The sequence below is a fragment of the Salmonella sp. SAL4457 genome (genome assembly GCF_046548235.1).
Taxonomy (GTDB): domain Bacteria; phylum Pseudomonadota; class Gammaproteobacteria; order Enterobacterales; family Enterobacteriaceae; genus Salmonella; species Salmonella enterica.
The window spans coordinates 1,260,148-1,317,818 of sequence record NZ_JBGDZO010000001.1 but is presented as its reverse complement, the minus strand read 5'-3'; the positions used below and the strand labels follow the sequence as shown (position 1 = coordinate 1,317,818).

Sequence of the window (57,671 nt, the reverse complement as noted above, 5' to 3'; positions counted from 1 at the left end):
TAATGGCCTACACCATCCCTGTCATTATTGTCGGCGGGTGTTGGTTTGCGTGGCGTCATCAGTCTACGGATGATTACATCGACTATTTTGCTGTGTCGCTACGCCTTATCGGCGTGCTGGCGCTGATTCTCACTTCCTGCGGTCTGGCGGCCATTAATGCCGACGATATCTGGTATTTCGCCTCCGGCGGCGTAATTGGCAGCCTGTTAAGCACCACGCTGCAGCCGTTGTTGCATAGTAGCGGCGGAACGATAATGCTTCTCTGTATTTGGGCTGCCGGGCTGACGCTCTTTACCGGCTGGTCCTGGGTCAGTATCGCCGAAAAATTAGGCGGCTGGCTGCTTAATATACTGACCTTCGCCAGCAACCGTACCCGGCGTGATGATACGTGGGTTGACGACGAAGAGTATGATGACGAATACGATGAAGAAACCGACGGCGTGCAGCGTGAATCTCGCCGGGCGCGTATTTTGCGCGGCGCGTTGGCGCGTCGTAAGCGACTGGCTGAAAAATTCAGCAATCCACGGGGCCGTCAGACCGATGCCGCGCTCTTTTCCGGCAAACGGATGGATGATGACGAGGACATTCAGTATAGCGCGCGCGGCGTCGCTGCCGATCCGGACGACGTTCTGTTTTCGGGCAACCGTGCGACGCAGCCGGAATATGATGAATATGATCCGCTGTTAAACGGCCATTCTGTCACCGAACCGGTCGCCGCCGCTGCGGCTGCAACCGCCGTCACCCAGACGTGGGCAGCGTCCGCCGATCCCATAATGCAAACGCCGCCCATGCCGGGGGCTGAGCCGGTTGTCGCGCAACCGACCGTGGAGTGGCAGCCCGTACCGGGGCCGCAAACCGGCGAACCGGTTATCGCGCCTGCGCCGGAGGGGTATCAGCCGCATCCGCAATATGCTCAACCGCAAGAGGCGCAAAGTGCGCCGTGGCAGCAACCTGTGCCTGTCGCTTCCGCGCCGCAATACGCCGCGACGCCAGCGACCGCAGCAGAATATGACTCTCTTGCGCCGCAGGAAACACAGCCGCAATGGCAGGCGCCGGATGCCGAACAACACTGGCAGCCGGAGCCGACCCATCAGCCGGAGCCGGTTTATCAGCCGGAGCCGATAGCGGCTGAACCTTCCCACATGCCGCCGCCGGTTATCGAACAGCCGGTTGCCACCGAGCCTGAACCTGACACAGAAGAGACCAGACCCGCCCGTCCTCCGCTTTACTATTTTGAAGAGGTGGAAGAGAAACGCGCCCGTGAGCGCGAACAACTGGCGGCATGGTATCAACCGATTCCGGAGCCGGTAAAAGAGAACGTGCCGGTCAAACCTACGGTATCTGTCGCGCCGTCCATACCGCCAGTGGAAGCGGTAGCCGCCGCCGCGTCGCTTGACGCAGGTATTAAGAGTGGCGCCCTGGCAGCAGGCGCCGCGGCCGCTGCGCCTGCATTTAGTCTGGCTACCGGCGGCGCGCCGCGTCCGCAGGTGAAAGAGGGGATTGGTCCGCAACTGCCGCGTCCGAACCGCGTTCGCGTGCCGACCCGACGGGAACTGGCATCGTACGGTATTAAGCTGCCGTCACAGAGGATTGCAGAAGAAAAAGCCCGCGAGGCGGAGCGCAATCAGTACGAGACGGGCGTGCAGCTAACCGATGAAGAAATAGATGCAATGCATCAGGACGAGTTAGCCCGTCAGTTTGCGCAGTCGCAGCAGCATCGTTATGGTGAGACGTATCAGCACGATACTCAACAGGCAGAAGATGACGATACCGCTGCGGAAGCTGAATTAGCCCGCCAGTTTGCCGCTTCGCAACAGCAGCGCTATTCCGGCGAGCAACCCGCTGGCGCGCAGCCGTTCTCACTGGACGATCTGGATTTCTCGCCAATGAAAGTATTGGTTGATGAAGGTCCGCACGAACCGCTGTTCACGCCGGGTGTCATGCCCGAGTCAACGCCTGTTCAGCAACCGGTAGCGCCGCAGCCTCAGCCACAGTACCAGCAGCCGCAGCAGCCGGTAGCGCCGCAGCCGCAGTATCAGCAGCCGCAACAGCCGGTAGCGCCTCAGCCGCAGTATCAGCAGCCGCAACAGCCGGTAGCGCCGCAGCCGCAGTATCAGCAGCCGCAACAGCCGGTAGCGCCGCAGCCACAGTATCAGCAGCCGCAGCAGCCGGTAGCGCCGCAGCCACAGTATCAGCAGCCGCAACAGCCGACAGCGCCGCAAGACAGCCTGATCCACCCGCTGTTGATGCGTAACGGCGACAGTCGTCCATTACAGCGTCCGACGACGCCGCTGCCTTCGTTAGATCTTCTGACGCCGCCGCCGAGCGAAGTTGAACCGGTAGATACCTTTGCGCTGGAACAAATGGCGCGTCTGGTTGAAGCGCGTCTGGCGGATTTCCGCATTAAAGCTGATGTGGTGAACTATTCGCCAGGCCCGGTCATTACTCGCTTTGAACTGAATCTGGCCCCGGGCGTTAAAGCGGCGCGTATCTCCAACCTTTCCCGGGATCTGGCGCGCTCCTTGTCAACGGTAGCCGTACGTGTTGTGGAAGTCATTCCAGGCAAACCTTACGTAGGGTTGGAATTGCCGAACAAGAAACGGCAAACCGTTTATCTGCGCGAAGTGTTGGATAACGCCAAATTCCGCGAGAATCCGTCGCCGCTTACCGTGGTGTTAGGTAAGGATATCGCGGGCGATCCGGTAGTGGCGGATCTGGCGAAAATGCCTCACCTGCTGGTGGCCGGTACGACCGGTTCCGGTAAGTCGGTCGGGGTTAACGCCATGATCCTCAGTATGCTGTATAAAGCGCAGCCGGAAGACGTTCGCTTTATCATGATCGACCCGAAAATGTTAGAACTCTCGGTCTATGAAGGTATACCGCATCTGCTGACGGAAGTTGTTACCGACATGAAAGACGCGGCTAACGCGTTACGCTGGAGCGTCAATGAGATGGAGCGTCGCTATAAGCTGATGTCCGCGCTCGGCGTGCGTAATCTGGCTGGGTATAACGAGAAAATCGCCGAAGCGGCCCGCATGGGACGCCCGATTCCGGACCCGTACTGGAAGCCGGGCGACAGTATGGATGTTCAGCATCCGGTTCTGGAAAAACTGCCGTATATCGTGGTACTGGTTGATGAATTTGCCGACCTGATGATGACCGTCGGTAAAAAAGTTGAAGAGCTGATCGCGCGTCTGGCGCAGAAAGCGCGCGCTGCGGGGATTCACCTGGTACTGGCGACGCAGCGTCCGTCGGTCGATGTGATTACTGGTTTAATTAAAGCCAACATTCCAACCCGTATCGCTTTTACCGTATCCAGCAAGATCGACTCCCGCACCATTCTTGATCAGGGTGGCGCTGAGTCGTTATTGGGAATGGGGGACATGCTCTATTCCGGACCAAACTCCACCATGCCGGTACGTGTCCATGGGGCGTTTGTGCGTGACCAGGAAGTCCATGCGGTGGTGCAGGACTGGAAAGCGCGCGGTCGTCCGCAATATGTGGATGGCATTACCTCCGACAGCGAAAGCGAAGGTGGCGGTGGCGGTTTTGACGGCGGCGAAGAATTAGATGCGCTATTCGATCAGGCCGTTAATTTCGTCACCCAGAAGCGTAAAGCGTCCATTTCCGGCGTTCAGCGTCAGTTCCGCATCGGCTATAACCGTGCGGCGCGTATTATCGAACAGATGGAAGCGCAGGGTATTGTCAGCGCTCAGGGGCATAACGGTAATCGTGAAGTGCTGGCTCCGCCGCCTTTTGAGTAAACCTGTAAGCCGGATGGCGCTGTGCAGGCTGCCATCCGGCAACAAAATTCAGTATTTTCTTCTTTCCTCATGCTGATTTTTGGCCTGGAATAGAAAGCAAAAGGAGCTCCTGGTCGGGAGTGTCGAAACCTGAGGAATAATGATGAAAAAAATGGCAATCGCCTGTGCATTACTTTCAAGCGTTGTAGCTAGCAGCGTATGGGCTGACGCCGCCAACTCTCTGAAAAGCCGTCTGGATAAAGTGAGCAGCTTTCACGCCACCTTTACTCAAAAAGTCACCGATGGCAGCGGTGCCGCGGTGCAGGAGGGACAGGGTGATTTATGGGTTAAGCGGCCAAATCTATTCAACTGGCATATGACGCAACCTGACGAGAGTATTCTGGTTTCTGACGGCAAAACGTTATGGTTCTATAACCCGTTTGTAGAACAGGCTACCGCCACGTGGTTGAAAGATGCCACCGGAAATACACCGTTTATGCTGATTGCCCGCAACCAGGCCAGCGACTGGCAGCAATATAATATTAAGCAGGATGGCGATAATTTTGTGCTGACGCCGAAAGCCAGCAACGGCAATCTGAAACAGTTCACCATCAATGTGGGACGCGACGGGACTATCCACCAGTTTAGCGCCGTAGAACAAGACGATCAGCGTAGCGCCTATCAGCTAAAATCCCAGCAAAAAGGCGCTGTTGATCCGTCAAAATTTACGTTTACTCCGCCGCAAGGGGTAACGATAGACGACCAACGTAAGTAGAGGCGATGAGTGAGCAATCTGTCGCTCGATTTTTCTGATAATACGTTTCAACCGCTGGCCGCTCGAATGCGGCCGGAAAATTTAGCGCAGTATATCGGCCAGCAGCATTTGCTGGCCGCAGGTAAACCGTTGCCTCGCGCTATTGAGGCCGGGCATCTGCACTCCATGATTTTATGGGGGCCGCCAGGGACGGGGAAAACCACGCTCGCTGAAGTGATCGCCCGCTACGCCAGCGCCGATGTCGAGCGTATTTCCGCCGTCACTTCTGGGGTAAAAGAGATTCGCGAAGCTATTGAGCGCGCCCGCCAGAATCGTAATGCCGGACGCCGTACCATCCTGTTTGTCGATGAAGTGCATCGCTTTAACAAAAGCCAACAGGACGCCTTTTTACCGCATATCGAAGATGGCACTATCACCTTTATCGGCGCGACCACGGAAAATCCCTCTTTTGAGCTGAACTCGGCGCTATTGTCGCGAGCGCGGGTCTATCTGCTGAAATCGTTGACCACTGACGATATTGAGCAAGTACTGGACCAGGCGATGCAGGACAAAACGCGTGGTTACGGCGATCAGGATATCGTGTTACCAGATGAGACACGGCGAGCGATTGCTGAGTTGGTCAATGGCGACGCGCGGCGCGCCTTAAATACGCTGGAAATGATGGCTGATATGGCGGAGGCGGATGACAGCGGCAAACGCGTTTTATTGCCCGCCTTGTTGACCGAGATCGCCGGCGAGCGCAGCGCGCGTTTTGATAACAAAGGCGATCGCTTCTACGATCTTATTTCCGCCTTACATAAATCAGTGCGCGGCAGCGCGCCGGATGCCGCCCTCTATTGGTATGCCCGTATCATTACCGCGGGAGGCGATCCGCTGTACGTGGCGCGTCGCTGCCTGGCGATTGCCTCGGAAGATGTGGGTAATGCCGATCCGCGCGCGATGCAGGTCGCCATTGCCGCATGGGATTGTTTCACCCGCGTCGGCCCGGCTGAAGGCGAAAGGGCGATCGCGCAGGCTATCGTTTATCTCGCCTGCGCGCCGAAGAGCAACGCCGTCTATACCGCCTTTAAGGCTGCGCTGGCCGACGCGCGCGAACGTCCTGATTATGATGTTCCTGTCCATCTGCGTAATGCGCCAACCAAACTGATGAAAGAGATGGGCTATGGCCAGGAATACCGCTATGCCCACGATGAGCCCAATGCCTATGCTGCGGGTGAAGTGTACTTCCCGCCGGAAATCGCGCAAACGCGCTATTATCATCCGACAAATCGTGGTCTGGAAGGCAAGATTGGCGAAAAGCTCGCCTGGCTGGCTGAACAGGATCAAAATAGCCCCACAAAACGCTACCGCTAGTGTAAACGTTGCGGTAAGGTTATCTCTAAATATGATGCTCCAGGTATCATGGCGTTGATGATGAATCTCGTTATGCCTGATAGCACGTTGCTTATGAGGTCCGCGGGTATAGCGCAATGGATGCGTTGTTGCTGTCGTCGGTCAGGTAAGGCGAAAACGTCGCTATTACGTAAACGCGGTTTACGTTCATCAATACAATCAGAGGCGATCATCAATTGATCGCGTTTCCTTTTATTATTCGATAAGCACAGGATAAGCATGCTCGATCCCAATCTGCTGCGTAATGAGCCAGACGCAGTCGCTGAAAAACTGGCACGCCGGGGCTTTAAGCTGGATGTAGATAAGCTGCGCGCTCTTGAAGAGCGTCGTAAAGTTTTGCAGGTCAACACGGAAAACCTGCAGGCGGAGCGTAATTCTCGATCGAAATCCATCGGCCAGGCGAAAGCGCGCGGGGAAGATATTGAGCCTTTACGCCTGGAAGTGAATAAACTGGGCGAAGAGCTGGATGCGGCGAAAGCCGAGCTGGATACCTTGCTGGCGGAGATCCGTGATATCGCGCTGACCATCCCAAACCTGCCTGCGGATGAAGTGCCGGTAGGTAAAGATGAAAACGACAACGTTGAAGTCAGCCGCTGGGGTACCCCGCGTGAGTTTGATTTTGAAATCCGCGATCACGTCACCTTAGGGGAAATGCACTCCGGCCTCGACTTTGCCGCCGCGGTTAAGCTGACCGGCTCCCGTTTTGTGGTGATGAAAGGACAGATTGCGCGTATGCATCGCGCATTGTCGCAGTTCATGTTGGATCTGCATACGGAACAGCACGGCTATAGCGAAAACTACGTGCCGTATCTGGTTAACCACGACACGCTGTATGGCACCGGTCAACTGCCGAAATTCGCAGGCGACTTGTTCCATACCCGTCCGCTGGAAGAAGAAGCAGACAGCAGCAATTATGCTTTGATCCCGACGGCGGAGGTTCCGCTGACCAATCTGGTACGCGATGAAATCATCGACGAAGATCAGCTGCCGATTAAAATGACGGCGCATACGCCTTGTTTCCGTTCTGAAGCAGGTTCTTATGGTCGTGATACCCGTGGCCTGATTCGTATGCATCAGTTTGACAAAGTTGAGATGGTGCAGATCGTTCGCCCGGAAGATTCTATGGCTGCGTTGGAAGAGATGACCGGCCACGCGGAAAAAGTGCTCCAGCTACTGGGACTGCCGTACCGTAAAATCATTCTGTGCACTGGCGATATGGGCTTCGGCGCCTGCAAAACCTATGACCTCGAAGTCTGGGTTCCGGCGCAGAATACCTACCGCGAGATCTCTTCCTGCTCTAACGTCTGGGACTTCCAGGCGCGTCGTATGCAGGCACGCTGTCGCAGCAAGTCCGACAAAAAGACCCGTCTGGTCCATACCCTTAATGGTTCTGGTCTGGCGGTAGGTCGTACCCTGGTGGCCGTGATGGAAAACTATCAGCAGGCTGATGGCCGCATTGAAGTGCCGGAAGTATTACGTCCGTACATGAACGGACTGGAATATATCGGCTAATCCTCGCTTTCTCCTCTTCTAAAAAGCGCCTTCGGGCGCTTTTTTTATGCCAGTTTGATACCGGACAATAATCCCTACCCTATTAGGGGTAATACTGATTTCGAATGAAGGTCAGTTTTTAACACTATTTTTCTACTTTTTCGATATATATCAGACTTTATAGCGATGCTATCGCTATATAAAATTCTATACATCGTTTTATTGTTTTTTTTATTGTGAGCAGCAGAGTGAGCCCTTATGAAAACTAAGATCCCTGATGCCGTGCTGGCAGCCGAGGTGAGCCGTCGTGGTTTAGTCAAAACCACCGCGATAGGCGGCCTGGCGATGGCCAGTAGCGCATTTACCCTGCCATTTACCCGCATCGCTAACGCCGCAGAGGCGATAAGCCCGACGAAAACCGACGAGAAAGTCGTCTGGAGCGCCTGTACGGTAAACTGTGGCAGCCGTTGTCCGCTACGTATGCATGTTGTGGATGGCGAAATCAAATATGTAGAAACGGATAATACCGGAAACGATGATTACGATGGCCTGCATCAGGTTCGCGCCTGCCTGCGCGGTCGTTCTATGCGTCGTCGCGTCTATAACCCGGATCGGCTCAAGTATCCGATGAAGCGCGTCGGCGCGCGCGGCGAAGGTAAATTTGAGCGTATTAGCTGGGACGAAGCCTACGATATCATTGCCACCAATATGCAGCGTCTTATCAAAGAGTATGGCAACGAGTCCATTTATCTGAACTATGGCACGGGAACGCTGGGCGGCACTTTGACACGTTCATGGCCGCCGGGAAAAACGCTGGTCGCTCGTCTGATGAACTGCTGCGGTGGTTATCTTAACCACTACGGTGATTACTCTTCCGCGCAAATCGCAGCGGGTCTGAACTACACCTATGGCGGCTGGGCGGATGGCAATAGTCCATCCGACATTGAAAACAGTAAGCTGGTGGTGTTGTTTGGTAATAACCCTGGCGAAACCCGCATGAGCGGGGGCGGCGTAACGTATTATCTTGAACAGGCGCGGCAGAAATCAAACGCGCGGATGATCATTATCGATCCTCGTTACACCGACACCGGCGCCGGTCGCGAAGATGAGTGGATTCCGATTCGTCCAGGTACCGATGCGGCGCTGGTCAATGGTCTGGCATATGTCTTAATCACCGAGAACATGGTCGATCAGCCGTTCCTGGATAAATATTGCGTTGGTTATGACGAAAAAACCTTGCCTGCCAGCGCGCCGAAAAACGGTCACTACAAAGCTTATATTCTGGGCCAGGGTAAAGACGGTATCGCAAAGACGCCGGAGTGGGCGGCGCAAATTACCGGTATTCCGGCAGATCGCATTATTAAACTGGCGCGAGAAATCGGCAGCGCTAAACCCGCCTATATTTGCCAGGGGTGGGGACCACAACGTCATGCTAATGGAGAAATCGCCACGCGCGCCATCTCAATGCTGGCGATCCTGACGGGTAATGTTGGGATTAACGGCGGTAACAGCGGCGCGCGCGAAGGGTCTTATGCCCTGCCATTTGAACGTATGCCCACGTTGGAAAATCCGGTTGAAACCAGCATCTCCATGTTTATGTGGACCGATGCCATTGAACGCGGCCCGGAAATGACAGCGCTGCGTGATGGCGTGCGGGGGAAAGATAAGCTGGACGTGCCGATCAAAATGATCTGGAACTATGCTGGCAACTGTTTGATTAACCAGCACTCTGAGATTAACCGCACCCACGAAATCCTGCAGGATGACAAGAAATGCGAAATGATCGTCGTTATCGACTGTCATATGACCTCGTCGGCAAAATACGCCGATATTCTGTTGCCGGATTGCACTGCTTCTGAGCAGATGGACTTTGCGCTGGATGCCTCCTGCGGGAACATGTCTTACGTTATCTTCACTGACCAGGCGATTAAACCGCGCTTCGAGTGTAAGACGATTTATGAGATGACCAGCGAACTGGCGAAACGTCTTGGCGTGGAACAACAGTTTACCGAAGGCCGGACGCAAGAAGAGTGGATGCGTCATCTGTACGAACAGTCGCGTAAATCCATTCCGAATCTGCCCACCTTTGAGGAGTTCCGTAAGCAAGGCATCTTCAAACAGCGTGACCCCGAAGGCCACCATGTCGCCTATAAAGACTTCCGCGAAGATCCGCAAGCGAATCCACTTACAACGCCATCGGGCAAGATTGAAATCTATTCACAGGCGTTGGCGGATATCGCCGCCACCTGGGAGCTGCCGGAAGGCGACGTGATCGATCCATTACCGATCTACACGCCAGGTTTTGAAAACTATAACGATCCGCTAACGGATAAATTCCCGCTGCAGTTGACGGGTTTCCACTATAAAGCGCGTGTGCATTCCACTTATGGCAACGTAGACGTACTGAAAGCCGCCTGTCGCCAGGAAATGTGGATTAACCCAATGGATGCGCAGAAACGCGGTATCAACAATGGCGACAAAGTCCGCATCTTCAACGATCGCGGCGAAGTACATATCGAGGCTAAAGTGACGCCGCGCATGATGCCGGGTGTGGTCGCCCTGGGAGAAGGCGCATGGTATGACCCGGATGCAAAACGCGTGGATCAGGGCGGATGTATTAACGTACTGACGACCCAACGTCCTTCTCCGCTGGCGAAGGGGAACCCGTCACATACGAACCTCGTTCAGGTTGAAAAGGCGTAAGGAGTAACCGATGACAACCCAGTATGGATTTTTTATTGATTCCAGCCGTTGCACCGGTTGCAAAACCTGCGAACTGGCCTGCAAGGACTACAAAGATTTGACCCCGGATGTCAGCTTCCGCCGCATTTATGAGTATGCGGGTGGCGACTGGCAGGAAGATAACGGCGTCTGGCACCAGAACGTCTTTGCCTACTATCTCTCCATTTCATGCAACCACTGCGAAGACCCGGCCTGTACCAAAGTCTGCCCGAGCGGCGCGATGCACAAGCGCGATGACGGTTTTGTGGTGGTGAATGAAGAGGTCTGTATCGGCTGCCGCTACTGCCACATGGCCTGCCCTTACGGCGCGCCGCAGTACAACGCGGCCAAAGGTCATATGACCAAGTGCGACGGCTGTTATGACCGGGTGGCGGAAGGCAAGAAACCGATTTGCGTCGAATCCTGCCCGCTGCGGGCGCTGGACTTTGGTCCTATCGACGAACTGCGCAAAAAACACGGTGAGCTGGCTGCCGTCGCGCCGTTGCCGCGCGCGCATTTCACGAAGCCGAATATTGTGATTAAACCCAACGCCAACAGCCGCCCGACCGGGGACACTACCGGTTATCTGGCCAATCCGAAGGAGGTATAAGATGGGAAGTGGATGGCATGAATGGCCGTTGATGATCTTCACGGTCTTTGGTCAGTGCGTGGCCGGTGGTTTTATTGTTCTGGCTTTGGCGCTGATGAAGGGCGACCTGCGCGCGGAAACGCAGCAGCGGGTGATCGCCTGTATGTTTGGTCTGTGGGTGCTGATGGGGATTGGCTTTATCGCCTCGATGCTGCATCTGGGCTCGCCGATGCGCGCGTTTAACTCGCTTAACCGCGTGGGTGCTTCCGCACTGAGCAATGAAATTGCCAGCGGCTCGGTGTTTTTTGCGGTGGGCGGGATTGGCTGGCTGCTGGCGGTACTGAAAAAGCTGCCGCCGGCACTGCGCACACTCTGGCTGATTATCACGATGGTACTGGGCGTCGTCTTCGTCTGGATGATGGTACGCGTCTATAACAGCATCGATACAGTACCGACCTGGTATAGCGTCTGGACGCCGCTGGGCTTCTTCCTGACGCTCTTTATGGGTGGCCCGCTACTGGGTTATCTGCTGCTGCGCATCGCGGGCGTGAACGGTTGGGCGATGCGTTTGTTGCCTGCGGTTTCGGTGCTGGCGCTGGTGGTTATTGCCATTATGGTGGCCATGCAGGGCGCGGAACTGGCGACGATTCATAGTTCCATTCAGCAGGCGTCTGCTCTGGTGCCGGATTATGGTTCGCTGATGGCCTGGCGTATGGTGCTGCTTGCGGCGGCGTTGTGCTGCTGGATTGTGCCACAGTTAAAAGGGTATCAACCTGCGGTACCGTTGCTCTCTGTCGCCTTCATTCTGATGCTGGCGGGGGAATTGATTGGCCGCGGCGTATTCTATGGGCTGCATATGACCGTGGGCATGGCGGTAGCCAGCTAACGCGTTGACGCGAATTCGGCCTGCAGAACGTGCAGGCCGAATTCGCCTTTAGCCGCCATCAATCTAAGGAATATAACCGGGGCGGAGAAGGCGCATATAAATCCATAGAGAAGAAAACGAAGCTAAAGGAACCATGAAATTTTTCGACTGAACAAAACGCCGATTTTGCAGGTCAGATCAATAAAAACAAGGGGATGAATTTTTAGCCTTTCAATATATTCACGTGCAGAATAAGTAAATCAAATCGATAGTCTCAAAACTTGCGGATCGCCCATGCGGAGCCGATTGACAATGTTTTTGGCGATGGCATGATGCGCATGAAATTTGAACTTCCTCACGGTTTTTATTCATGTCCACCTATACCCGTCCCGTCATGCTTTTGCTGTGCGGGCTACTTTTGTTGACGCTGGCCATTGCGGTACTGAATACGCTTGTGCCGCTGTGGCTTGCTCAGGCAAACCTTCCGACCTGGCAGGTGGGGATGGTCAGCTCGTCTTATTTTACCGGCAATCTGGTCGGGACGTTATTTACCGGGTATTTAATTAAACGCATTGGGTTTAACCGTAGCTATTATCTTGCCTCGCTGATCTTCGCCGCGGGTTGTGTCGGATTGGGGGTGATGGTGGGGTTCTGGAGCTGGATGAGCTGGCGTTTTATTGCCGGTATCGGCTGCGCCATGATTTGGGTGGTTGTCGAAAGCGCGTTGATGTGCAGCGGAACCTCGCATAATCGCGGGCGCCTGCTGGCTGCCTATATGATGGTCTATTACATGGGGACCTTCCTTGGACAATTATTGGTCAGTAAAGTATCTGGTGAATTGCTGCACGTCCTTCCCTGGGTGACCGGAATGATTCTGGCGGGAATTCTGCCGCTACTCTTTACCCGAATTGTAAATCAGCAAACGCAGACACGTCATTCCTCTTCTATTAGCGCCATGCTGAAGCTACGCCAGGCGCGTCTTGGCGTGAATGGTTGTATTATTTCCGGCATTGTTCTTGGTTCATTATATGGCCTGATGCCGTTATATCTGAAGCATCAGGGGATGGCTAACGCCAGCATCGGTTTCTGGATGGCGGTGCTGGTGAGCGCCGGCATTTTGGGGCAATGGCCAATGGGACGTCTGGCGGACAAATTTGGTCGCTTGCTGGTGTTACGCGTACAGGTATTCGTTGTCATACTCGGTAGTATTGCCATGTTAACCCAGGCGGCGATGGCGCCAGCTCTGTTTATTCTGGGGGCGGCGGGTTTTACGCTTTATCCCGTTGCAATGGCCTGGGCCTGTGAAAAAGTCGAACACCACCAGCTTGTGGCAATGAACCAGGCGCTGTTGTTAAGTTATACGGTAGGGAGCCTGTTGGGGCCGTCTTTTGCTGCGATGTTAATGCAGAATTATTCAGATAATCTGCTGTTTATTATGATCGCCAGCGTATCGTTTATTTATCTGCTGATGCTGTTACGTAACGCCGGCCAGACGCCTAATCCTGTCGCCCACATCTAACTGTTCTCTGAATCGTATGCAGGACGTGAGTCTTGCATACTCTTTGTTTATGTTTTACGTAAAATAATTGACCTGCATAATTTTCTTGCTTTACTGAAAAATAAAATGTGCCGAAGGTTATAATTTTGCGCTCCTCTATTTTCTCTCTTCGTCTTTACCGCGCATAATCCCCCGCTTCATTTATAGTAATAGCATTGTGTTCACGAAGGATCGCGTTATGCCGAATGTGCAGGAAAAACAGTTGCGATGGTACAACATCGCCTTGATGTCGTTTATTACCGTTTGGGGATTCGGCAATGTTGTCAATAACTATGCTAACCAGGGGTTAGTGGTTGTCTTCTCCTGGGTGTTTATTTTTGCGCTCTATTTTATTCCTTATGCCTTAATCGTGGGGCAACTGGGCTCAACCTTCAAAGAGGGAAAAGGGGGCGTCAGTACCTGGATTAAGCATACGATGGGGCCGGGGTTGGCTTACCTTGCGGCATGGACTTATTGGGTCGTGCATATTCCCTACCTGGCGCAAAAGCCGCAGGCGATACTCATTGCATTGGGATGGGCTTTAAAAGGCGACGGCTCGTTGATAAAAGAATATACCGTCGTTGCCTTGCAGGGGCTGACGCTGGCATTGTTTGTTTTCTTTATGTGGGTTGCTTCCCGGGGGATGAAATCGCTAAAGGTTGTTGGGTCTGTGGCCGGAATTGCCATGTTTATCATGTCAATTTTATATGTTGTGATGGCAGTGACCGCGCCAGCAATTACAAACGTTGAAATTGCGACCACTAACATCACCTGGCAGTCATTTATTCCTCATATCGATTTTACCTATATCACCACCATCTCTATGTTGGTCTTTGCGGTTGGTGGGGCAGAGAAGATCTCGCCTTATGTCAACCAGACGCGGAATCCAGGAAAAGAATTTCCGAAGGGGATGCTCTTTTTAGCCGTCATGGTTGCGGTCTGCGCTATCCTCGGTTCGTTGGCGATGGGAATGATGTTTGATTCCCGGCATATACCTGACGATTTAATGACCAATGGGCAATATTATGCATTCCAGAAATTGGGTGAGTATTACCATATGGGTAATTCATTAATGGTGATTTATGCCATTGCCAATACTCTGGGGCAAATCGCCGCGCTGGTGTTTTCTATTGATGCGCCACTGAAAGTTTTACTGGGTGATGCAGACACTAAATATATCCCGCAGCGCTTATGTCGTACTAACGCTTCAGGTACGCCTGTTAACGGTTATTTGCTGACATTAGTGTTGGTCGCTATCTTGATTATGTTGCCAACGCTTGGCATCGGCGATATGAACAACCTGTACAAATGGCTGCTTAATCTCAATTCAGTCGTTATGCCGCTGCGCTATCTGTGGGTATTTGTCGCCTTTATTGCCGTCATTCGACTGGCGCAAAAGTACAAACCCGAATATGTGTTTATTCGCAACCGGGCGTTGGCGTTAACTGTGGGAATATGGTGTTTTGCCTTCACCGCGTTTGCCTGCCTTACCGGTATTTTCCCCAAAATGGAGGCGTTCACGCCGGAGTGGACATTCCAGCTGACGTTGAACATCGTGACGCCTTTTGTCCTGGTTGGGTTGGGATTAATTTTCCCACTGCTGGCGCGTAGAAACACATAACGACGCTCTTTTCCACGGCGCTCCTGCCAGGCGAGCGCCTTTTAAGGTTACAGGTGCCTGGGTTCCAGGCGGAGACCACGGTATTAACAGGCGCCGGGGGCAGCAATAGTTGTCAGACCTTCAACCCAGCAGCAGATAAGCGACTCTGTATTTAATACCTGGTAAGCGCAATATTGTTAACCATGCCTGTCTGATGGCGGGGTCGGGTATTTTAGCGGTAAGAGCGTTATCCAGACAGCAAAACGGCTACCGTCATGGGTAGCCGTTTAAAAGCGGGTAAGATAGCAGGCGATTAATACATCACTTTATGACCATACTGCTCAAGAATACCCTTTACACGCTCCATGGTCTCTTTTTTAGGCGGCTTCACGCCATCCAGTTTATATTCTTCGCCCATTGCCACCCATTTATGTTTGCCCAGCTCATGATAGGGCAACAGTTCGATTTTTTCGACATTACCCATATCGCGGGTAAACTCGCCCAGGCGATGCGCGGAATCATCGTCGTCAGACCAGCCGGGAACGACAACGTAACGGATCCAGACCTTCACATTTTTCTTTGATAAATACTGCGCGAATTCCAGCGTCCGGTGATTAGAGACACCGACCAGATTCTGGTGGATCTCATCATTCATCTGCTTGAGATCGAGCATCACCAGATCGGTAACGTCCAGCAGTTCATCAATCACCGGGTCATAACGGCGCACAAAGCCGTTGGTGTCGAGACAGGTGTGGATACCTTCTTTTTTACAGGCGCGAAACCAGTCGCGTACAAATTCTGCCTGCAAAATGGCCTCGCCGCCGGATGCCGTCACGCCGCCGCCAGAAGCATTCATAAAATGCCGATAGGTCACCACCTCTTTCATTAAGTCTTCAACGGTGATTTCTTTACCGCCATGCGTATCCCATGTGTCGCGGTTATGGCAATACAGGCAGCGCATCAGGCAGCCCTGAAAAAAGGTAATAAAGCGGATGCCTGGGCCATCAACGGTGCCACAGGACTCAAAGGAGTGAATGCGACCAATAACCGGCTTTTTATCAGCAGTTACTGCAACACTTTCATTTGTAATACAATCGGTTAAGTTACTCATATCGCTTCGGCTAGCTCTAAATAACATGGGGTTTATGGACACATTCCGGGCATGTTGAGCACCCTGGTAAGGGGGTTGCATCCTGTAAAAAAGCGGTACTGCGAGCGTAAATTTTGGACTACAGAATGTGTGGCTGTTCCAGAATGTGCTGCAATGGAGCTATTTTACCTCTATTCAGTATAAAATATACGGCAAATCTATGCTGCATAACTCGCACCGCCAGAAATTCTGGCTCATTCATCAGCTCGTAACGCCTCAACCGCAATACATACTGCAAGTGTATCATCCATAGCGCCCTGGTTTTACTGTTTATGATCCGCCTCTTTTTTCGAATGGTTGGCGCCGTTTTGTTGTGGTCAGAACGAAAATAATTCTCAACATAATTCAGATGTGTCCAAAGAACGTTATGCGCTGTCCAGCGCCTGGCGTCGCATTCAACGCGCAATCAGGTGTAAATCTGATGTCATTTCTAAACCCAGGCTGATTCAATCTCTTAAATAGAGTGTGGTTTTAATCAAAAAATGAGAGCAACGGATTGGATCTTGCTTTCGCGGTAAATAATCAAGGGAGTTATTATGCCAGTTACGTTAAGTTTTGGTAATCGTCATAACTATGAAATTAATCATTCACGGCTAGCCCGTTTGATGAGTCCTGATAAAGAAGAAGCGCTATACATGGGGGTATGGGATAGATTTAAGGACTGCTTCAGAACACACAAAAAACAAGAGGTGCTGGAGGTATTATATACACTCATCCATGGATGTGAACGTGAAAATCAAGCTGAACTTAATGTTGATATAACCGGCATGGAGAAGATACATGCCTTTACACAATTAAAACAATATGCTAATCCATCTCAACAAGACCGCTTTGTTATGCGTTTTGATATGAATCAGACACAAGTTTTATTTGAGATTGATGGCAAGGTTATTGATAAATGTAATTTGCATCGTCTCCTCAATGTTTCAGAAAACTGTATTTTTAAAGTGATGGAAGAAGATGAAGAAGAGTTGTTTCTTAAAATATGTATTAAGTATGGAGAAAAAATTGCTCGCTATCCAGAATTATTAGAAGGATTTGCTAATAAACTTAAAGATGCAGTTAATGAGGATGATGACGTTAAGGATGAAGTTTATAAGCTTATGCGATCTGGAGAAGATCGAAAAATGGAATGTGTTGAATGGAATGGTACTCTTACTGAAGAGGAGAAGAATAAACTACGCTGTCTTCAAATGGGGTCTTTTAATATTACTACCCAATTTTTTAAAATAGGCTACTGGGAATTAGAGGGGGAAGTCCTGTTTGATATGGTTCATCCAACACTTAGCTATCTGCTACAAGCATATAAACCGTCATTGTCATCTGATTTAATAGAAACTAACACCATGCTGTTTTCTGATGTATTAAATAAGGATTATGATGATTATCAAAATAATAAAAGAGAAATTGATGCTATTCTAAGAAGAATATATAGATCACATAATAACACTTTATTTATAAGTGAAAAGTCGAGTTGTCGCAATATGCTTATATAAAAAGTCATTAAAAAGTCATTAAAAAGGCCCCACTGATATGGAGCCTTTTTTGTACGCTTTTTATGGCGTAATTTCAGTCAAACCCATTACATGGTCTGCGTGAAGGTACGAGTAATAACGTCCTGCTGCTGTTCTTTCGTCAGGGAGTTAAAACGTACTGCGTAACCAGATACACGGATGGTCAGCTGCGGATATTTTTCCGGATGTTCCATCGCGTCCAGCAGCATTTCACGGTTCATGACGTTGACGTTCAGGTGCTGACCGCCTTCGATGGACGCTTCGTGGTGGAAGTAACCATCCATCAGACCTGCCAGGTTAGTCTTACGAACTTCGTCGTCTTTACCCAGTGCGTTCGGAACGATAGAGAAGGTATAAGAAATACCATCTTTCGCGTAAGCAAACGGCAGTTTAGCAACGGAGGTCAGAGAAGCGACAGCGCCTTTCTGGTCACGACCGTGCATCGGGTTAGCACCTGGTCCGAACGGCGCGCCAGCGCGACGACCATCCGGGGTGTTACCGGTTTTCTTACCATACACAACGTTAGAAGTAATGGTCAGAACAGACTGTGTCGGGATAGCGCCACGGTAGGTGGTCAGTTTCTGAATTTTCTTCATGAAACGTTCTACCAGGTCAACCGCCATGTCATCTACACGAGCGTCGTTGTTACCAAACTGCGGGTATTCGCCTTCGATTTCGAAGTCGATAGCCAGACCATCTTCGTCACGAATCGGTTTAACTTTCGCATATTTGATGGCAGACAGGGAGTCAGCAGCAACGGACAGACCTGCGATACCACACGCCATGGTGCGGATAACGTCACGGTCGTGCAGCGCCATCAGAGAGGCTTCGTAGCTGTACTTGTCGTGCATGTAGTGGATAACGTTCAGCGCGGTGACATACTGTTTAGCCAGCCAGTCCATGAAGTGATCCATGCGGTCCATCACTTCGTCGAAGTTCAGAACATCGCCTTTGATCGGTTCGGATTTCGGACCAACCTGCATTTTCAGTTTTTCATCAACGCCGCCGTTGATAGCGTACAGCATGGTTTTCGCCAGGTTTGCACGCGCGCCGAAGAACTGCATTTGTTTACCAACGATCATCGGGCTTACGCAGCATGCGATAGCGTAGTCATCGTTGTTGAAGTCCGGACGCATCAGGTCATCGTTCTCGTACTGCAGAGAAGAAGTGTCGATGGAGACTTTAGCGGCGAATTTCTTGAAGTTCAGCGGCAGTTTTTCAGACCACAGAACGGTGATGTTCGGCTCCGGAGACGGCCCCATGGTGTACAGGGTGTTCAGGAAACGGAAGCTGTTTTTGGTGACCAGAGTACGGCCATCAACGCCCATACCGCCGATAGATTCGGTTGCCCAAATCGGGTCGCCGGAGAACAGTTCATCATATTCAGGAGTACGCAGGAAGCGAACCATACGCAGTTTCATGACCAGGTGGTCAATCATTTCCTGTGCGTCTTGCTCGGTGATTTTGCCTGCTTTCAGGTCACGTTCGATGTACGCATCCAGGAAGGTGGATACACGACCGAAGGACATTGCTGCGCCGTTCTGAGATTTAACCGCAGCCAGGTAACCGAAGTAAGTCCACTGGATTGCTTCCTGAGCGTTAGTCGCCGGACCAGAGATATCGCAGCCGTATTTAGCTGCCATTTCTTTGATCTGACCCAGAGCGCGGTGCTGTTCAGCGATTTCTTCACGCAGACGGATAGTCGCTTCCAGATTTACGCCGTTTTCCAGATCGGATTGCAGAGACGTAAACTGTGCGAATTTGTCTTTCATCAGGTAGTCGATACCGTACAGCGCTACGCGACGGTAGTCACCGATGATACGGCCACGGCCATACGCATCCGGCAGACCGGTCAGAACGCCGGATTTACGGCAACGCAGGATGTCCGGAGTATAAACGTCGAACACGCCCTGGTTGTGAGTCTTACGGTATTCGGTGAAGATTTTTTTGATCATTGGGTCCAGCTCGCGATTGTACGCTTTGCAGGAACCTTCAACCATTTTGATGCCGCCGAACGGGATAATCGCACGCTTCAGCGGAGCTTCAGTCTGCAGACCAACAATTTTCTCAAGCGCTTTGTTGATGTAGCCAGCGTCGTGAGAAGTGATGGTGGAAGCAACGGAGGTGTCAAAGTCAACAGGCGCGTGAGTGCGGTTTTCCTGTTTAACGCCTTCCATTACGCTGTCCCACAGCTTGGTGGTCGCGTCAGTAGCGCCAGCCAGGAAGGACTCGTCACCCTCATACGGAGTGTAGTTTTTCTGAATGAAGTCACGGACGTTTACTTCATTCTGCCAGTCACCTTTGGTAAAACCTTCCCAGGCTGTGGCTAACTTTTCATTAAGCTCGGACATGTAACACCTACCTTCTTAAGTGGATTTTTTATTTACTGCGTGTAATGGGCATCAACAGATTAATGATGCTCGTTACCACGCAGGTAAATGACCCAGTATGTCAACCCGACCAACAAACCGCCGCCGATAATATTACCGATCGTGACCGGAATCAGGTTATCAGTGATGAAGCTCATCACGGTCAGGTGAGAAAAACTTTCCGGAGACGAACCAACCGCGGTCCAAAACTCCGGTGTAGCAAAATCGCGTATTACAATACCCATAGGAATCATAAACATGTTTGCGATACTGTGCTCAAAACCGCTGGCGACAAACATGGCGACGGGCAGTACCATGATGAACGCTTTGTCCATCAGGCTACGACCTGAGTAGCTCATCCACACGGCCAGACAAACCATCAGGTTCGCCAGAATACCGAGGCAGACAGCTTCAATAAAAGTGTGGTGCATTTTGTGGTCGGCGGTTTGCAGGACGTTAAGTCCCCATTGACCGTTGGCAGTCATATACTCGCCGGAAAGCCACATCAGTAACACGAAAAGCAGAGCGCCAATCAGGTTACCAAAATAGACGTTTAACCAGTTTTTAGCCAGTTGCCCCCAGGTGATGCGACCACTAGCTTTAGCTACAACGATCAGAACAGTAGAGGTGAAGAGATCAGCGCCGCAAATAACACAGAGAATCAGTCCCAAAGAGAAACAGATACCCCCGATAAGTTTCGCCATGCCATAAGGCATCGCGCCAGTACCGGTTGTCGCAGTAATATAAAAAACAAAGGCAATTGAAATGAATACGCCGGCGGTAATCGCCAGATAGAAAGTCTTAAGCGGATGTTTCGTTGCTTTATAGACGCCTGCTTCTTCAGCCACTTTGGCCATTGCTGCAGGGAGTAAAAGGTCAAAAGGGTTGTCAGCTTTCACACTAACTCTCTCTTTATTAAGTCGGCGACGAGATACTAACAAAGCATTATAGATGAGAATTTGATATAGATCATATCTCGCCTGGCTTATAGGCCCGTAAGTCGCATGGCTTTTATGCAATTACGGTGTAACTTTTTGATTATCCTAATAAAAATAAATTTTAAAAATTATAAATAGAGTTGAATTTTTTCCTGACTCCTCCTGCTGCACGGTTAATTAATATGGAGTAATCAACAAATAAAGTAACATCACTATGTCAATTAATTTAATATCAACAACCAATATTTAACCTTGTTATTACATTTTTCGCCGTTTAGTGAAAATAAATAAAACGGGGCCGCAAAGGCGCCCCGTAATATAACGCAGCCGAGAGGGTAAACCTACCCTAAGTCACTCATATGGACTTATTTTGACCAGTATGCCGCTTTCGCGCGCTGTAATTTATCATACGCTTTTAACAAGGACTGATGCGCCGGGAACGCTTGTAGATCGTGGTCGACAGCCGGTAGTCCATAAAAAGCCGCTTCACCGCTAAGCGCGGCGCTGGCGGCTTCTACAGCCTCTGCGCCATACATTTTTATAAAAGCATTGAGATATTGCAGTGGCTGACGCGTATCTTCTTGCGACAGGAGCAGCAGCGTTTGCAGGCAACGGTAATAGTTTGCGCGTGCCGGACTAAAGACCGACGAATTGAACTCCATCGTCCATTCTGTCCAGATTAGCGCCTGTTCCAAATCGCCGCCCGCTAACGCTAGCATTGCTTTTAATTCACCAACGCGCAGTGTATACCAACCATTGTCCGCTCCGGTCGCCAGACCCAGCAGTTCACGCACGCGGGTGAAATCGTCAAAACCTTCTTCATCCAATTGTTCAATCAGATTGAGATAATCTTCTTTATTCCAGGCGCTACCGGGCAGCGAAAGCAGAGTCTCACGAAGATGGCTACCCATATTGTTGTTGGCCAGCCACAGATCTTCGGCAGGATAAATATCAGACATTCCCGGTACGATAATACGACAGGCGTATACGCCGAGATGCTCGTAATCGGCAATGTAAACTTCTTTATCTTCAGCAGCAAAGATGGCCATCAGCGTGGCGAACTCTTCTTCGGTAGTGCCGGAAAAAGTCCAGTCCGTGAACGGATAATCGGCGTCCTGTTTGAACAGATCCCAGGAAATCAGGCCGCTGGAGTCGATGAAGTGGGTCTCCAGATTAGTGTGCTCCGCGACTTCTTCATCATCGAACGTTGGTGGCGTGAAGACATCAAGATCTTTCAGACCGCGTCCCTGGAGTAGCTCGGTCACTGTACGCTCCAGCGCAACGCCAAAGTCAGGATGGGCGCCAAAAGAAGCAAAGCAGGTACCGTTAGCCGGGTTGAACAGCACGACGCAGATAACCGGATACTTACCGCCCAGCGAGCCGTCATAGGCGAAAATCGGGAAACCCTCGGCTTCCAGCGTGGCGATTGACTCCATTACCGCCGGATAACGCGCCATCACCTCTGCGGGAATCTCCGGCAGACTGATACTTTCCGCAATGATGCGATTTTTCACATAACGCTCGAAGACTTCCGACAGTCCCTGAACGCGGGCTTCATTACGCGTATTGCCGGCGGACATTCCGTTAGAGACGTACAGGTTGCCGATGATATTCATCGGAATATACACGGTCTGGTTATCGGACTGACGGGTAAATGGCAGGCCGCAGACGCCGCGAGCTTCATTGCCGGACTGAAGATCAATTAACTGGCTTCCGGTGAGTTCATTTTCCGGATCGTAAAACGCGCGCAGACGGGCATCAAGCAAGCCTTCCGGTACGTCGTCATTTTCAGTCAGCGGGAACCACTTTTCGTTCGGGTAATGCACGAATGGCCCATTGGCGACCGTTTCGCCAAGCCAGAAATCAGCAAAGAAGTAGTTGGTTGACAGACGCTCGAAGTATTCGCCCAGCGCCGAGGCCAGCGCCGCTTTTTTGGTCGCGCCTTTTCCGTTGGTAAAGCATAACGCGCACTCTTTATCGCGAATATGCACTGACCAGACGTTTGGCACCGGGTTCAGCCAGGAGGCCTCTTCGATGTGAAAGCCGAGGTCGAGTAACTTTTGCTGGAAGCGGGCGATGGAGTCTTCCAGCGCGGCGTCTTTGCCGGGAATAAATGTTTGCGTCATGAAAATCACTTTTGTCGTACGGAAAGCGCGCAATGATACGGGTTTTATGTGACGGGCGCTATCTCGCCGGGACATCGGCGGAAATAAAAGTATTGGCTATGCTTTTACACTGGCATTCACAGGAAGAGCATAAAAAATGAAAGCATTTGATTTGCAACGAATGGCGCTGGATAACGTGCCGGTAGCGTTTTTGGGGGAAGTGGCGCTGCGTAGCTTTTACACCTTTGTTCTGGTGTTTCTTTTCTTAAAGGTGACAGGACGACGCGGCGTACGGCAAATGTCGCTTTTTGAAGTGCTGATCATTTTGACATTGGGATCGGCGGCAGGCGACGTCGCGTTTTATGATGACGTTCCGATGCTCCCTGTTCTGGTGGTATTCATCACCCTGGCGCTGCTCTATCGCCTGGTCATGTGGCTGATGGCGCATAGTGAAAAGTTGGAAGATCTGCTGGAAGGCAAGTCGGTGGTCATTGTTGAAGACGGCGAACTGGCGTGGGAAAAACTGCAGCGCTCGAACATGACGGAGTTTGAATTTTTTATGGAGCTTCGCTTGAATGGCGTTGAGCAACTGGGGCAGGTCAGACTGGCCATCCTGGAGACAAACGGACAAATCAGCGTCTATTTCTTTGAAAATAAAGACGTTAAGCCGGGGTTAAGCATTCTTCCTGAGCACTGTACGCCACGCTTTATCGTGGCGCCGGAGGCTGGCGACTATGCCTGCGTACGTTGCAGTGAAGTGATACGCATGAACGCCGGGGAAAAGCAATTATGTCCGCGCTGCGCAAATCCAGAATGGACGAAGGCAAGCCGGGCTAAACGCGTTGTTTAACAGCGAAAATATCGGATTTATACGGTTAATCCGGAAGATTCTGTTGTGTGACGAATGCCGCATTTTCTCCTCGCATTGTTTTACCCATTGCGGCGCGTGTCACTGAATGATAAAACCGATATTCACATGAATAACGTTTGCCTGATGTCTGTCAGGCAGGAAACAATGCAGCGTGGTGAGGGGAAATGGCTCAGGTCTTTAATTTTAGTTCAGGTCCGGCGATGCTACCGGCGGAAGTACTTAAACTGGCGCAACAGGAACTGCGTGACTGGCACGGTCTTGGTACGTCGGTAATGGAAATTAGCCATCGAGGCAAAGAGTTTATCCAGGTCGCTGAAGAGGCGGAGCAGGATTTTCGCGATCTCCTTAATATCCCCTCCAACTATAAAGTTTTATTTTGTCACGGCGGCGGTCGCGGGCAGTTTGCTGGCGTGCCGCTCAATCTGCTGGGCGATAAAACCACGGCGGATTATGTCGATGCTGGTTACTGGGCGGCGAGCGCCATCAAAGAAGCCAAAAAATACTGTGCGCCGCAGATTATCGACGCCAAAATCACCGTGGACGGCAAACGTGCCGTAAAACCGATGCGCGAGTGGCAGCTTTCCGATAATGCCGCTTATTTGCACTATTGCCCGAATGAGACCATTGACGGCATCGCCATCGATGAAACGCCGGATTTTGGCCCGGAGGTGGTCGTCACGGCGGACTTTTCTTCTACCATCCTGTCTGCGCCGCTGGACGTCTCTCGCTATGGCGTAATTTATGCTGGCGCGCAGAAGAATATCGGTCCGGCAGGACTGACGCTGGTTATCGTCCGGGAGGATCTGTTAGGCAAGGCGCATGAGAGCTGCCCGTCCATCCTCGACTACACCGTCCTGAATGATAACGACTCGATGTTTAATACGCCGCCGACTTTCGCCTGGTATCTTTCCGGTCTGGTGTTCAAATGGTTGAAAGCGCAGGGCGGCGTGGCGGCGATGCACAAAATCAATCAGCAAAAAGCGGAGTTGCTGTACGGTGTGATTGATAACAGCGATTTCTACCGTAACGATGTCGCACAGGCCAACCGTTCGCGGATGAATGTTCCGTTCCAGTTAGCGGACAATACGCTGGACAAGGTCTTTCTGGAAGAGTCTTTCGCCGCCGGTCTGCACGCCTTAAAAGGGCACCGTGTTGTTGGCGGTATGCGCGCCTCTATCTATAACGCCATGCCGATTGAAGGGGTAAAAGCGCTGACCGATTTCATGATCGATTTTGAGCGTCGCCACGGCTAATACGTTTCTTTTTTCATCCCCACGGCCAGTCTGTGGGGTTTTTATTTCTGTTTTTTGAGAGTTGAGTTTCATGGAATCCCTGACGTTACAACCCATCGCGCGGGTCGATGGCGCCATTAATTTACCTGGCTCCAAAAGTGTTTCAAACCGTGCTTTGCTCCTGGCGGCTTTAGCTTGTGGTAAAACCGTTCTGACGAATCTGCTGGATAGCGATGACGTCCGCCATATGCTCAATGCCCTGAGCGCGTTGGGGATCAATTACACCCTTTCTGCCGATCGCACCCGCTGTGACATTACGGGTAATGGCGGCCCATTACGCGCGTCAGGCGCTCTGGAACTGTTTCTCGGTAATGCCGGAACCGCGATGCGTCCGTTAGCGGCAGCGCTATGTCTGGGGCAAAATGAGATAGTGTTAACCGGCGAACCGCGTATGAAAGAGCGTCCGATAGGCCATCTGGTCGATTCGCTGCGTCAGGGTGGGGCGAATATTGATTACCTGGAGCAGGAAAACTATCCGCCCCTGCGTCTGCGCGGCGGTTTTATCGGCGGCGACATTGAGGTTGATGGTAGCGTTTCCAGCCAGTTCCTGACCGCTCTGCTGATGACGGCGCCGCTGGCGCCTGAAGACACAATTATTCGCGTTAAAGGCGAACTGGTATCAAAACCTTACATCGATATCACGCTAAATTTAATGAAAACCTTTGGCGTGGAGATAGCGAACCACCACTACCAACAATTTGTCGTGAAGGGCGGTCAACAGTATCACTCTCCGGGTCGCTATCTGGTCGAGGGCGATGCCTCGTCAGCGTCCTATTTTCTCGCCGCCGGGGCGATAAAAGGCGGCACGGTAAAAGTGACCGGAATTGGCCGCAAAAGTATGCAGGGCGATATTCGTTTTGCCGATGTGCTGGAGAAAATGGGCGCGACCATTACCTGGGGCGATGATTTTATTGCCTGCACGCGCGGTGAATTGCACGCCATAGATATGGATATGAACCATATTCCGGATGCGGCGATGACGATTGCCACCACGGCGCTGTTTGCGAAAGGAACCACGACGTTGCGCAATATTTATAACTGGCGAGTGAAAGAAACCGATCGCCTGTTCGCGATGGCGACCGAGCTACGTAAAGTGGGCGCTGAAGTCGAAGAAGGGCACGACTATATTCGTATCACGCCGCCGGCGAAGCTCCAACACGCGGATATTGGCACGTACAACGACCACCGTATGGCGATGTGCTTCTCACTGGTCGCACTGTCCGATACGCCAGTTACGATCCTGGACCCTAAATGTACCGCAAAAACGTTCCCTGATTATTTCGAACAACTGGCGCGAATGAGTACGCCTGCCTAAGTCTTCTGTTGCGCCAGTCGACGGGCTGGCGCGCCGAGTCCGTATTCGCACTATTTTTATAATTATGACTAATGCTAATTTGTTGATGATTTAACACATTGATTTATGTGTTTTTTATAATAGTTATCAACGGAAGATTAGTATGAAAAATAAATCATTACTACTGGCGGTGGCGATTTCCGCCACGCTACTGGCAGGATGTAAAAATGGCGTGAATGGCAATTTAATCGCCAGTTCAGGCATGTCAGCCTACAAAGCCGCCACACTGTCCGATGCGGATGTTAAGGCATTATCTAATAATGCCTGTAAACAAATGGACAGCGAGAATCAACTGGCAGGTTCGAAAAGCAAATACACCAAACGTCTGAGCAAAATCGCCAAAGCGCTGGGTAACAACATTGACGGTACGCCGGTTAGCTATAAAGTCTATATGACCAGCGATATCAACGCATGGGCGATGGCGAACGGTTGCGTTCGCGTGTACTCCGGCCTGATGGATCTGATGACCGATAATGAAATTGAAGGCGTACTGGGCCATGAACTGGGCCATGTCTCTTTAGGGCACTCTCGCAAGGCAATGCAGACCGCTTATGCCACGCTGGCGGCTCGCGATGCGATTTCCGCCACCAGCGGCGTCGCAGCGCAGCTTTCCCAGTCTCAATTGGGCGATCTGGCGGAAGGCGTCATCAATTCGGCGTTTTCTCGCAGTCAGGAGTCGGATGCGGATGACTTCTCTTACGATCTGCTGAAAAAACGCGGGATTAACACCCAGGGCTTAGTCACGGCATTCGATAAATTCGCCACAATGGACGCAGGTCATGCAAAATCATTGATGGACTCCCACCCGGCTTCAGCCGATCGCGCGCAGCATATGCGCGACAGAATTGCCGAAGATAAAAAGTAAATCATTGTCATCTTTCGGGCTGGTTTCTCGCCGGCCCGCTATAATTGCGCAATTATTCCGCATCTGATTACAGACAAAACTGGTTTTTGCACGCAACGTTAACGGTCGCGAGCGTTGGCGCGTATAATGCGCGGCGTTTACGTTAACGGTACGCCTGTTTAAGGAGATAAAGATGACGGCAATTGCCCCGGTAATAACCATTGATGGCCCAAGCGGTGCAGGTAAAGGCACCTTGTGCAAAGCAATGGCGGAAGCATTGCAATGGCATCTGCTGGATTCCGGCGCGATATACCGCGTACTGGCGCTGGCGGCATTGCATCACCATGTCGATCTCGCCTCTGAAGATGCGCTGGTGCCGCTGGCGTCCCATCTGGACGTGCGTTTCGTCTCAACGGACGGCAACCTGGAAGTTATCCTGGAAGGCGAGGACGTTAGCGGCGAAATCCGTACGCAGGAAGTCGCGAACGCGGCATCCCAGGTGGCGGCATTCCCACGCGTGCGTGAAGCGCTTCTTCGCCGCCAACGCGCATTCCGCGAAGCGCCTGGTTTAATCGCCGATGGACGCGATATGGGGACCGTGGTCTTCCCGGATGCGCCGGTAAAAATTTTCCTTGACGCCTCCTCGGAGGAACGTGCGCATCGACGTATGCTACAGTTGCAGGAGAATGGCTTTAGTGTTAACTTTGAACGCCTTTTGGCCGAGATCAAGGAACGCGACGATCGCGATCGTAATCGCGCTGTAGCGCCGTTAGTTCCTGCTGCTGATGCATTAGTTTTGGATTCTACCCGATTAAGCATTGAGCAAGTGATTGAAAAAGCGTTACAATATGCGCGCCAAAAATTGGCTCTCGCTTAAATGCGACCGAATTTGTAGTACCCCCGTTGCAAAGGATTGACAGCGGGTATGTTAAACAACCCCATCCGGCACGGAGCCAGGTGGACGTTAAATATGAAACCTGAAGATTAAACATGACTGAATCTTTTGCTCAACTCTTTGAAGAATCCTTAAAAGAAATCGAAACCCGCCCGGGTTCCATCGTTCGTGGTGTTGTTGTTGCTATCGACAAAGACGTAGTACTGGTTGACGCCGGTCTGAAATCTGAGTCTGCCATTCCGGCTGAGCAGTTCAAAAACGCCCAGGGCGAACTGGAAATCCAGGTTGGTGACGAAGTTGACGTTGCTCTGGATGCAGTAGAAGACGGCTTCGGTGAAACTCTGCTCTCTCGTGAGAAAGCTAAACGTCACGAAGCATGGATCACGCTGGAAAAAGCTTACGAAGATGCTGAAACTGTTACCGGTGTTATCAACGGCAAAGTTAAGGGTGGCTTCACTGTTGAGCTGAACGGTATTCGCGCGTTCCTGCCAGGTTCTCTGGTAGACGTTCGTCCGGTGCGTGACACTCTGCACTTGGAAGGCAAAGAGCTTGAATTCAAAGTAATCAAGCTGGACCAGAAACGTAACAATGTTGTGGTTTCTCGTCGTGCCGTTATCGAATCCGAAAACAGCGCAGAACGCGATCAGCTGCTGGAAAACCTGCAGGAAGGCATGGAAGTTAAAGGTATCGTTAAGAACCTCACTGACTACGGTGCATTCGTTGATCTGGGCGGCGTTGACGGCCTGCTGCACATCACTGATATGGCATGGAAACGCGTTAAGCATCCGAGCGAAATCGTGAACGTTGGCGACGAAATCAACGTGAAAGTGCTGAAATTCGACCGCGAGCGTACCCGTGTATCCCTGGGCCTGAAACAGCTGGGCGAAGATCCGTGGGTTGCTATCGCTAAACGTTATCCGGAAGGTACCAAACTGACCGGTCGCGTGACCAACCTGACCGACTACGGCTGCTTCGTTGAAATCGAAGAAGGCGTTGAAGGCCTGGTTCACGTTTCCGAAATGGACTGGACCAACAAAAACATCCACCCGTCCAAAGTGGTTAACGTTGGCGACGTAGTGGAAGTGATGGTTCTGGATATCGACGAAGAACGTCGTCGTATCTCCTTAGGGTTGAAGCAGTGCAAATCTAACCCGTGGCAGCAGTTCGCAGAAACCCACAACAAGGGCGACCGCGTTGAAGGTAAAATCAAGTCTATCACTGACTTCGGTATCTTCATCGGCCTGGACGGCGGCATCGACGGCCTGGTTCACCTGTCTGACATCTCCTGGAACGTTGCAGGCGAAGAAGCAGTTCGTGAATACAAAAAAGGCGACGAAATCGCTGCAGTTGTTCTGCAGGTTGACGCAGAACGTGAACGTATCTCCCTGGGCGTTAAACAGCTCGCAGAAGATCCGTTCAACAACTGGGTTGCTCTGAACAAGAAAGGCGCTATCGTAACCGGTAAAGTCACTGCAGTTGACGCGAAAGGCGCAACCGTAGAACTGGCTGACGGCGTTGAAGGTTACCTGCGTGCTTCTGAAGCATCCCGTGACCGCGTTGAAGATGCGACTCTGGTTCTGAGCGTTGGCGACGACGTTGAAGCTAAATTCACCGGCGTTGATCGTAAAAACCGCGCAATCAGCCTGTCTGTTCGTGCGAAAGACGAAGCTGACGAGAAAGATGCCATCGCAACTGTTAACAAACAGGAAGATGCAAACTTCTCTAACAACGCAATGGCTGAAGCATTCAAAGCAGCTAAAGGCGAGTAATCCTCTGAAACTTCGGGTCTTTTAGTCCGAAGTATAACGAGATTACTTGACAGATTGCAGGTTTCGGCCTGTAATCAAGCACTAAGGGCGGCTACGGCCGCCCTTAATCAATCTCACGGCTGCAGCCAATTTGCCTTTAAGGAACCGGAGGAATTATGACCAAGTCAGAATTGATTGAAAGACTTGCAACCCAGCAATCTCACATTCCCGCTAAGGCGGTTGAAGACGCGGTAAAAGAGATGCTGGAGCATATGGCCTCGACTCTTGCGCAGGGCGAGCGTATTGAAATCCGCGGTTTCGGCAGTTTTTCTTTGCATTACCGCGCGCCTCGTACCGGACGTAACCCCAAGACCGGCGATAAAGTGGAACTGGAAGGAAAATACGTTCCTCACTTTAAACCGGGTAAAGAACTGCGCGATCGCGCCAATATTTACGGTTAAGTTTTAACGCAAAACTTGAACCCGAAAAAAGCACCGTCAGGGTGCTTTTTTCATTTATACGCCGTCAGGCGCAAACGCTATTCGACCGAAAACTGGAAAACGTTTCGCATTTTTTGCTGCGTCTTACATTTATCAGGTAAAAAACCTGGAATCCGCGCCGTATAGCACAAAATCCCCTCCAGACAATGGCGTCCTGAACCTGCACACTTTCCCGCACAGGGAGGTGTCTATGAAGATAACGACGGTCAGCGTATGCGTAGTATGCGGCATACTTCCGCTCATGATATTGCCAGTATTACCTGACACGTGGATTCTCGCGGTGCTGCTTTGTCTGGCATGTTTGCTTTGCCTCATACCCCATCACTATGCGCGCTACGCGGCATTAACTTTGCTCTTTTTCATGTGGGGGATATTTGCCGCCAGGCAGGCCATCTGGGCGGGAAACGTCCTGCCCGCCGCGACGCAGGAGGCGACAGTCGTCATTACTGCCACCGATCATATGACCACTCATTATGGGCGAATCACCCATTTGCGCGGAAAGCCGCTCTTTCCTGCTGTAGGGATTGTCCTGCATGGCCAGTACTTACCCACGGAAGTGTGTGCCGGGCAACAGTGGGCGATGACGCTGAAGGTCAGAGCGGTACACGGACAGCTTAACGAAGGCGGTTTTGATAGCCAGCGTTACGCGCTAGCGCAGCACCAACCGTTGACCGGGCGTTTTCTACAGGCTAAAGCGATTAACCCTGAGTGTAGCTTGCGTGGGCGCTATCTTGCTTCGCTTCGCGCTACGCTTGCGCCTTATCCGTGGCAGCAGGTTATTCTGGCGTTGGGAATGGGGGAGCGGGGAGCGGTGTCGCAGGAGGTGAAGGCCGTTATGCGCGATACGGGGACTGCCCATTTGATGGCGATTTCCGGCCTGCATATCGCTTTTGCCGCGTTATTGGCTGCCGGATTAATCCGTGGCGGACAATTCTTTTTGCCGGTCAGATGGATTCGTTGGCAGACGCCATTGCTGGGCGGCATTCTTTGCGCGATATGTTATGCCTGGCTTACCGGCTTACAACCGCCTGCGCTGCGCACGGTGGCGGCACTGAGCGTCTGGGGAGGATTAAAATTAAGCGGACGACAGTGGAGCGGCTGGCAAGTCTGGTGCTGCTGTCTGGCCGCGATTATTTTCGCCGATCCTGTGGCGGTTATATCACAAAGTCTTTGGCTGTCAGCATTTGCGGTTGCCGGCCTGTTATTCTGGTATCAGTGGTTTCCTGCGCCAAACGGAAATTTTCCACGAGGCTTACGCTGGTTGCTTAACCTGCTTCACCTACAGGCAGGCATTACACTTCTGCTTTTGCCTCTCCAGGTGGCGCTTTTTCATGGCATAAGCGTTACCGCAATGCTGGCGAATCTTTTTGCCGTACCCTGGGTCACATTTGTGACGGTTCCGCTCATCCTGGCGGGAATGATTCTGCATTTAACCGGGCCGTTTTTTCTTGAAGAGTGGGTATGGTACCTGACCGATCGCGCGTTAGCCGCGCTATTTTACCTGTTGAATGCTTTACCGCAGGGCTGGGTGAATATTGATAACCGTTGGCAGTGGCTGACGTTTTTGCCCTGGCTAATGCTTATCGCGTGGCGATTAAACGTCTGGCGTACCTGGCCGGCGGCCTGTTTATGCGGGTTATTGTTGATGAGCTGGCCACTCTGGCGGCCGATAAACGCCAGTGGATGGCAGGTGCATATGCTGGATGTTGGTCAGGGGCTGGCGATAGCGATCGTCAGGGGCGATAAAGTAATACTCTACGATACCGGTCGGGCATGGCCGGAGGGCGACAGCGGGCAACAGGTTATTATTCCCTGGTTGCGCTGGCATAATCTGACGCCGGAGGGCGTTATTTTGAGTCATGAGCATCTGGATCATCGGGGCGGGCTGCGTTCGCTACAGCAGGTCTGGCCGTCAATGTGGATTCGCAGCCCGTTAGGCTGGCAGGGACATTTGCCCTGTTTTCGCGGTGAGCAGTGGCAATGGCAGGGGCTAACGTTTCAGGCGCACTGGCCGTTACGCGAAAGTGCCGATCGAGGAAATAACCGCTCCTGTGTGGTCAAAGTGGATGACGGCGTACATAGCATCCTGCTCACGGGCGATATTGAAGCGGGCGCTGAACAAAAAATGCTAAGTCGTTACTGGCGACATCTTGCGGCGACGTTTATCCAGGTGCCGCATCATGGTAGTAATACGTCGTCGTCGCTACCATTTATTCAGCGCGTACATGGTGAAGCGGCGCTGGCGTCCGCATCGCGCTATAACGCATGGCGGCTGCCGTCCCGCAAGGTAAAACAGCGCTACCGACAGCAGGCGTATCAGTGGTTTGATACACCCCACCAGGGGCAAATTTCGCTGCGGTTTTCTCCGCAGGGCTGGCGCATACAAGGCTTACGGGATCAAATTTTACCTCGCTGGTATCATCAGTGGTTTGGCGTGTCCGAGGATAACGGGTAGAATATGCGGCTATTTCAACAAATGCTGGTTTTTTGAATGCATAACGATAAAGATCTCTCTACGTGGCAGACCTTCCGCCGACTGTGGCCAACCATAGCGCCTTTTAAAGCAGGTCTGATCGTGGCGGGCATAGCGTTAATTCTCAACGCAGCCAGCGATACCTTCATGCTATCGCTCCTCAAGCCATTACTGGATGATGGTTTCGGTAAAACGGATCGCTCAGTGTTGCTGTGGATGCCGCTGGTGGTTATTGGGCTGATGATATTACGAGGCATCACTAGCTATATCTCCAGCTACTGTATTTCATGGGTGTCAGGCAAGGTGGTAATGACCATGCGCCGTCGCCTGTTTGGCCATATGATGGGAATGCCCGTCGCCTTCTTTGATAAACAGTCTACCGGTACGCTGCTGTCGCGTATTACATACGATTCAGAACAGGTTGCCTCTTCTTCATCTGGCGCGCTGATTACCGTGGTGCGTGAAGGGGCATCGATCATCGGATTGTTTATCATGATGTTCTATTACAGCTGGCAGCTGTCGATCATCCTGGTTGTTTTAGCGCCGATTGTGTCGATTGCGATTCGCGTTGTCTCAAAGCGGTTCCGCAGCATCAGTAAAAATATGCAGAACACGATGGGACAAGTGACTACCAGCGCTGAACAAATGCTGAAAGGACACAAAGAGGTACTGATTTTCGGCGGTCAGGAAGTCGAAACTAAACGCTTTGATAAAGTCAGCAATAAGATGCGACTGCAAGGCATGAAAATGGTCTCTGCCTCGTCAATTTCCGATCCTATCATTCAGCTCATTGCCTCGCTGGCGCTGGCGTTTGTCCTCTATGCTGCGAGCTTCCCAAGCGTAATGGATAGCCTGACGGCAGGGACCATCACCGTGGTATTCTCCTCCATGATCGCGCTGATGCGTCCATTAAAATCGCTGACAAACGTTAACGCGCAGTTCCAGCGTGGGATGGCGGCTTGTCAGACGTTGTTTGCGATTCTGGACAGCGAACAGGAGAAAGATGAAGGTAAACGTGTCATTGACCGCGCGACCGGCGATCTCGAATTCCGCAATGTGACGTTTACTTACCCGGGCCGTGAAGTGCCGGCATTGCGTAACATCAATTTGAAAATTCCTGCCGGGAAAACCGTGGCGCTGGTGGGGCGTTCCGGATCGGGTAAATCAACTATCGCCAGTCTGATCACCCGTTTCTACGATATTGATGAAGGACACATCCTGATGGATGGTCACGATCTACGCGAATACACTCTGGCCTCTCTACGTAATCAGGTGGCGCTGGTTTCGCAAAACGTGCATCTGTTTAACGACACGGTCGCTAATAACATTGCTTATGCCCGGACGGAAGAATACAGCCGCGAGCAGATTGAAGAGGCGGCGCGCATGGCCTATGCCATGGACTTTATCAACAAGATGGATAATGGCCTGGATACCATTATCGGCGAAAACGGCGTACTGCTTTCCGGCGGTCAACGCCAGCGTATCGCGATTGCCCGCGCCTTACTGCGCGACAGCCCGATTCTGATCCTTGATGAAGCTACGTCCGCGCTGGATACCGAGTCCGAACGTGCGATTCAGGCCGCGTTGGATGAGCTGCAAAAAAACCGTACCTCTCTGGTGATTGCGCACCGTCTCTCCACCATCGAACAGGCGGATGAGATCGTTGTAGTCGAAGACGGTATTATCGTTGAGCGCGGCACTCATAGCGAGTTGCTGGCGCAACACGGCGTTTACGCCCAGCTACATAAGATGCAATTTGGCCAATGATTGCGCGTATCTGGTCGGGTGAATCCCCGCTATGGCGGTTACTGTTGCCGCTCTCCTGGCTGTATGGCCTGGTGAGCGGGGCGATTCGTCTGAGCTATAAGCTTGGTTTTAAACGCGCCTGGCGAGCGCCGGTACCGGTGGTTGTGGTAGGGAATCTTACGGCTGGCGGTAACGGTAAAACCCCCGTAGTTATTTGGCTGGTGGAAAAGCTGCAACAGCGTGGCGTGCGCGTGGGGGTCGTTTCCCGCGGCTACGGCGGGAAAGCTGCCGCTTATCCGCTGCTCCTGACGCCGGAGACGACAACCGCAGAAGCGGGAGATGAACCGGTATTGATTTATCAACGGACCGGCGCGCCTGTCGCGGTAGCGCCTGAACGCGCCGCGGCGGTGAAAGCGATTCTGGCGGCGCATAATGTGCAGATTATTATCACTGACGATGGGTTGCAGCATTACCGACTCGCGCGAGATATTGAAATTGTGGTGATTGACGGGGTGCGTCGTTTTGGCAACGGCTGGTGGCTTCCTGCCGGTCCTATGCGCGAACGCGCCAGTCGCCTGAAAACCGTAGACGCCGCTATCGTCAATGGCGGCGTCGCCCGGGCGGGCGAAATCCCCATGCAGCTAGTGCCTGGACTGGCGGTGAACTTACGTACGGGAGCGCGTTGCGATGTGGCGCAACTGAGCAATATTGTGGCGATGGCGGGCATCGGTCATCCGCCGCGCTTTTTCGCCACGCTGGAAGCCTGTGGCGCGCATCCGCAAAAGTGCGTCCCGCTGGCCGATCATCAAACGCTCGCCCCTGCTGACGTTCAGGCGTTGGTCGGTGAAGGGCAGACCCTGGTAATGACGGAAAAAGACGCGGTGAAATGCCGTGCTTTTGCCGAAGATAACTGGTGGTTCTTACCGGTTGATGCGCGTTTGTCCGGTGAGCAGCCAGATAAGTTGCTTGAACATATCACCTCGCTGGTTCGCTAGCGTCCCCCAATGCAGCGGCAGTGATGAATTTATGAAGTCATGAATGTCATTGCCGTACCTTTCTCTTTCCCAGGCCCGGTGTCTTCACCTTGCTGCGCAGGGGCTATTGAAAAAGCCGCGCCGTAGCGCGATGCCTGGCGATGTTCTTGCCGCCATCTCACGCATGGCGTTGCTGCAAATTGATACCATCAATGTTGTCGCACGTAGCCCCTATCTGGTGCTGTTTAGCCGTCTCGGTTCGTACCCGCAGGCCTGGCTGGATGAGGCGCTGCGACGCGGCGAGTTAATGGAATACTGGGCGCATGAGGCCTGTTTCTTACCACGCCGCGACTTTAAACTTATCCGCCATCGTATGCTGTCGCCGGAAAAGATGGGCTGGAAATATCGCGCGGCATGGATGCATGAGCACGCGGAGGAAATAGAACAGCTAGTGCGGCATATTCAGGAGCACGGTCCGGTGCGATCTGCCGATTTTGAACATGCGCAGAAAGGCGTCAGCGGCTGGTGGGAATGGAAACCACATAAACGCCACCTTGAGGGTTTATTTACCGCCGGAAAAGTCATGGTTGTTGAGCGGCGTAATTTTCAACGTGTATATGATTTAACGCCCCGTGTGATGCCGCACTGGGATGATGAACGCGATGGACTGTCACAGCCGCAGGCGGAAAGCCTGATGCTGGATAATAGCGCGCGCAGTCTGGGGATTTTCCGTGAACAGTGGCTGGCGGATTACTACCGCCTGAAACGTCCTGACCTGAAGGGATGGCGGGAGAGCCGGGCGGAACAGCAGCAGATTATTCCGGTCGAGGTGGAAACGTTGGGGCGGATGTGGCTTCATGCCGATCTTCTTTCGCAGCTTGAACCGGCGCTAAATAACGCCTTAAAGGCGACCCATAGCGCAGTGCTGTCGCCTTTCGATCCTGTGGTATGGGATCGCAAGCGGGCAGCGCAGCTTTTCGGATTTAACTATCGGCTGGAATGTTATACGCCTGCGGCGAAGCGCCAGTACGGTTATTTTGTGCTGCCGCTATTATACCATGGCCGTTTAGTCGGGCGAATGGACGCCAAAATGCACCGTAAAACGGGGGTACTTGAGGTTATCTCGCTGTATCTGGAGGACGATATTCGCCCTGGCGTTAGTCTGCAAAAAGGAATCTGGCAGGCCATTAGCGCGTTTGCTGCCTGGCAACGGGCATCGCGCGTGACGCTGGGACAATGTCCGCCAGGCCTGTTTAGCGCCATGCGTCATGGCTGGGAAATAGACCCTGCACCATAACCGATTATGTTAATATTGAAGGATTCACAATCCGGTCCATCTGGAGGAACTATGGATCATCGTCTGCTTGAAATCATCGCCTGCCCGGTATGTAACGGTAAACTCTGGTATAACCAGGAACAGCAAGAATTAATTTGCAAACTGGATAATCTCGCTTTCCCGTTACGCGACGGCATTCCTGTATTGCTGGAAAATGAAGCTCGCGCCCTGACATCTGATGAGAGTAAATCATGAGTTTCGTCGTCATCATTCCGGCCCGTTTTTCATCTACCCGACTGCCAGGCAAACCATTAGTGGATATTAATGGTAAGCCCATGATTGTTCATGTCCTGGAGCGGGCGCGCGAATCTGGCGCGGAACGCATTATTGTCGCCACCGATCATGAAGACGTGGCTCGTGCGGTAGAAGCGGCTGGCGGCGAAGTGTGCATGACGCGCGCCGATCACCAGTCCGGCACCGAACGGTTGGCGGAAGTGGTAGAGAAGTGCGGATTCAGCGACGATACCGTTATTGTGAACGTTCAGGGCGATGAGCCGATGATCCCGGCGGTTATTATTCGCCAGGTCGCGGAAAATCTGGCGCAGCGCCAGGTTGGCATGGCGACGCTGGCGGTGCCGATTCACAGCGCCGAAGAAGCGTTTAACCCGAATGCGGTAAAAGTCGTGCTGGATGCTGAAGGCTATGCGCTTTACTTTTCCCGGGCGACGATTCCCTGGGATCGCGACCGCTTTGCAAAAAGTCTGGAAACGGTAGGGGATACTTGCCTGCGTCACCTGGGCATTTATGGCTATCGCGCGGGTTTTATCCGCCGTTACGTGAGCTGGCAACCCAGCCCGCTGGAACATATTGAAATGCTGGAGCAACTCCGTGTGCTGTGGTACGGCGAAAAAATTCATGTCGCCGTCGCCAAAGCGGTGCCCGGTACGGGCGTAGACACCGCCGACGACCTGGAGCGCGTACGCGCTGAAATGCGTTAACATGATCCTGTTCATGATCGCCTTAGACGGTCATGAACAGCTCGGTATGGTAGCGCAAAGATGAATACTCACGTCTGCTCACTAGTGGCAGCTTTCTCGTACCGTTACGATTTTCCTCATTTTTCTTTTCTTCCCTTGATCTGATACGGGTGACATCTGTCCATACGACGCTCATTATTAAAGCAGTAGCACTAATGGGGGTAATCTGGAATGGAACAGTTGCGGGCCGAACTCAGTCATTTGTTGGGTGAAAAACTTAGCCGTATAGAGTGCGTGAATGAGAAAGCGGATTCCGCATTGTGGTCATTATATGACAGCCAGGGCATTCCGATGCCGCTGATGGCGCGAAGTTTTACCACTCCCGGCGTTGCGCAGCAACTGGCCTGGAAAACCTCAATGCTGGCGCGTAGCGGTACGGTGAGGATGCCGGTAATCTATGGCGTATTGACGCATGAAGAGCATCCTGGTCCGGATGTGCTGCTGCTGGAACGACTGCGCGGTGTACCGGTAGAGGCGCCGGCGCGCACTCCGGAACGCTGGGAACAGCTAAAAGATCAGATTGTCGAAGGATTGTTAGCCTGGCATCGGCAGGATAGCCGCGGTTGCGTGGGCGCTGTAGACCATACTCAGGAGAATATCTGGCCTTCCTGGTATCGTCAGCGGGTGGAGGTGCTGTGGACGACGCTAAATCAGTTCAGCAATACCGGCCTGACGATGCAGGACAGACGCATTCTGTTTCGTACCAGAGAATGTCTTCCTTCGTTATTTGAAGGGTTTAACGATAACTGCGTACTGGTGCATGGCAACTTCTGCCTGCGCAGTATGCTTAAAGACGCCCGTAGCGATCAGCTTCTGGCGATGGTCGGCCCCGGGCTGATGCTGTGGGCGCCGAGAGAGTTCGAACTGTTTCGCCTGATGGATAATCCATTGGCGGAGGGATTGCTTTGGCATTATCTGCAACGCGCGCCAGTGGCGGAGTCCTTCATCTGGCGGCGTTGGCTCTATGTGCTGTGGGACGAGGTTGCGCAATTGGTCAATACCGGACGTTTTAACCGTACCAATTTTGATCTGGCGGCGAAATCATTACTCCCCTGGCTTGCCTGATATGCCTTTCAGCCATTGCCAAAGTCGCCCTAATGTTTCATACCCAGCGCGATCGCTGTGCATCAGCCAGACCGGGGACGGAATTGCCCGCTCCCAGGGATTGAGCGGCGAATCGATCGCCAACTGATTCGCCGGCGCGGGAAGCGGATTCAGCCCGGCATGCTGAAAGAAAATCATCGCACGCGGCAAATGCGAGGCGGAGGTTACCAACAGGAAAGGGGCGTCGCCGATGGCCTGCTTAACGGCGGCGGCTTCTTCTTCCGTATCTTTTGGTTTATCCAGCGTAATAATATCGCTACGCGGTACGCCCAGCGACTGCGCCACCCGCGCACCGACCTCCGCCGTGCTTACCGTATTGGTTTTTGCTACGCCGCCGGTAAAAATCAGCCTGGCTCCCGGATTCGCGCGCCACAGCCGGATGCCTTCGGCCAGCCGCGGCAAGCTGTTGTTAATTAAATTAGAGCTCGGCGCCCACTGCGGGTTCCAGGTATAACCGCCGCCGAGAACCACAATATATTCCACCTTTTGCGGACCCTGCCAGGTAGGGTAGCGGTTTTCTATCGGACGCAGCAGATGGTCAGAGACGGGTTGCAGGCTTAAAAGCAATAGCGCCAGCCAACCTACGCTGATAAATACTTTTCCGGTCTTCTGAAAGCGGCTAAACCAGAGCAGCGCCAGGCCGACGCCAATCATCAGCAACATCAGCGGAAGCGGCAATAACATACCGCCAATCACTTTCTTTAGCGTAAAAAGCATCCTTTTTGGTTCCTTTTTTAACCATATAGCGGAGGATTAACGGTGATATTACACCAGACAGGTTCATTCTGGCCGCGGCTGTGACAAAATAGCGGTTTTATCAGATAACGCCTGAGCCAGCCTGTGGAGAGTCCGATGCAGGATCGCAATTTTGATGACATTGCTGAAAAGTTTTCCCGTAACATTTACGGCACGACCAAAGGACAACTGCGGCAAGCCATTCTGTGGCAAGACCTGGATCGCGTGCTGGAGGAGATTGGCGGGCGAAAACTGCGGGTACTGGATGCCGGCGGCGGCGAAGGGCAAACGGCGATTAAGATGGCGGAACGCGGCCATCAGGTAACATTATGCGATCTGTCTGGCGAAATGATCGCCCGCGCGCGGCAGGCGGCCGAGGCAAAAGGTGTGAGCAAAGACATGCATTTTATACAATGCCCGGCTCAGGACGTCGCTTCGCATTTGGAAAGCCCGGTTGATCTGATATTGTTTCATGCTGTGCTGGAGTGGGTAGCCGATCCTGTCGGCGTATTAGAAACGCTCTGGTCAGTATTGCGCCCTGGCGGCGTGCTGTCGTTGATGTTCTATAACGCTAACGGTTTGCTGATGCACAATATGGTGGCGGGTAATTTTGACTACGTGCAGGCGGGGATGCCTAAACGCAAGAAGCGCACGCTGTCGCCTGACTACCCGCGCGACCCCGCGCAGGTGTACCAGTGGCTGGAGGCGATTGGCTGGCAGATTACCGGTAAAACCGGCGTGCGTGTGTTTCATGATTATCTGCGTGAAAAACACCAGCAGCGTGACTGTTATGAGACCCTGGTCGAACTGGAAACGCGTTATTGCCGCCAGGAGCCGTATATTAGCCTTGGGCGCTACATTCATGTCACCGCGATTAAAAGCCCGGCGCTAGCCGCAGATGCAAGGATAACCTATGAGTGAATTTTCCCAGACAGTCCCCGAACTGGTTGCCTGGGCCAGAAAAAACGACTTTTCCATCTCGCTGCCGGTAGACAGACTTTCCTTTCTGCTGGCGGTCGCCACGTTGAACGGCGAACGCCTTGACGGCGAGATGAGTGAAGGCGAGCTGGTGGATGCATTCCGCCATGTGAGTGATGCGTTTGAGCAAACCAGCGAAACCATCGGCGTGCGCGCGAACAACGCGATTAACGATATGGTGCGTCAACGTCTGCTGAACCGCTTTACCAGCGAGCAGGCTGAAGGCAATGCGATTTACCGATTAACCCCGCTCGGGATTGGCATCACCGATTACTACATTCGTCAACGCGAATTCTCTACGCTGCGTCTTTCTATGCAGTTGTCGATTGTGGCCGGCGAATTGAAGCGCGCGGCGGATGCGGCAGCGGAGGGTGGCGATGAGTTCCACTGGCATCGCAACGTTTACGCGCCATTGAAATATTCGGTGGCGGAGATTTTCGACAGTATCGATCTCACCCAGCGCATCATGGATGAACAGCAGCAGCAGGTGAAAGACGATATCGCACAACTGCTGAATAAAGACTGGCGGGCGGCGATTTCCAGCTGTGAACTGCTGCTTTCTGAAACGTCCGGTACGCTGCGCGAGTTGCAGGATACGCTGGAGGCGGCGGGCGATAAGCTGCAGGCTAACCTGCTGCGCATTCAGGATGCCACGATGATGCACGACGATCTGCATTTTGTCGACAGGCTGGTGTTTGACTTACAAAGTAAACTCGACCGCATTATCAGTTGGGGTCAGCAGTCTATTGATTTATGGATCGGCTACGATCGTCACGTGCATAAATTTATCCGTACCGCGATCGATATGGATAAAAACCGTGTCTTCGCCCAGCGGTTGCGCCAGTCCGTGCAGACTTATTTTGACGATCCCTGGGCGCTAACCTACGCGAATGCCGATCGTCTGCTGGATATGCGCGATGAAGAGATGGCGTTGCGTGACGATGAAGTCACCGGGGAGTTGCCGCCGGATCTGGAATATGAAGAGTTTAACGAGATCCGCGAGCAGTTAGCGGCCATCATTGAGGAACAGCTGGCTATCTACAAAACCAGACAAACGCCACTGGATCTTGGGCTGGTGGTGCGCGAGTATCTGGCGCAATACCCGCGCGCGCGTCATTTCGACGTGGCGCGTATTGTTATCGATCAAGCGGTACGTCTTGGCGTAGCGCAAGCAGATTTCACCGGACTGCCAGCCAAATGGCAGCCGATTAATGATTACGGAGCCAAGGTACAGGCGCATGTCATTGACAAATATTGAACAAGTGATGCCGGTTAAGCTGGCGCAGGCGCTGGCGAATCCGTTATTTCCGGCGCTGGATAGCGCATTACGTTCGGGCCGCCACATCGGGCTGGACGAACTGGATAATCATGCCTTTCTGATGGATTTTCAGGAATACCTGGAAGAGTTTTACGCGCGTTATAACGTGGAGCTGATTCGCGCGCCGGAGGGGTTCTTCTACCTGCGTCCGCGTTCTACCACGCTTATCCCGCGCTCGGTGTTATCCGAACTGGATATGATGGTCGGTAAAATTCTCTGCTACCTCTATCTTAGCCCGGAGCGTCTGGCCAACGAAGGGATCTTTACTCAGCAAGAGTTGTACGACGAGCTGCTTACCCTTGCGGACGAAGCCAAACTGCTAAAGCTGGTGAATAACCGCTCGACGGGATCTGACGTTGATCGTCAGAAACTGCAGGAAAAGGTGCGTTCTTCTTTAAACCGCCTGCGTCGTTTGGGCATGGTATGGTTTATGGGCCACGACAGTAGCAAATTCCGCATTACCGAATCGGTCTTCCGCTTTGGCGCGGATGTCCGCGCCGGCGACGATCCTCGCGAGGCGCAGCGTCGTCTCATCCGCGACGGGGAAGCGATGCCCATTGAAAACCATCTGCAACTTAATGATGAGACCGAAGAGAGTCAGCCGGACAGTGGAGAGGAAGAATAATGATTGAACGCGGTAAATTTCGCTCGCTAACGCTGATTAACTGGAACGGTTTTTTTGCCCGCACTTTTGACCTGGATGAACTGGTCACGACGTTATCCGGGGGCAACGGCGCCGGGAAATCCACGACGATGGCGGCGTTCGTCACGGCGCTGATCCCGGATCTTACATTACTGCACTTTCGTAACACCACGGAAGCCGGCGCCACCAGCGGTTCGCGCGATAAAGGTCTGCACGGTAAGCTGAAGGCGGGCGTCTGTTACTCCATGCTCGACACCATTAATTCCCGCCATCAGCGGGTGGTGGTCGGCGTGCGTCTGCAGCAGGTCGCTGGGCGCGATCGCAAAGTGGACATCAAACCGTTCGCTATTCAGGGGCTGCCGATGTCGGTACAGCCGACACAACTGGTGACGGAGACATTAAACGAACGTCAGGCGCGCGTACTGTCGCTTGCTGAGCTGAAAGACAAGCTTGACGAGATGGAAGGCGTGCAGTTTAAGCAGTTTAACTCCATCACCGATTATCATTCGCTGATGTTTGACTTAGGGATTATCGCCCGTCGTCTGCGCTCCGCTTCCGATCGTAGTAAATTCTATCGTTTGATAGAGGCCTCGCTGTACGGCGGGATCTCCAGCGCCATTACCCGATCGCTACGCGATTATTTATTGCCGGAAAACAGCGGCGTGCGCAAGGCATTCCAGGATATGGAAGCGGCGCTGCGCGAGAACCGACTCACGCTGGAAGCGATTCGTGTTACCCAATCCGATCGCGATCTGTTTAAGCATTTGATCAGCGAAGCCACCGATTATGTGGCGGCAGATTATATGCGCCACGCCAATGAGCGTCGGGTTCACCTTGATCAGGCGTTGGCGTTTCGACGCGAACTGTACACATCGCGCAAGCAGCTGGCGGCGGAGCAGTACAAGCACGTCGATATGGCCCGTGAGTTGGGCGAACATAACGGTGCCGAAGGTTCTCTTGAGGCGGATTACCAGGCGGCGAGCGATCACCTGAATCTGGTGCAAACCGCGCTGCGTCAGCAGGAAAAAATTGAACGCTACGAAGCGGATCTTGAAGAGCTGCAGATTCGACTCGAAGAGCAAAACGAAGTGGTGGCGGAAGCCGCCGAAATGCAGGACGAAAATGAAGCGCGTGCCGAAGCCGCCGAGCTGGAAGTCGATGAACTCAAAAGCCAGCTTGCGGATTACCAGCAGGCGCTGGATGTACAGCAAACGCGCGCGATTCAGTATAACCAGGCGATATCAGCGCTCGCCCGCGCTAAAGAACTTTGCCATCTGCCGGATCTAACGCCGGAAAGCGCCGCCGAATGGCTGGATACTTTCCAGGCAAAAGAGCAGGAAGCTACGGAAAAACTGCTGTCGTTGGAACAAAAAATGAGCGTGGCGCAAACCGCGCACAGCCAGTTTGAGCAGGCTTACCAGCTAGTAGCGGCGATCAACGGCCCGCTGGCGCGTAGCGAAGCCTGGGATGTGGCGCGCGAGCTGTTACGGGACGGCGTGAACCAGCGTCATCTGGCGGAACAGGTACAGCCGTTGCGGATGCGCCTGAGCGAACTGGAACAGCGGCTGCGCGAGCAGCAAGAGGCGGAACGTCTGCTGGCTGAGTTCTGTAAGCGACAGGGCAAAAATTTTGATATTGACGAACTGGAAGCGCTGCATCAGGAGCTGGAAGCCCGCATAGCGTCCTTGTCTGATAGCGTGTCGTCAGCCAGCGAACAGCGTATGGCCTTGCGTCAGGAGCAGGAGCAGCTTCAGTCGCGTATTCAACATCTGATGCAACGCGCTCCTGTCTGGCTGGCGGCGCAGAATAGCCTGAACCAGCTTAGCGAACAGTGCGGCGAGGAGTTTACGTCCAGCCAGGAAGTGACCGAATACCTGCAACAGCTACTGGAGCGTGAGCGCGAAGCCATTGTCGAACGCGACGAAGTGGGCGCGCGTAAAAATGCGGTTGATGAAGAGATCGAACGTTTAAGCCAGCCGGGCGGCGCGGAAGACCAGCGTTTGAATGCGCTGGCGGAGCGTTTTGGCGGGGTACTGCTGTCGGAAATCTACGACGATGTCAGTCTTGAAGATGCGCCGTACTTTTCCGCACTGTATGGCCCGTCGCGCCATGCGATCGTCGTACCGGATTTATCGCAAATAGCCGAACAGCTTGAAGGTCTGACCGACTGCCCGGAAGATCTGTACCTGATCGAAGGCGATCCGCAGTCTTTTGATGACAGCGTATTCAGCGTTGACGAGCTGGAAAAGGCGGTGGTCGTGAAAATTGCCGACCGTCAGTGGCGTTATTCGCGTTTCCCGTCGCTGCCTATTTTTGGCCGTGCGGCGCGCGAGAACCGTATTGAAAGTCTCCATGCGGAACGGGAAGTGCTTTCCGAGCGCTTTGCCACGCTCTCGTTTGACGTGCAGAAAACCCAGCGTTTGCACCAGGCGTTCAGCCGTTTTATCGGTAGCCACCTTTCTGTTGCCTTTGAGGACGATCCGGAAGCGGAAATTCGCCGACTGAACGGGCGTCGCGTCGAGCTGGAGCGCGCGCTGGCGACGCATGAAAGCGACAACCAGCAGCAGCGCCTTCAGTTTGAGCAGGCCAAAGAGGGCGTTTCCGCGCTTAACCGTTTGCTGCCGCGGCTGAATTTATTGGCCGATGAAACGCTGGCCGATCGGGTCGATGAAATTCAGGAGCGGTTGGATGAGGCGCAGGAAGCGGCGCGATTTGTGCAGCAATATGGAAACCAGTTAGCCAAACTGGAGCCAGTAGTTTCCGTTCTGCAAAGCGATCCGGAACAGTTTGAGCAATTAAAAGAAGACTATGCATGGTCGCAGCAAATGCAGCGCGACGCGCGCCAGCAGGCTTTTGCTCTGGCTGAAGTTGTCGAACGTCGGGCGCATTTCAGCTATTCCGACTCGGCGGAAATGCTGAGCGGCAACAGCGATCTCAACGAAAAGCTGCGCCAGCGGCTGGAGCAGGCGGAAGCCGAGCGTACCCGCGCCCGCGAAGCGCTGCGCAGCCATGCCGCGCAGTTAAGTCAGTACAGCCAGGTTCTGGCCTCGCTAAAAAGCTCTTACGACACGAAAAAAGAGCTGCTTAACGATTTGCAGCGCGAATTACAGGATATTGGCGTTCGCGCCGACAGCGGGGCGGAAGAGCGCGCCCGCCAGCGTCGGGATGAACTGCACGCTCAGTTGAGCAATAACCGTTCGCGTCGCAATCAGCTTGAGAAAGCGCTCACCTTCTGCGAAGCGGAGATGGAGAACCTGACCCGTAAGCTGCGCAAGCTGGAGCGTGATTATCATGAAATGCGCGAGCAGGTCGTGACCGCGAAAGCTGGCTGGTGCGCAGTCATGCGGATGGTGAAAGACAATGGCGTGGAACGCCGTCTGCACCGTCGTGAGCTGGCTTATCTGTCGGCGGATGAACTGCGCTCCATGTCGGATAAGGCGTTGGGCGCGCTGCGCCTGGCCGTCGCGGATAACGAACATCTGCGCGACGTATTGCGTCTGTCGGAAGATCCGAAACGCCCGGAACGTAAAATCCAGTTCTTTGTGGCCGTTTACCAGCATCTGCGCGAACGTATTCGTCAGGATATTATTCGTACCGACGATCCGGTTGAAGCCATTGAACAAATGGAGATTGAACTGAGCCGTCTGACGGAAGAGCTGACATCGCGTGAGCAAAAGCTGGCGATCAGTTCCCGCAGCGTGGCAAACATTATCCGCAAAACTATCCAGCGTGAGCAGAACCGTATCCGTATGCTGAACCAGGGTTTGCAAAGCGTCTCGTTTGGCCAGGTGAATAGCGTGCGGTTAAACGTCAACGTGCGTGAAACGCATGCCACCTTGCTGGATGTGCTTTCAGAACAGCAGGAGCAGCATCAGGATCTGTTTAACAGCAATCGTCTGACCTTCTCCGAAGCGCTGGCGAAACTGTACCAGCGCCTGAATCCGCAGATCGATATGGGGCAACGCACGCCGCAGACCATCGGCGAGGAGCTGCTGGACTACCGTAACTATCTGGAAATGGAAGTTGAAGTTAACCGTGGGTCCGACGGCTGGCTGCGTGCGGAATCCGGCGCGCTATCAACGGGGGAAGCTATCGGGACCGGGATGTCAATTCTGGTGATGGTGGTGCAAAGCTGGGAAGACGAAGCGCGCAGACTGCGCGGGAAAGATATTTCGCCATGTCGCCTGCTGTTCCTCGATGAAGCGGCGCGTCTGGATGCGCGCTCTATCGCCACGCTGTTTGAACTATGCGAACGTTTGCAGATGCAGCTCATCATCGCCGCGCCGGAAAACATCAGTCCGGAGAAGGGCACGACGTATAAACTGGTGCGTAAAGTGTTTCAGAATACTGAGCATGTTCATGTTGTCGGGCTGCGTGGCTTTGCGCCGCAGCTTCCGGAAACGCTTCCCGGTACGCAAACGGAAGATACGCCTTCAGAAGCGAGTTAAATACGGCAGAAACGATGACGTGCCTGATGGCGCCTCGTTTATCAGGCAAGGCCGGATAAGTCGGTTACGCCGCCATCCGGCACAACAAGTTCTGCTTTATCATTAGCCTGGGGCGGCGAAAGCCGCCTTTTTCTTTATCTGAAAAATCTCTCCGGGTAGTGCATTTTCTTTAAACTTCTTTACATTAGGTTAGGCAAAAACGTAACGAACTTTATATACTGGAGTTAAGCCTGACGAGTGAGCAGGCTGACTCGTCATACTAAACAAAAGCATTGGTTGCGGTTGACCCGCGCTGCGGGCAGCACAGTCATGCGGAGTATGATAACGAAAACAGGGGGCAAGGGATGTTGCTTAACAAGATGTGTGGTCGTTGTCTGTCGGCAATCAGTTTATGCCTGGCCGTAACATTCGCTCCACTGTTCAATGCGCAGGCCGATGAGCCTGAAATGATACCTGGCGATAGCGCCGTTGCCGCGCCGGATCTGGCTGGGCCGCAGAAGCAATCAGCCGCGACGGCGATTATGGCCGGGATTCAGCCGCTGCCGGAGGGCGTTTCAGCCGAGAAAGTCCGGGCTGATTTACAGTCGCAGCTTCCTTCCGGCTATACGCCGGTCTATATGAGCCAGCTGACATTGCTGTATGCCGCGCGCGACATGAAGCCCATGTGGGATAATCGCGATGCGGTGAAAGTCTTCCAGCAACAGTTGGCGGAGGTGGCGATTGCCGGATTCCAGCCGCAGTTTACCGCCTGGGTGGCATTGTTGACCGATCCCGCCGTAAACGGTATGGCGCGCGATGTTGTGTTGTCAGACGCCATGATGGGCTATCTCCATTTCATTGCGAATATCCCCGTCAAAGGCCAGCGCTGGTTATATAGCAACAAACCTTACGCATTGGCGACGCCGCCAGTCTCGGTGATTAACCAGTGGCAAATCGCGCTGGAAGAGGGCCAGTTGCCGATGTTTGTCGCCAGCCTGGCGCCGCAGCATCCACAGTATGCGCCCATGCATGACGCGCTACTGAAGCTGGTGGCGGACTCTCGCCCGTGGCCGCAGTTGGCCAATACCGCGACGCTGCGCCCGGGGCAATGGAGTAACGATGTGCCTGCGCTGCGCGAAATATTACAGCGTACGGGGATGCTGGATGGCGGTCCAAAGATAGCCTTACCCGGCGATAACACTGCTGATAGCGCCGTCGTCAGCCCCTCCGCCGCGGTAGTCGAAACATCGGTGGCGCAGCCGGTCGACGAACCAACGGCCCGCCGTAGCAAGTCGGCTCCGGCGGCACGCGCCTACGATCGTGAACTGGTCGAGGCGGTAAAGCGTTTTCAGGCATGGCAAGGGCTGGGGGCGGATGGCGTTATTGGCCCGGCGACGCGTAACTGGCTTAATATGACCCCCGCGCAACGCGCAGGCGTACTGGCACTGAATATCCAACGTTTACGCCTGCTGCCGGCGGAACTCTCTACCGGTATTATGGTAAACATTCCCGCTTATTCGCTGGTCTACTATCAGAATGGCAACCAGGTGCTGGCTTCAAGGGTGATCGTCGGGCGTCCCGATCGTAAAACGCCGATGATGAGCAGCGCGCTGAATAATGTGGTGGTGAACCCGCCGTGGAACGTTCCGCCCACGCTTGCGCGTAAAGACATTTTACCGAAGGTGTGGAATGACCCAGGCTATCTGGAGCGCCATGGCTACACCGTGATGCGCGGCTGGAACAGCAAAGAAGCGATCGATCCGTGGCAGGTTGACTGGGCCACCATTACGCCATCGAATCTTCCGTTCCGTTTCCAGCAGGCGCCAGGCGCGCACAATTCGCTGGGGCGTTATAAATTTAATATGCCGAGTTCAGATGCTATCTATCTGCACGATACGCCTAACCATACTCTCTTTCAGCGTGACGCCAGGGCGTTAAGTTCTGGCTGCGTGCGGGTCAATAAGGCCTCTGAGCTGGCGAATATGCTCTTGCAGGATGCTGGCTGGAACGATGCGCGGATCTCAGGCGCCCTGAAGCAAGGCGACACGCGGTATGTCAATATCCGGCAGAACATTCCAGTAAATCTTTACTATCTGACCGCATTTGTCGGCGCAGATGGACGTATGCAATATCGTACAGATATTTACAATTACGATCTCACAGCGCGATCCAGCGCACAAATTGTGCCAAAGGTTGAACAATTAATCAGGTAAATGAAGAAGTTCTGGTAAATATGTTGTCCTAATGTTTGGCTTCAACGGGGCGTTTCGCTGTAGACCCCCGTTGTGGCTGGGGGAGGGCCATCTTGACGCGGGCTTTATCGGCAGTTAAGGTGCCTTTCGTGCGCCAGAAGTGCATATACAACAACCTTTAAGTCGACCGGGCCGTTCAGAAGTCTGTGCCAGCCGGTATCATGTCTGCTTAAAGGTAGAAGTGTATTAACGATAACATTGACCTGTAGACCTGATTATCATGGACAAATTTGACGCTAATCGCCGCAAGCTGCTGGCGCTTGGTGGTGTCGCTCTCGGCGCCGCCATCCTGCCCGCGCCAGCGTTTGCCACACTCTCGACCCCACGCCCGCGCATTTTGACGTTAAACAATCTCCATACCGGAGAGTCAATCAAGGCGGAGTTTTTCGATGGAAGAGCCTACATTCAGGATGAATTAGCAAAGTTAAACCATTTTTTCCGTGATTATCGCGCGAATAAAGTCCGATCAATCGATCCCCGCCTGTTTGACCAACTTTACCGACTTCAGGGGCTGTTAGGGACGCGTAAACCTGTGCAGCTCATCTCAGGCTACCGTTCTCTTGATACCAATAATGAATTACGCGCCCGTAGCAGCGGCGTAGCGAAAAAAAGCTACCATACAAAAGGGCAGGCGATGGATTTTCATATTGAGGGCGTGGCACTGAGCAATATTCGCAAAGCGGCGTTATCTATGCGCGCAGGTGGTGTAGGATATTACCCACGTAGTAACTTTGTGCATATTGATACCGGGCCGGCGCGGCACTGGTAATCAGCGAGGCTTAATCAAAGGAGCAGTATGAACTATCGTATTATTCCGGTCACCGCGTTCTCCCAGAACTGTTCATTAATCTGGTGCGAACAAACCCGGCTGGCGGCGCTGGTCGATCCGGGCGGCGACGCGGAAAAAATTAAACAGGAAGTGGACGCCAGCGGCGTGACGTTGATGCAAATTTTACTCACGCATGGGCATCTCGATCATGTCGGCGCGGCGAGTGAACTGGCGCAGCATTACGGCGTTCCTGTTATCGGTCCGGAAAAAGAAGATGAGTTCTGGCTGCAAGGACTGCCGGCGCAAAGCCGCATGTTTGGTCTGGATGAGTGTCAGCCGCTGACGCCTGATCGCTGGCTGAACGACGGCGATCGCGTCAGCGTGGGGAATGTGACGTTACAGGTGTTACATTGTCCGGGACACACGCCGGGACACGTGGTTTTCTTTGATGAACAGTCGCAACTGCTGATCTCCGGCGATGTGATTTTCAAAGGTGGCGTCGGGCGCAGCGATTTTCCTCGCGGCGATCACACCCAGTTGATTGACGCCATTAAGCGTAAATTATTGCCGCTTGGCGATGATGTGACCTTTATTCCTGGCCACGGCCCGCTCTCTACGCTCGGGTACGAGCGTCTGCATAATCCCTTCCTGCAAGATGAGATGCCGGTCTGGTAAGCAGAATGAAAAAGCCTGCAATGTGCAGGCTTTTTTATCGGTCACGCCAGTCGGCAGCTTTTTACAGTACCGCGACAATGGCTTCGCACAGCGGCGCCATATTATCCGGGGTCATGCCCGCCACGTTCACGCGACCAGAAGCCACGGCATAAACGCCAAACTCTTCACGCAGACGCAGCACCTGATCTTTGGTCAGACCGCTGAATGAGAACATCCCGTTCTGCTTGATAATAAAGCTGAAGTCACGGTTCGCGCCTTTTTCCTGCAAGGTATTCACGAACAGTTGACGCATACGCTGAATACGCTGGCGCATGTCCGTCAGTTCCTGTTCCCAGATAGCGCGCAGGGCGTCATTACTCAGGATAGTCGCGACGATGGACGCGCCGTGCGCTGGTGGGTTGGAGTAGTTAGCGCGAATGGCGGATTTCATCTGGCTAAAAGCGCGATCCACGGTTTCCGCATCGGCAGCCACGAGGGTGCAGGCGCCGACGCGCTCATTATATAAGCCGAAGTTTTTGGAGTAGGAGCTGGCGACAATGAGCTCTTTATGCAGCGCGGCAAAGGCGCGCAGACCTTCCGCATCTTCTTCCAGGCCGCGGGCAAAGCCCTGGTAAGCGAAATCGAATAGCGGCAGCCACCCTTTTTCAACGGAAAGCTCAGCCAGAACCTGCCACTGTTCCAGAGTAGGGTCAATGCCGGTTGGGTTATGACAGCAACCGTGGAACAGAACCACATCGCCGGCCTGTGCTTCGCTCAGGCTGGCTTGTAGCGCTTCAAAATCCAGCGTGTGATTTTCCGCATCGTAGTAAGCGTACTCCCGAACTTCCAGGCCGGCAGCGTTAAACACGCTTTTGTGGTTCGGCCAGCTGGGGTTGCTCACCCACACCCGTTTTACCGGAGTATTTTTTGCTAAAAAGTCGGCGGCAATGCGTAACGCGCCGGTACCGCCCGGCGTTTGCGCCGTGCGTGCGCGCTTATCGTTAATCAGCGCGCTGCCTTTGCCGAACAGCAGTTCCTGAGTGCAGCGAGCAAATTCCGGAATCCCGTCAATGCCGAGATAGTTTTTCGTCGTTTCATTTTCCAGTAAATACTGCTCGGCTTTTTTAACGCTGGTGAGCACCGGTGTTTTGCCGGTTTCATCTTTATATACGCCAATGCCAAGGTTAATTTTCCCTGGACGGTCATCGGCGCGAAACAGATCGGCCAGGCCCAAAATCGGGTCGGCAGGAGCGGCGGTTATGTTCTCAAACATGACGAGGTTCCATTATAGTTACAGAAGGGAAATCCGCTATCAGGTTAACGGCAGATTTACAAAATGCCAACCGTTAGCGCTAAAAAGCCCGCCTGTTTTTGAAAGACGCACATTTTCTCTAAGAGAGATAAAAAAACAGGACCGAAGTCCTGTTTTTGAGGCATAAAACAAAGGGGTCTGCTGATCAGAACTGGTAAGTAATACCGACAGCCGCCTGATCGTCGGTGCCAACGTAGCTGGAGCTGTAGTCGTTTTCGTCCAGCAGGTTGAAACGGTAGTCAACCCATACGTTCATGTTTTTGTTAAAGTAGTAAGTCGCGCCCGCCTGAATATATTTCGCCAGATCGGCCGAGCCGTCGGCGCCGTTCAACTGCTTACCTTTACTCTGCACATACGAGATTGCCGGACGCAGGCCGAAGTCAAACTGGTACTGAGCGACCACTTCCAGGTTCTGCGTTTTGTTTGCCATTTCCACGGTATCGGTAACCGTATTTTCAACAATGCTCATATTGCGGGTTTCAGCATATACGGCAGCCAGGTAGACGTTGTTTGCATCATATTTCGCGCCAACGGCCCACGATTCTGCGCGATCGCCATTACCATCGCGATCCTGCTGATCGTTAGTACGCTTGCTGTTGCTGTACGCTGCGGTGACGCCAAAGCCGTCGAACTCATATGCCATGGTGTAACCTACGCCATCGCCATTCTGAGAGTTAATGCTGTGGTTGTCCTGATTTTTACCCTGATACTGGATACCGAAAGAGAGACCGTCCACCAGACCAAAGAAGTCAGAGTTACGGTAGGTCAACAAACCGCCAGCACGGCTGGTCATGTAGTTATCAGTATAGGCGCCGCCCCAGGTTTCGCCGGAGAAGTAGGGGGCCATATCGGTATAGGATTCAACATCATAAACGATACCGTAGTTACGACCATAATCGATTGAACCCACTTCCGCGTATTTCAAACCCGCGAAAGCCAGACGGACCAGATTCGAGTTCTGCTGTTCGCCTTCAGCGCGGTCTGCTTTAGTACGGTATTCCCACTGACCGAAACCGGTCAGATCGGTGTTAATCTGCGTTTCCCCTTTAAAACCAATCTGGGCATAAGTCTGGTCGGCATTTTTACTATCGCCGGTCGTTGTCCATACGTGACGACCCACGGCTTTACCGTACAGATCCAGCTTATTACCATCTTTATTATAAATTTCTGCTGCGTTTGCGGTTGCAGCAGCCAGCAGGGCAGGGATCACCGCTGCCAGGATTTTGCGCTTCATCATTATTTATTACCCTCATTGGTTTTTTTATATGACACCTGCCACTGCCGTCAATAAATTCCGTCAATAAAACTTTACAGAAATATTGATGAGAGTTTGGTGTCTTTATGTGTCTGACAGGCATCTTTCCATTCAAACTAACGTTTCGCTACCGTGAAAGTGCTACAAAGATAAAGATTTAGTTTCAAAAGGAAAGAATATGTAAACAAATGTTATTTTTACGGAACTTTGTGAACAACGTCAAACTTCCCCTGAGTTATCGCTTTGATTTGATCGTTTTTCTTTTATATCTATGATTTTATTGCATTTATTTGTTCGCGACACCGTTGTGCCTGAAAAAGCAGCAGACGAGCTATTTCATAAAAATGGCCATTTAGAAGTCTGGATGTCTGAAATTGTGGTGAAAAATTGTGCTATTAGAGCAGAAAAATCTAATCCGCAATAAAATTAAGGATTAATTTTTATGTGTAAATATTTTCGTGAAATATACAGTAACAAGATGTGGTAATTCAGAGGGTTGTAATTAATTTTATTTACTTATTGATAATAAAACTGACATTCAGGCGAAAAAAAAGGCCAGCATAGCTGGCCTTGAGTGTGACGTAAAAATCAGAAGCCGGCGTTGCGTGGGGTCCGTGGGAACGGAATAACATCGCGCACGTTTTGCACACCCGTGACGTAAGCGATAAGGCGTTCAAAGCCCAGACCAAAGCCGGAATGCGGTACAGTACCGTAGCGACGCAAGTCGCGATACCACCAGTAATCCTCTTTATTCAGCCCCATTTCGGCCATACGGGCATCCAGCACATCCAGACGCTCTTCACGCTGGGAACCACCGATGATTTCGCCGATTCCCGGCGCCAGCACATCCATGGCCGCCACGGTTTTGCCATCTTCGTTAAGGCGCATGTAAAACGCTTTAATTTCTTTCGGATAGTTTTTCACCACTACCGGCGCTTTGAAATGCTCTTCCGCCAGATAACGTTCGTGTTCGGAAGAGAGGTCGACGCCCCAGAACACCGGGTTTTCAAATGTCTTACCACAGCGTTCCAGAATGGCGACCGCATCGGTGTAATCCACCTGAGCGAAGTCGGTAGAGACAAAACGCTCCAGACGAGCGATAGCGTCTTTATCCACGCGTTCGGCAAAGAACTTCATGTCATCCGCACGCTCTTCCAGAACCGCCTTGAAGACATATTTCAGCATGGCTTCCGCCAGACGGGCGTTGTCTTCCAGATCGGCGAATGCCACTTCCGGCTCCAGCATCCAGAACTCCGCCAGGTGGCGGCTGGTGTTGGAATTTTCCGCGCGGAAGGTCGGCCCAAAAGTATAGATTTTGGACAGCGCGCAGGCATAGGTTTCACCGTTGAGCTGGCCGGAGACGGTCAGGAATGATTCTTTGCCAAAAAAGTCTTTGTCAAAATCTACTCTGCCCTGGTCGTTACGCGGCAGGTTTTCCAGATCCAACGTTGAGACGCGGAACATTTCGCCAGCGCCTTCGGTATCGGAAGCGGTAATCAGCGGGGTAGAGACCCAAAAGAAACCCTGCTCATCGAAGAAGCGATGCAGCGCCTGCGCCAGAGTATGGCGGACGCGCGCTACCGCGCCAATCAGGTTGGTGCGCGGGCGCAGATGCGCGACCTCACGCAGATACTCAATGCTATGGCGTTTTGCCGCCATCGGGTAGGTATCCGGATCTTCTACCCAGCCTGCGACCTCTACTTTCGTGGCCTGGATTTCGAAACTTTGCCCCTGTCCCGGCGACGCGACAACCTTACCTGTTACTACCACGGAGCAGCCTGTCGTCAGGTGTAATACTTCTTCATTATAATTGGGCAGAGAATTATTAATGACAGCCTGTACAGGATCAAAGCAGGAGCCGTCATAAACGGCGAGGAAGGAGATGCCAGCTTTTGAATCTCGGCGGGTACGCACCCATCCGCGCACGGTGACTTCTTGGTCAACGGCTACACGGCCCTGGAGTACGTCGGCTACAGGCACAACGCTCATAATATTCTCTCTAGTTAATAGTCGGAAAAAATAAACACTTGTCCACCCGAAATGGGGGTATTCCTATGTTACCTGGCATCTGCAATCAGACAAGCAGAAATCGCATCTGGAAGCAGGTTTTCAGAAAGAAACCTGTAAAAAGTTCGCACCTGCTCGCGAACCATTGAGAATTTAGGCTGGTTTTGCAAGCTTTGCGCACGTTACTCGATCAGGACGCGCATCTCTTGCTTGGCGTTTTGCATCACGACAATCGTTTTAAAAGACTTTATATTGCCTGAGGAAAAGAAAAGCTCACGGGTAAGCGTTTCATATTCCGCCATGTCACGAACATTGAGCACCAGTAAAAAGTCGAAATCGCCCGTTACGTAGTAGACCTGCTGCACCTGCGGGCAACTGACAAACCGTTGACGAGCCTCTTCCAGTAAATTGAATCGCTCGTTTTCGATCACCACCTGCACCACAATCGTGACCGGGCGTCCCACTTTGCCAGCATCAATAAGGCTGACATTGCCTTTAATTATGCCCGCCTCCTCCAGTGCCGCGATACGACGATTCACTGCCGAAGGTGAAAGATTGACCTGTTCGGCGATTTCCCGCTGAGAAAGACGATTATCGCGCTGCAATAATGTCAGAATGTTTTTATCCCAGGCGTCAAGCTTCATATCGCAAATAACCTCTTTAATGTGATGACTATCACTGTGCGCAATTTTGCCGCGTCCAGGTCGTTAAAAAAAGGTGAAAATTGCACGACGATGGGCATTTTCGCGCCATTTAACAGCAATAAGCATAGTACTATCATAATCAGTGGAATAAAGAAAAGGACGTAATAGATATTGTGCGACTCTTTTATCAGTACGGTTTATTAAAGTGAGGATAACCACTACTACAGCCACAAAACGCGAGTTCTTTACTTGTTTCTACTCAATAATTGCCAAAAACATATTATTTCAATAAATAAACTTTAACAAAAGGTATCATTATGCATGAACTTATTAAATACCAGTTTAATACACGTCGGAAAAAATATGGTACAGGAGCGGCCTTAAGTTTGCTTAACGGAAATGTTGGGCGTGAGGTGTTAGCATTTCATAAAAAATTACCCAATTATGCCGTCACGCCGTTACATAATCTGGCGCATCTAAGCCGGCGGCTTGGACTAGGGTCCATCCATATTAAAGATGAATCCTGGCGTTTTGGTCTGAATGCTTTTAAAGGTCTGGGCGGCTCTTATGCTGTAGGAAAATATCTCGCTGATAAATTGCAATGTGATATTAACTCGTTAAGTTTTGCTGCCCTTAACACTCCTGAGATTAAAGAAAAAATTAAGGATTGTGTTTTTGTTACCGCGACGGATGGCAATCATGGCCGTGGTGTGGCGTGGGCGGCGGAGCAATTAGGTCTAAAAGCCGTCGTTTATATGCCTAAAGGATCATCGTTAATCCGGGCAGAGAATATTCGCCATCATGGAGCTGAATGCACCATCACCGATCTGAACTACGATGATGCAGTGCGACTGGCCCATAGAATGGCGCAAACAAAAGGCTGGGTGCTTTTGCAGGATACAGCCTGGACAGGGTATGAAGAGATCCCAACATGGATTATGCAAGGCTATATGACACTAGCGGTTGAAGCTTATGAGCAGCTCGCAGAAACAAACAGTCCGTTGCCAACCCATCTTATTTTACAAGCGGGGGTGGGATCGTTTGCTGGCAGTGTTATGGGTTATTTTGTTGAAAAAATGCAGGGAAATATCCCTAATATTATTGTGGTTGAGCCGCATCAGGCCAACTGTCTTTATCAATCCGCAGTTATGAATGATGGTCAACCTCACTGCGTCACTGGCGATATGGCGACGATAATGGCCGGGCTTGCGTGTGGGGAACCGAATATTATCAGTTGGCCTATTATTCGGGACAACACCAGTTGTTTTATTTCCGCTGATGACTGTCTGGCGGCTAAGGGTATGCGTATTTCTGCCGCGCCGCGTCCAGGTACGGATACGCCTTTTATTTCCGGCGAGTCCGGAGCTATTGGCGTAGGGTTACTTTATGAGTTGATGAACAATATGCATTATCAGGATCTTGCTAATCGCTTACAGCTTGATGCCAGTGCTCATGTTCTGCTTATTAGCACCGAAGGCGATACGTCCCCAGATATTTATGAAGATATAGTCTGGAACGGACGCAGTGCTTAAATATTACGACTAAAAAATTAGATAATAAAGGTAGCATGTAAAAAATGCGTTTTTTATACGTATAATAAACCTAATGCAGGAAGCAAGACTTTATAACAATATACCATTAAAACGGCATTTAGTGAGTAAGGGATGCTCCTACCCGCTGACTTTCCAGTTTAGTGTTGTTGGCAAAATTCAGGATTACGCTGAACTGGAAAGATTATTTCTGAGACTGAACGAATTAATTTAAATCCGAGGTC

Annotated in this window: 42 protein-coding genes (1 of these 42 running past the window's edge); 32 read left to right on the top strand and 10 right to left on the bottom strand. The window is 52.4% G+C overall.

Features of this window, described 5'->3' with window-relative positions:
- From ftsK to ACLJNW_RS06645, 9 genes are all read left to right on the top strand, one after another.
- Window positions 1-3,764, top strand: the 3' portion of a protein-coding gene (gene ftsK / locus ACLJNW_RS06685; RefSeq protein WP_001674651.1) for a DNA translocase FtsK. 241 nt of this gene lie to the left of the window's left edge; the window shows 3,764 of its 4,005 coding nt (coding positions 242-4,005); its start codon lies beyond the left edge, outside the window; its stop codon occupies window positions 3,762-3,764.
- 142 nt (window positions 3,765-3,906) lie between these two features.
- Window positions 3,907-4,518: an outer membrane lipoprotein chaperone LolA gene (gene lolA, locus ACLJNW_RS06680; protein WP_024154823.1), complete on the top strand. Its 612-nt coding sequence runs from the start codon at window positions 3,907-3,909 to the stop codon at window positions 4,516-4,518.
- A 9-nt stretch (window positions 4,519-4,527) separates the two neighbouring features.
- On the top strand, window positions 4,528-5,871 hold the full coding sequence (rarA, locus tag ACLJNW_RS06675) for a replication-associated recombination protein RarA (protein WP_000067785.1): 1,344 nt from the start codon (window positions 4,528-4,530) through the stop codon (window positions 5,869-5,871).
- A gap of 258 nt (window positions 5,872-6,129) precedes the next feature.
- Window positions 6,130-7,422, top strand: a complete 1,293-nt coding sequence (gene serS / locus ACLJNW_RS06670; RefSeq protein ID WP_000886697.1) for a serine--tRNA ligase — start codon at window positions 6,130-6,132, stop codon at window positions 7,420-7,422.
- Between the two features lie 237 nt (window positions 7,423-7,659).
- Window positions 7,660-10,104 (top strand): dimethylsulfoxide reductase subunit A, encoded by a 2,445-nt coding sequence (dmsA, locus tag ACLJNW_RS06665; RefSeq protein ID WP_000850262.1) that lies wholly within the window; start codon window positions 7,660-7,662, stop codon window positions 10,102-10,104.
- Window positions 10,105-10,114: 10 nt separating this feature from the next.
- Complete coding sequence (dmsB, locus tag ACLJNW_RS06660; RefSeq protein WP_000213069.1) at window positions 10,115-10,732, top strand: dimethylsulfoxide reductase iron-sulfur subunit DmsB; 618 nt, start codon at window positions 10,115-10,117, stop codon at window positions 10,730-10,732.
- 1 nt (window position 10,733) lies between these two features.
- Window positions 10,734-11,597: a dimethyl sulfoxide reductase anchor subunit family protein gene (locus ACLJNW_RS06655; RefSeq protein ID WP_000534681.1), complete on the top strand. Its 864-nt coding sequence runs from the start codon at window positions 10,734-10,736 to the stop codon at window positions 11,595-11,597.
- A 349-nt stretch (window positions 11,598-11,946) separates the two neighbouring features.
- The gene (locus ACLJNW_RS06650; protein ID WP_000109274.1) at window positions 11,947-13,095 is read left to right on the top strand and encodes an MFS transporter; all 1,149 of its coding nucleotides are present in this window, start codon (window positions 11,947-11,949) and stop codon (window positions 13,093-13,095) included.
- Window positions 13,096-13,312: 217 nt separating this feature from the next.
- On the top strand, window positions 13,313-14,734 hold the full coding sequence (locus tag ACLJNW_RS06645) for an APC family permease (protein WP_001134268.1): 1,422 nt from the start codon (window positions 13,313-13,315) through the stop codon (window positions 14,732-14,734).
- Between the two features lie 292 nt (window positions 14,735-15,026).
- Here the strand turns inward: ACLJNW_RS06645 and pflA are convergent, their stop codons facing one another.
- Window positions 15,027-15,824, bottom strand: a complete 798-nt coding sequence (pflA, locus tag ACLJNW_RS06640) for a pyruvate formate lyase 1-activating protein (RefSeq protein ID WP_000067928.1) — start codon at window positions 15,822-15,824, stop codon at window positions 15,027-15,029.
- A 118-nt stretch (window positions 15,825-15,942) separates the two neighbouring features.
- The gene (locus ACLJNW_RS06635) at window positions 15,943-16,269 is read right to left on the bottom strand and encodes a hypothetical protein (protein ID WP_010989001.1); all 327 of its coding nucleotides are present in this window, start codon (window positions 16,267-16,269) and stop codon (window positions 15,943-15,945) included.
- A 130-nt stretch (window positions 16,270-16,399) separates the two neighbouring features.
- Between ACLJNW_RS06635 and sopD2 the strand changes: the two genes are divergently transcribed.
- Window positions 16,400-17,359 (top strand): SPI-2 type III secretion system effector SopD2, encoded by a 960-nt coding sequence (gene sopD2, locus ACLJNW_RS06630; protein WP_001145564.1) that lies wholly within the window; start codon window positions 16,400-16,402, stop codon window positions 17,357-17,359.
- An 86-nt stretch (window positions 17,360-17,445) separates the two neighbouring features.
- Here the strand turns inward: sopD2 and pflB are convergent, their stop codons facing one another.
- From pflB to ycaO, 3 genes are all read right to left on the bottom strand, one after another.
- Entirely contained in the window at window positions 17,446-19,728 is a 2,283-nt protein-coding gene (gene pflB, locus ACLJNW_RS06625; RefSeq protein WP_001292799.1) for a formate C-acetyltransferase, read from the bottom strand.
- Window positions 19,729-19,787: 59 nt separating this feature from the next.
- Window positions 19,788-20,645, bottom strand: coding sequence for a formate transporter FocA (gene focA, locus ACLJNW_RS06620; RefSeq protein ID WP_000642539.1), 858 nt, complete (start codon window positions 20,643-20,645; stop codon window positions 19,788-19,790).
- A 404-nt stretch (window positions 20,646-21,049) separates the two neighbouring features.
- On the bottom strand, window positions 21,050-22,810 hold the full coding sequence (gene ycaO / locus ACLJNW_RS06615; RefSeq protein ID WP_023203923.1) for a 30S ribosomal protein S12 methylthiotransferase accessory factor YcaO: 1,761 nt from the start codon (window positions 22,808-22,810) through the stop codon (window positions 21,050-21,052).
- Window positions 22,811-22,946: 136 nt separating this feature from the next.
- On the opposite strand from ycaO, the gene ACLJNW_RS06610 reads away from it, so the two are divergent.
- The 14 genes from ACLJNW_RS06610 to ACLJNW_RS06545 all read left to right on the top strand — a co-directional run bounded on the left by ACLJNW_RS06610 (window position 22,947) and on the right by ACLJNW_RS06545 (window position 38,864).
- Window positions 22,947-23,639, top strand: a complete 693-nt coding sequence (locus ACLJNW_RS06610; RefSeq protein WP_000642866.1) for a DUF421 domain-containing protein — start codon at window positions 22,947-22,949, stop codon at window positions 23,637-23,639.
- A gap of 185 nt (window positions 23,640-23,824) precedes the next feature.
- On the top strand, window positions 23,825-24,913 hold the full coding sequence (serC, locus tag ACLJNW_RS06605) for a 3-phosphoserine/phosphohydroxythreonine transaminase (protein ID WP_000079591.1): 1,089 nt from the start codon (window positions 23,825-23,827) through the stop codon (window positions 24,911-24,913).
- 70 nt (window positions 24,914-24,983) lie between these two features.
- A complete protein-coding gene (aroA, locus tag ACLJNW_RS06600) occupies window positions 24,984-26,267 on the top strand; it encodes a 3-phosphoshikimate 1-carboxyvinyltransferase (protein ID WP_023203924.1) in 1,284 nt (427 codons plus the stop codon).
- 142 nt (window positions 26,268-26,409) lie between these two features.
- A complete protein-coding gene (locus tag ACLJNW_RS06595) occupies window positions 26,410-27,171 on the top strand; it encodes a M48 family metallopeptidase (RefSeq protein WP_000792301.1) in 762 nt (253 codons plus the stop codon).
- Between the two features lie 172 nt (window positions 27,172-27,343).
- Window positions 27,344-28,027, top strand: a complete 684-nt coding sequence (cmk, locus tag ACLJNW_RS06590; RefSeq protein WP_000125007.1) for a (d)CMP kinase — start codon at window positions 27,344-27,346, stop codon at window positions 28,025-28,027.
- Window positions 28,028-28,140: 113 nt separating this feature from the next.
- Entirely contained in the window at window positions 28,141-29,814 is a 1,674-nt protein-coding gene (rpsA, locus tag ACLJNW_RS06585; protein WP_000140324.1) for a 30S ribosomal protein S1, read from the top strand.
- 155 nt (window positions 29,815-29,969) lie between these two features.
- Window positions 29,970-30,254, top strand: coding sequence for an integration host factor subunit beta (ihfB, locus tag ACLJNW_RS06580; protein ID WP_000167332.1), 285 nt, complete (start codon window positions 29,970-29,972; stop codon window positions 30,252-30,254).
- A gap of 229 nt (window positions 30,255-30,483) precedes the next feature.
- A complete protein-coding gene (locus ACLJNW_RS06575; RefSeq protein WP_024154821.1) occupies window positions 30,484-32,748 on the top strand; it encodes a ComEC family protein in 2,265 nt (754 codons plus the stop codon).
- A 36-nt stretch (window positions 32,749-32,784) separates the two neighbouring features.
- Window positions 32,785-34,533, top strand: coding sequence for a lipid A ABC transporter ATP-binding protein/permease MsbA (msbA, locus tag ACLJNW_RS06570; protein WP_000551246.1), 1,749 nt, complete (start codon window positions 32,785-32,787; stop codon window positions 34,531-34,533).
- Window positions 34,530-35,507, top strand: coding sequence for a tetraacyldisaccharide 4'-kinase (gene lpxK, locus ACLJNW_RS06565; RefSeq protein ID WP_071624384.1), 978 nt, complete (start codon window positions 34,530-34,532; stop codon window positions 35,505-35,507). The genes msbA and lpxK overlap by 4 nt, the downstream gene beginning before the upstream one ends.
- 43 nt (window positions 35,508-35,550) lie before the next feature.
- A complete protein-coding gene (locus ACLJNW_RS06560) occupies window positions 35,551-36,783 on the top strand; it encodes a winged helix-turn-helix domain-containing protein (protein WP_024154820.1) in 1,233 nt (410 codons plus the stop codon).
- Between the two features lie 51 nt (window positions 36,784-36,834).
- A complete protein-coding gene (ycaR, locus tag ACLJNW_RS06555; protein ID WP_000350061.1) occupies window positions 36,835-37,017 on the top strand; it encodes a protein YcaR in 183 nt (60 codons plus the stop codon).
- Window positions 37,014-37,760 carry a 3-deoxy-manno-octulosonate cytidylyltransferase gene (gene kdsB / locus ACLJNW_RS06550; protein ID WP_000011576.1) on the top strand — a complete coding sequence of 249 codons (747 nt, stop codon included), beginning with the start codon at window positions 37,014-37,016 and terminating at the stop codon, window positions 37,758-37,760. The genes ycaR and kdsB overlap by 4 nt, the downstream gene beginning before the upstream one ends.
- 210 nt (window positions 37,761-37,970) lie before the next feature.
- Entirely contained in the window at window positions 37,971-38,864 is an 894-nt protein-coding gene (locus ACLJNW_RS06545) for a YcbJ family phosphotransferase (RefSeq protein ID WP_000436889.1), read from the top strand.
- Here ACLJNW_RS06545 and elyC read toward each other — a convergent pair.
- On the bottom strand, window positions 38,844-39,620 hold the full coding sequence (gene elyC, locus ACLJNW_RS06540; protein ID WP_000899563.1) for an envelope biogenesis factor ElyC: 777 nt from the start codon (window positions 39,618-39,620) through the stop codon (window positions 38,844-38,846). The genes ACLJNW_RS06545 and elyC overlap by 21 nt on opposite strands.
- 135 nt (window positions 39,621-39,755) lie before the next feature.
- Here elyC and cmoM point away from each other — a divergent pair, with 135 nt between their 5' ends.
- The 7 genes from cmoM to ACLJNW_RS06505 all read left to right on the top strand — a co-directional run bounded on the left by cmoM (window position 39,756) and on the right by ACLJNW_RS06505 (window position 50,700).
- The gene (cmoM, locus tag ACLJNW_RS06535; protein ID WP_001154028.1) at window positions 39,756-40,559 is read left to right on the top strand and encodes a tRNA uridine 5-oxyacetic acid(34) methyltransferase CmoM; all 804 of its coding nucleotides are present in this window, start codon (window positions 39,756-39,758) and stop codon (window positions 40,557-40,559) included.
- A complete protein-coding gene (mukF, locus tag ACLJNW_RS06530) occupies window positions 40,552-41,874 on the top strand; it encodes a chromosome partition protein MukF (RefSeq protein ID WP_023204240.1) in 1,323 nt (440 codons plus the stop codon). Before cmoM ends, mukF begins: the two co-directional genes overlap by 8 nt.
- On the top strand, window positions 41,855-42,559 hold the full coding sequence (gene mukE, locus ACLJNW_RS06525) for a chromosome partition protein MukE (RefSeq protein WP_000060025.1): 705 nt from the start codon (window positions 41,855-41,857) through the stop codon (window positions 42,557-42,559). Before mukF ends, mukE begins: the two co-directional genes overlap by 20 nt.
- Complete coding sequence (gene mukB, locus ACLJNW_RS06520) at window positions 42,559-47,025, top strand: chromosome partition protein MukB (RefSeq protein WP_000572738.1); 4,467 nt, start codon at window positions 42,559-42,561, stop codon at window positions 47,023-47,025. Before mukE ends, mukB begins: the two co-directional genes overlap by 1 nt.
- 344 nt (window positions 47,026-47,369) lie before the next feature.
- Window positions 47,370-49,217, top strand: a complete 1,848-nt coding sequence (gene ldtD, locus ACLJNW_RS06515) for a L,D-transpeptidase (RefSeq protein ID WP_023204241.1) — start codon at window positions 47,370-47,372, stop codon at window positions 49,215-49,217.
- 259 nt (window positions 49,218-49,476) lie between these two features.
- Window positions 49,477-50,025, top strand: a complete 549-nt coding sequence (locus ACLJNW_RS06510; RefSeq protein ID WP_000357052.1) for a YcbK family protein — start codon at window positions 49,477-49,479, stop codon at window positions 50,023-50,025.
- 27 nt (window positions 50,026-50,052) lie between these two features.
- Window positions 50,053-50,700: an MBL fold metallo-hydrolase gene (locus ACLJNW_RS06505; protein WP_001109471.1), complete on the top strand. Its 648-nt coding sequence runs from the start codon at window positions 50,053-50,055 to the stop codon at window positions 50,698-50,700.
- Window positions 50,701-50,761: 61 nt separating this feature from the next.
- On the opposite strand, the gene aspC is transcribed toward ACLJNW_RS06505, so the two are convergent.
- The 4 genes from aspC to ACLJNW_RS06485 form a co-directional block, all read right to left on the bottom strand.
- The gene (aspC, locus tag ACLJNW_RS06500) at window positions 50,762-51,952 is read right to left on the bottom strand and encodes an aspartate transaminase (protein ID WP_000462653.1); all 1,191 of its coding nucleotides are present in this window, start codon (window positions 51,950-51,952) and stop codon (window positions 50,762-50,764) included.
- 184 nt (window positions 51,953-52,136) lie between these two features.
- Window positions 52,137-53,228, bottom strand: coding sequence for a porin OmpF (ompF, locus tag ACLJNW_RS06495; RefSeq protein ID WP_000977709.1), 1,092 nt, complete (start codon window positions 53,226-53,228; stop codon window positions 52,137-52,139).
- 606 nt (window positions 53,229-53,834) lie between these two features.
- Complete coding sequence (gene asnS / locus ACLJNW_RS06490) at window positions 53,835-55,235, bottom strand: asparagine--tRNA ligase (RefSeq protein WP_023204242.1); 1,401 nt, start codon at window positions 55,233-55,235, stop codon at window positions 53,835-53,837.
- Between the two features lie 200 nt (window positions 55,236-55,435).
- Window positions 55,436-55,897, bottom strand: a complete 462-nt coding sequence (locus tag ACLJNW_RS06485) for an Lrp/AsnC family transcriptional regulator (protein ID WP_000762343.1) — start codon at window positions 55,895-55,897, stop codon at window positions 55,436-55,438.
- Between the two features lie 317 nt (window positions 55,898-56,214).
- On the opposite strand from ACLJNW_RS06485, the gene dpaL reads away from it, so the two are divergent.
- Complete coding sequence (gene dpaL, locus ACLJNW_RS06480; protein ID WP_024154819.1) at window positions 56,215-57,429, top strand: diaminopropionate ammonia-lyase; 1,215 nt, start codon at window positions 56,215-56,217, stop codon at window positions 57,427-57,429.
- The last annotated feature ends 242 nt before the right edge of the window (window positions 57,430-57,671 follow it).

Excerpts from the sequence above, each read along its gene's own strand:
- mukE (WP_000060025.1), top strand. The coding sequence starts at position 41,855 with ATGTCATTGACAAATATTGAACAAGTGATGCCGGTTAAGCTGGCGCAG.
- aroA (WP_023203924.1), top strand. The coding sequence starts at position 24,984 with ATGGAATCCCTGACGTTACAACCCATCGCGCGGGTCGATGGCGCCATT.
- ACLJNW_RS06575 (WP_024154821.1), top strand. The coding sequence starts at position 30,484 with ATGAAGATAACGACGGTCAGCGTATGCGTAGTATGCGGCATACTTCCG.
- ACLJNW_RS06545 (WP_000436889.1), top strand. The coding sequence starts at position 37,971 with ATGGAACAGTTGCGGGCCGAACTCAGTCATTTGTTGGGTGAAAAACTT.
- pflA (WP_000067928.1), bottom strand. The coding sequence starts at position 15,824 with ATGAGTAACTTAACCGATTGTATTACAAATGAAAGTGTTGCAGTAACT.
- lolA (WP_024154823.1), top strand. The coding sequence starts at position 3,907 with ATGAAAAAAATGGCAATCGCCTGTGCATTACTTTCAAGCGTTGTAGCT.
- ACLJNW_RS06650 (WP_000109274.1), top strand. The coding sequence starts at position 11,947 with ATGTCCACCTATACCCGTCCCGTCATGCTTTTGCTGTGCGGGCTACTT.
- mukF (WP_023204240.1), top strand. The coding sequence starts at position 40,552 with ATGAGTGAATTTTCCCAGACAGTCCCCGAACTGGTTGCCTGGGCCAGA.
- ACLJNW_RS06505 (WP_001109471.1), top strand. The coding sequence starts at position 50,053 with ATGAACTATCGTATTATTCCGGTCACCGCGTTCTCCCAGAACTGTTCA.
- serS (WP_000886697.1), top strand. The coding sequence starts at position 6,130 with ATGCTCGATCCCAATCTGCTGCGTAATGAGCCAGACGCAGTCGCTGAA.
- asnS (WP_023204242.1), bottom strand. The coding sequence starts at position 55,235 with ATGAGCGTTGTGCCTGTAGCCGACGTACTCCAGGGCCGTGTAGCCGTT.
- ACLJNW_RS06595 (WP_000792301.1), top strand. The coding sequence starts at position 26,410 with ATGAAAAATAAATCATTACTACTGGCGGTGGCGATTTCCGCCACGCTA.
- ihfB (WP_000167332.1), top strand. The coding sequence starts at position 29,970 with ATGACCAAGTCAGAATTGATTGAAAGACTTGCAACCCAGCAATCTCAC.
- dpaL (WP_024154819.1), top strand. The coding sequence starts at position 56,215 with ATGCATGAACTTATTAAATACCAGTTTAATACACGTCGGAAAAAATAT.
- lpxK (WP_071624384.1), top strand. The coding sequence starts at position 34,530 with ATGATTGCGCGTATCTGGTCGGGTGAATCCCCGCTATGGCGGTTACTG.
- ompF (WP_000977709.1), bottom strand. The coding sequence starts at position 53,228 with ATGATGAAGCGCAAAATCCTGGCAGCGGTGATCCCTGCCCTGCTGGCT.
- ACLJNW_RS06645 (WP_001134268.1), top strand. The coding sequence starts at position 13,313 with ATGCCGAATGTGCAGGAAAAACAGTTGCGATGGTACAACATCGCCTTG.
- aspC (WP_000462653.1), bottom strand. The coding sequence starts at position 51,952 with ATGTTTGAGAACATAACCGCCGCTCCTGCCGACCCGATTTTGGGCCTG.
- ACLJNW_RS06655 (WP_000534681.1), top strand. The coding sequence starts at position 10,734 with ATGGGAAGTGGATGGCATGAATGGCCGTTGATGATCTTCACGGTCTTT.
- dmsB (WP_000213069.1), top strand. The coding sequence starts at position 10,115 with ATGACAACCCAGTATGGATTTTTTATTGATTCCAGCCGTTGCACCGGT.
- mukB (WP_000572738.1), top strand. The coding sequence starts at position 42,559 with ATGATTGAACGCGGTAAATTTCGCTCGCTAACGCTGATTAACTGGAAC.
- dmsA (WP_000850262.1), top strand. The coding sequence starts at position 7,660 with ATGAAAACTAAGATCCCTGATGCCGTGCTGGCAGCCGAGGTGAGCCGT.
- cmk (WP_000125007.1), top strand. The coding sequence starts at position 27,344 with ATGACGGCAATTGCCCCGGTAATAACCATTGATGGCCCAAGCGGTGCA.
- ACLJNW_RS06485 (WP_000762343.1), bottom strand. The coding sequence starts at position 55,897 with ATGAAGCTTGACGCCTGGGATAAAAACATTCTGACATTATTGCAGCGC.
- ACLJNW_RS06560 (WP_024154820.1), top strand. The coding sequence starts at position 35,551 with ATGTCATTGCCGTACCTTTCTCTTTCCCAGGCCCGGTGTCTTCACCTT.
- kdsB (WP_000011576.1), top strand. The coding sequence starts at position 37,014 with ATGAGTTTCGTCGTCATCATTCCGGCCCGTTTTTCATCTACCCGACTG.
- ycaO (WP_023203923.1), bottom strand. The coding sequence starts at position 22,810 with ATGACGCAAACATTTATTCCCGGCAAAGACGCCGCGCTGGAAGACTCC.
- serC (WP_000079591.1), top strand. The coding sequence starts at position 23,825 with ATGGCTCAGGTCTTTAATTTTAGTTCAGGTCCGGCGATGCTACCGGCG.
- ACLJNW_RS06610 (WP_000642866.1), top strand. The coding sequence starts at position 22,947 with ATGAAAGCATTTGATTTGCAACGAATGGCGCTGGATAACGTGCCGGTA.
- pflB (WP_001292799.1), bottom strand. The coding sequence starts at position 19,728 with ATGTCCGAGCTTAATGAAAAGTTAGCCACAGCCTGGGAAGGTTTTACC.
- sopD2 (WP_001145564.1), top strand. The coding sequence starts at position 16,400 with ATGCCAGTTACGTTAAGTTTTGGTAATCGTCATAACTATGAAATTAAT.
- ACLJNW_RS06510 (WP_000357052.1), top strand. The coding sequence starts at position 49,477 with ATGGACAAATTTGACGCTAATCGCCGCAAGCTGCTGGCGCTTGGTGGT.
- rpsA (WP_000140324.1), top strand. The coding sequence starts at position 28,141 with ATGACTGAATCTTTTGCTCAACTCTTTGAAGAATCCTTAAAAGAAATC.
- msbA (WP_000551246.1), top strand. The coding sequence starts at position 32,785 with ATGCATAACGATAAAGATCTCTCTACGTGGCAGACCTTCCGCCGACTG.
- elyC (WP_000899563.1), bottom strand. The coding sequence starts at position 39,620 with ATGCTTTTTACGCTAAAGAAAGTGATTGGCGGTATGTTATTGCCGCTT.
- cmoM (WP_001154028.1), top strand. The coding sequence starts at position 39,756 with ATGCAGGATCGCAATTTTGATGACATTGCTGAAAAGTTTTCCCGTAAC.
- ycaR (WP_000350061.1), top strand. The coding sequence starts at position 36,835 with ATGGATCATCGTCTGCTTGAAATCATCGCCTGCCCGGTATGTAACGGT.
- ldtD (WP_023204241.1), top strand. The coding sequence starts at position 47,370 with ATGTTGCTTAACAAGATGTGTGGTCGTTGTCTGTCGGCAATCAGTTTA.